This window comes from Actinomycetes bacterium, assembly GCA_036000965.1.
In the GTDB taxonomy this organism is placed as follows: domain Bacteria; phylum Actinomycetota; class CALGFH01; order CALGFH01; family CALGFH01; genus DASYUT01.
The window spans coordinates 1-46,341 of record DASYUT010000301.1; the positions used below are offsets into that span (position 1 = coordinate 1).

A 46,341-nucleotide genomic window follows, 5' to 3' on the forward strand; every position below is an offset into this window, starting at 1 on the left:
CGAGGTAGAGCCCGGTCAGGCCGCCGGGGAGGCACCGTGAGCACCGTGTTCAGCCACGGGCGGCTGCGCCTGTACCTGCTCAAGCTGCTGGAGGAGAGCCCCCGGCACGGGTACGAGGTGATCAGCCTGCTCGAGGACCGCTTCATGGGGATGTACGCGCCGTCGCCGGGCACGGTCTACCCGCGGCTGCAGCGGCTCGAGGCCGAGGGGCTGGTCACCCGCAGCCAGGAAGGCGGGCGCAAGGTGTACCGGATCACCGACGCCGGCCGCGAGGAGCTGGACCGGCGCCGGGACGAGCTGGCCGACCTGGAGGCCGACATCCACAGCTCCGTGCGCGACCTGGCCAAGGAGATCCGCGAGGAGGTCCGCGGCACCATCCGTGACTTCAAGCAGGAGCTGAAGCAGGCCGCCCGGGAGATGCGCCGCGAGCAGCGGCACGAGAGCCGGCAGCGCGGGGAGCGGCACGGGCGCCCCTGGTCTGAGGACTGGAGCGGGTCGGCGCCACACGGCCGGGACTGGACCGGGGACTGGTGCTCGCCGTCGGCCGAGGAGCTCGAGCAGCGCCTGCAGCGGTTCCTGCACCTGACCCACCAGCTCGCGCACCGGATGCAGCTCACCGAGGCCCAGGTCCGCGAGTGCGCCGCCATCCTCGACGAGGCGTTCGACCGCATCCGGCAGACGCTGCGCCACAAGCGCTGAGCGGCACGATGCCCCGCTCGGCCGGCGGCTGCGCAGCTTCGTGGTCGCCGCTGGCAGCCGCCGTGACGTGTTGACGGGTCCGGGGACAAGTGGTGCGATCATCGGTATGAACGATGTGGTCGAGCGTGTCCTGGCCGTGGTCGAGCGGATCCCCTCCGGGCGGGTGCTGTCCTACGGCGACGTGGCCGAGCTCGCCCCGGCGCCCACCCCCCGCGACGTCGGGCAGGTGCTGCTCAGGCACGGCGACGGAGTGCCCTGGTGGAGGGTGCTGCGTGCCGACGGCACGCCAGCACCCCACCTGCGCGACCGGCAGCTCGCGCTGCTCCGGGCCGAGGGGACGCCGATGACGCCGTTCGGGGAGGGGGTCGACCTGCGCCGCGCCAGGTGGGCCGCTGCCCAGTGGGGAGACGGCGAGCAGGCGTCGCTGTTCGACTGAGCCGAGCCGCGCGGCGGCCGCCGCCCGTGGAGCAACGCCCGGTGGCCAGGGCGACACCGCAACAGCCAGGATCACCGCGAGACGAGGAGGGACCGTGACGGGAGACCCCGCGCGCTTCACCCGGCCGGACCCGGAGCGGCAGCAGGTCGCCTTCGTGCTCGGGGGTGGCGGGATGCTCGGCGCCCACGAGGTCGGCATGCTGCAGGCGCTGGCCGAGGCCGGGATCCGGCCCGACCTGATCATCGGCGCCTCGGTCGGCGCGCTCAACGGCGTCGTGGTCGCGGCCGACCCGGCTGGCGCCGTGCCTCGGCTGGTCGAGATGTGGCGCGACGGCGTGGCCAGCGAGGCGTTCGCCGGCTCGCTGTTCGGGCGGGTGGCCACGCTGGCCCGGTCCGGAACCCACCTCCACCCCAACGAGCCGCTCAAGCGGCTGCTCGAGGACCTGCTGCCGGTCGAGCGCATCGAGGAGCTGGCCGTGGCCTTCCAGTGCGTGGCCGCGAGCATCGAGCGCGCCGCGGCACACTGGTTCACCAGCGGGCCGATCGTCCCGGCGGTGCTCGCCTCCACCGCCGTGCCCGGCCTGCTGCCCCCCGTCCGGGTGGGGGACGAGCACTTCCTCGACGGCGGGCTGGTCCACAGCATCCCGGTCAGCCGCGCGGTGACGCTCGGCGCCGGCACCGTCTACGTCCTCCACGTCGGCCGCATCGAGCGTCCCCTGGAGGCACCGCGGCGCCCTTGGGAGGTCGGCCTGGTCGCGTTCGAGATCGCCCGCCGCCACCGCTTCGCCGAGGAGATGGCGGCGCTCCCGCCCGGTGTGACCGTGCACGTCCTGCCCGCGGGCGTGAACGGCGCCCAGCGCGGCGCCGACCTGTCCCAGCTCCGCTACCGGGACGTCTCCCGCGTCGACGAGCGCATCGAGCGGGCGTACGCGGCGTCCGCCGCCTACCTGGCCGGTGGCGGGTGAGCGGCGTGCTCCCGCCCCGCATCGTCCGACGGCTGGTGCTCGCGCCGCTCGTGCTGGTGGTCACCGTGGCCGTGGGCATCAACGTGCCCTTCCTGGTGCTCCTGGCCGTTGCGGTGTCGCCCTGGCTCCCGGGCCGCTGGCGGGCGCTCCGGCTGCTCTACCTGGGCCTGGCCTGGCTCGCTCTCGAGTCGATCGCGCTCTTCGCGTGCCTGGGGCTGTGGGTCACGAGCGGCTTCGGCGGGCGGCTGCGCTCCGAGCCGTACCAGGAGCGGCACTACGCCATCATGCGCTGGTTCCTCACCACCCTGTACCGGGTGGCGACGCGCGCCTTCCGGCTGCGGGTGGAGGTCGAGGAGCCGGAGCTGACCCCGCAGGAGGCGGGCGCGCGCCTGGCCCGTCCGGTCATCGTGCTGAGCCGCCATGCCGGACCGGGCGACTCGTTCCTCCTGGTCCACCAGCTGCTGAGCAGGTACCGGCGCGAGCCCCGGATCGTGATGAAGGCCATCCTGCAGCTCGACCCCGGCCTCGACGTGATGATCAACCGCCTGCCCAACGCGTTCGTCGCGCCCGGGCGCGGCGCCGGCGCCATCCAGGAGATCGAGCGGCTGGCTGCGGGGCTCGGGCGCAAGGGGGCGCTGGTCATCTTCCCTGAGGGCGGCAACTTCACCCCGCGCCGCCGGCTCCGCGCGATCCGGCGCCTGGAAGAGCGCCACCGGGTCGAGGAGGCGATGCGCGCCCGGGCCATGGAGCACCTGCTGGCGCCGCAGCCGGGCGGGGCGCTGGCCGCGATCGCGGCGGCGCCAGCCGCCGACGTGGTCTTCGTCGCCCACACCGGCCTCGACCACATGGTCACCGTGGGCGACATCTGGCGCGGCCTGCCCATGGAGCAGGTCATCAAGGCGCGCTGGTGGCGCGTGCCCGCCGCCGAGGTGCCGCCCGGGCGCGCGGCGCAGGTCCGCTGGCTGTACGACTGGTGGGAGCGGATCGACGCCTGGATCGGCGAGAACCGCCCCACGGCGCTGCCGCACCCCGACCGCCCGGGCGCCCGGCCCCCCGCCTGACCGCGCCCGGCCGCCTGACCGCGTCCGGTCCCCGCCTGACCGCGCGTCTGGTGGTCGGCGCCACCCCGGTTCCGCTTCCCGGTCCAGACCGCCGTGGTCGACTGTTACGCCGACTGTTACGCCGACGCCAAGTGAGCGGGCGGGTCGGTCCGCTGCGAGCGCAGGCGTGCGAGCACCGCGGGCAGGTGCCCGGTATGCACCACGCCGAGCCGCTGGGTCGCGCGCGTGAGCGCGACGTAGAGGTCGTTCCCGCCGCGCGGGGACTCGGCCAGGATGGCTTCCGGCTCGACGACGACCACCGCGTCGAACTCCAGTCCCTTGGTCTGGGCAACGGTCAGCACCGCGATCGGTGCGTCGAGGACGGACGGGTCCTGCCCGGCCGCTGCCCCGGGCAGAGCGGCGGTGACGAGCCGGCCCAGCTCCTCCGCCTGCGCGGCGGGAACCAGCACGGCGAGCTTGCCGTCACCGACCGCGGCCGCCTCGGCGGCGACGGCAGCCGGCAGTTCGGCGGCGAGCGCGGTCGCGTCGACCCGCAGGCTCCATGGCGCGACGCCGCTCGCCCGCACCGACCTGGGCGGCTCGATCTCCCCGTCGACGCTTGCGAGCACGTCGGCCGCGACCGCCATGACCTCCTCCGGTGTGCGGTAGTTGACGGTCAGCCGCGTCTCCCGCCAGCCACCGGCCGCATGCGGGTCCAGGACGTGTGCCCAGGAGCTGGCGCCCCATGGCGCTCCCCTCTGCGCGAGGTCGCCGACGACCGTCATCGACCGGCTCGGGCAGCGCCGCATGAGCATCCGCCAGGCCATTGCGGAGACCTCCTGGGCCTCGTCGACGATGACGTGCCCGAAGGTCCACGTCCGGTCCTGGCCGGCCCGGTCCGCGATGCTCCGCTCCGCCATGCCACGGTGGTACCGGCCCACCAGGTCCGCCGGGTCGAGGCCGCTGGTGTCCGGGGCGTAGCGGGCGGCGTCCCCGATGGTGGCGACGGCCAGAACCTCACGCGCGTAGGCCAGCTCGCGCTGCTGCTGCTGCTCGGCCTGGCGGGCAGCAGCGTGCGCGGCCGCCCTGTCGTCCTCGCCCAGCAGGACGGCGGCCTCGTCGAGCAACGGGACGTCCGCCCATGTCCACCATGCGGGGGCGTCATCGTCCGGCCCCTCCGGGGGCTCGCGCAGCAGCGGCGCCCGCTCGGACGGGAGCAGGCCCGGCGCGGCGGACGCAAGTCGCTCGGGCGAGGCGAACAGGCCGGTGAGGAGCTGCTGGGGGGTGAGGCACGGCCACAGCCGGTCCAGCACCGCAACCACCTCGGGCGCGCCGGCGAGCTCGGCGTGGATGTCGGCCAGCTCGCCGTCCAGCAGCCGCTCGTTGGGCAGGTCGTCGTTGATCAGGTCGTCGTCTGGCAGGTCGACGTCTGGCAGGTCGACGTCTGGCAGGTCGACGGTCAGGCGGGTGGCCACCTGATGGGCGAGCGCCGTGAGCAGCTCGTGCTCGAAGACGCGCCTGGACCGGTTGTGCGGCGTGCCGGCCATGCGCGCCCGCTGCCGGGCCTGCTCGCAGGTCGCCCGGTCCAGGCGCAGCACCTGGCCGTCGACGGTGACCTCGAGCGTGTCGTCGGGCACGCGCTGGCGGTCGCGGACCGCCGCGGCCAGCACGTCGACCATGCGCAGGTCGCCCTTGACCGTGGCCGCCTCGACCGGCTCGCGACCGGTCGCGGTCACCCCCGGGTACAGGCCCTCGACCGTGGACAGGAGCACGTCGGTCTCGCCGAGGGAGGGCAGGACCTGCTCGATGTAGCGGAGGAAGGTCGGGTTCGGCCCGACCACCAGCACGCCGCGCCTGGCCAGCCGGTGGCGATGGGTGTAGAGGAGGTAGGCGGCCCGGTGCAGTGCGACGGCGGTCTTCCCGGTGCCGGGCCCGCCCTGGACGACCAGGATGCCGGGCAGGCCGGACCGGATGACGCGGTCCTGCTCGGCCTGGATGGTCGCGACGATCTCGCCCATGCGGCCGGTGCGGCTCGCGGTGAGGGAGGCGAGCAGCGCCGCCTCGCCGCTCAAGCGGCCGCGCTCGTCCTGGCTCAGCGCGTCGAGGTCGAGCGCGTCGTCATCGATGCCCGTGACCACGCGGTTCCTGGTCCGCAGGTGGCGGCGGCGCACGACGCCGTCGGGAGCGACCGGCGTGGCCCGGTAGAACGGCTGTGCAGCCGGGGCACGCCAGTCGACCAGCAGCGGCTCGCGCTCGTCGTCGAGCAGTCCCAGGCGCCCGACGTACAGGCGGGAGCCGTCCCGGCGGTCGAGCCGGCCGAAGCAGAGCCCGTTCTCCGCCGCGGCCAGCTGCGCGAGCCGGTTGGTGAGCCTGGCCACGAACGTGTCGCGGTCCAGTCGCGCCTGGAGGGTCCCGCCCCCCTCCTGCCGGAGGAACTGCGCCAGCCGCGCGCGGGTGCGGGCCCGCAACCCGTCCACCCGGCCGTACAGCATGGACACGTATGCCTGCTCCTGCTCGAGCTGCGTGAGCGCCTGCTCCTGCTCGAGCTGCGTGAGCGGGCTGTGCGGATGGTGCTGGGCACCATCGGGCAGACCGGCGGGTGCTTCGGTGTCATCACCCGGCCGGCCCGCCAGCTGGGTCTCGTCCCCGATCCGGAAGTCGTTCATGCTCCCCCTTGCCCGCGGTCGTGGTGTGCGGCGGTCGCGACTCGGTTGGCCAGGGTTGACAAATGGCCTCCTGTGTGGTAACGTCTCCCTGACGGATCCTTCCGTCTGTTTTGTGTGCACGCATGCCCGTGCCCGCATACCTTAACAGGGCACGGGCCACGGCGCCAGAGGCACGCCCCGTCCCTGAGCCGCCCGGCGCTCTCCGTGACGTGCGGCTGATCCTGAGCTGCCCGGCCTCTCCCTGACTGCGCGGCCTCTCCCTGACTGCGCGGCTCCTCCCTGACTGCGCGGCTCCTCCCTGACCTGCGGCTGATCCCTTCCGGCCGGGATCCGTTAGTGGTCCGTTAGGCCGGACGTGATCTCGTACTCCGGCACGCAACAAGTGGCGGACCCAGAATCACACCCCCAACGGCGAGATCGCCCCCCCAACGGCAAGATCGCCGGTTGCACGCGGGTTGGCCGGGACGGCCATCTCGCCAGATGCGACCAACAGGAGTAGCCCCCATGGCATGGCAGCTGCCTGGCCTCCCCGTTCGTCTGTCGTCGTCCATACGGTCGTGCTGCGCGCTGTTGGCGCTGCTCGCGCTCGTGCTGGTCGCGGCCCTCCCTCCCGGTACGCCGGCCGCCCCCGACGAGGCGGGCGGCTCGCTAGGACAGGGCGGCGTGACCGCGGCGCGCGCGACCGTCCCGCTCATCGTCCGGGAGCGCGACCCCGGCTCGGCCCGGGCCGAGCGGCTGGTGCGCCAGCTCGGCGGGACCGTGACCCACGAGCTCCCGATCATTGGCGGCTTCGCGGCCCGCATCCGCGCCGACCGGCTCCCGCGCCTGCTCGGCTCCCCGGCGGTCCAGCGCCTCTGGCCGGACGGCCGCATCCGCATGCACGGCCTCACCGGCGGCGACGGGGACGGCGACGACCCGAAGGACCACGACCCGCTTCCCGCCGACCGGACCTGGCGCAAGGCGATCGGTCTGGACCGGCACCGCCGGGGCGGCGAACCGTCCACCGTCGCCCTGCTCGACACCGGCATCACCCGCACGCCTGACCTCGACGGCCGGGTGCTGGCTCGGGTGGACCTGACCGAGGAGCGCGACGGCTACGACCGCTTCGGGCACGGCAGCCATCTCGCCGGCGTGATCGCCGGCAACGGCGAGATGATGGACGGCAGCGCGGGCGGCAGCAGCGGGGGTGGCTATCAAGGCGCCGCGCCCACGGCCCGGCTCGTGTCGGTGAAGGTGGCCAACTGGAGCGGGGCCACCGACGTCTCGGTGGTGCTCGCCGGCCTGCAGTGGGTGGTCTCCAACCGGGTCCGCCTCGGCATCAAGGTCCTGAACCTGTCCTTCGGCACCGACTCCACCCAGAGCTACCTGGTCGACCCCCTCGACTACGCGGTCGAGCGGGTGTGGCGGTCGGGGATCCTGGTGGTGGTGGCGGCCGGCAACGACGGCGAGCTCGTGTCGCCCACCATCCGCAAGCCCGGCGACGACCCCTTCGTGCTCACCGTCGGCGCGGCCGACCTCAACAACACGAGCAGGACCGGCGACGACGTGGTAGCGCCGTTCTCGAGCCGGGGCACGACCGCCGAAGGCGTGGCAAAGCCGGACCTGGTCGCGCCGGGCACCTCGATCCTCGGCATCCGCGCCGTGGACAGCACGATCGACCGTCTCCGTCCGGCCGCGCGCTACAACCGCCACTACTTCAAGGGGACCGGCACCTCCCAGGCCGCCGCGGTCGTCTCCGGCGTCGCCGCGCTGCTGTACCAGGAGGACCCGGCCCTCCGGCCCGACGTCGCCAAGGCGGCGCTGCTCGACACCGCGCAGCAGTACCTTGCCGGCCAGCCCGGCGCGGGCGCCGGCCTGGTGGACGCCGGCGCCGCGACCGCGGCGGTGAGGCGCGGGGCGTACCGGTCCCACCCTGCCAACCAGGGCCTGCGGTCCTCGACCGGTCGCGGCTCCCTGGAGGCCAGCCGCGGGTCGCTGCGCGCGTACACTGACCTTGACGGCGACGGTGCGCCGGAGCCGGTCGCCGGCGAGGTGGACGCGCTCGGGAGGGTATGGGATGCGGCCGCGTGGACGGCCACGTCTTGGACAACCGCGACGTGGCCATGGTCGCCCTGGTCCCGCCTGGTGGCCGAGGCTCCTGGGTGGGAGGTCGAGCCCCAGGGCGGGGACTCCTGGAGCGGCATGGGCTGGGACGCCAGGTCCTGGAGCATCAAGCACTGGGGCGGCCTCGGAGACGACCCGAGTGCCTGGGAGATCAAGCACTGGGGCGGCCTCGGAGACGACCCGAGCGGCTGGGAGATCAAGCACTGGGGCACCTTCGGAGTCGACCCGAGCGGCTGGGAGATCAAGCACTGGGGCGCCGAGAGCTGGAGTTGAGACAGGCGCGGGCCGCCGGCGGCCGCCGGCGGCCCGCGCGCTCATCGGGCTGGTCACGCTGGGCGGCCTGGGATGCCTGGCGTTCCGGCTCCCTGAGGTGGCCCGGTGGGACGCGACCGAGCTGTGGGCCTGGGTGGCGCTGACCACGCTCAGCGTGGTCCTGGAGCAGTTCCCCCTCCCGCTGCCCTATGGCGACGAGCGGCAGGTCTTCTCGCTCGTCGACGCGGTCTGGGCGGCCGCGCTGCTGGTGGCCGAGCCCAGCGTGCTGACCCTGACGGTTGCCGCCGGGCTCCTCCTGGGACAGGCCTTCCAACCCTGGCCGTTGCACAAGAAGGCCTTCAACCTGGGCCAGCACCTCATCGGGATCACCGTTGCCGAGCTGGTCTACCAGGCCCTCGCGCCCGCGAGCCCCACCTCGCCCGCCGCTTGGGGAGCGGCGGGCGCGGCCATGGGAGCGCTGTACGTCCTGAACGAGATGGCGGTGGCGCTGGTCGTCTCGCTGATGGAGGGTGCGCCGTTCTGGCGGGTGCTGGCGGCGCCGTTCCGCCTCACGCTGATGAACTGGGCGGGTAGCCTGGCCATCGGCCTGCTCGGCGGGGTGCTGTGGGCCACCGCCCCGCTGATCGTGCCGCTGCTGCTGGTCCCGCTGGCGCTCTCCTACCTGACCCAGCGGGGGTGGCGGGCCAGGCTGCGGGAGCGTGACCAGATGCGGGACATCGCGCACACGGCCAACGCCATCTCCGAGCAGGGTGATCTCACCAAGCGGGTGCCCGAGACCGACGAGCGCAACGAGGCCGAGCTGCTGGCGGCCACGATCAACCAGATGCTGGACCGGCTCGAAGCGGCGTTCCAGCGGGAGCGACGGTTCATCAGCGAGGCGTCACACGAGCTGCGCACGCCGCTGACGATCTGCCGCGGGCACCTCGAGGTGCTGGGCACCGACGCCCCGCCGCAAGAGGTGGCCGAGACCCACCGGCGGGTGATCGGGGAGCTCGCGCACATGGGCCGGATCGTCCAGGACATGGCCACCCTGGCCAAGGCCGAGCACCCCGAGTTCCTGCGACCGGAGCAGGTCCCACTCGACAGCTTCGTGGACGAGCTGGCGGCGAACGCGGCGCCGCTGCTCGACGGGCACCTGCGCGTCGAGCCTGTGCCACCTGGCATGGTCCTGCAGGCGGACCCGCAGCGGCTCACCCAGGCGCTGCTCAACCTGCTGCGCAACGCCGCGCTCCACGCCGCGGGCGGCAGCCCGGTGGAGCTGCGGCTGGTCGGGGAGCCGGACGGGGTCCGCTTCGAGGTCGAGGACCGCGGTGGCGGCCTGCCAGCCGGGGAGGAGGAGGGGGTCTTCCAGCCGTTCCGCCGGCTCAACACCGCGGTCCCCGGGACCGGGCTCGGCCTTGCCATCGTGCGCGGCATCGCCGAGGCGCACGGCGGCTCGGCGGGTGCCCGCAACCGTCCCGGCTACGGCGTGACGTTCTGGCTCTTCGTCCCCTGGTCGTGATCTGCCACCAGGCGGTAGCCCATGCCCCGCACCGTCTGGATCAAGCCTTCACCGAGCTTGCGGCGTAGATGCCCGACGTAGACGTCCACCACGTTGGACCCGGGATCGAAGTCCAGCCCCCAGACCCGCGACAGCAGCCGCTCCCGGCTCAGCACCTGCCGCGGGTGCCGCAGGAACATCTCGAGCAACGCGAACTCCCGGGCGGTCAGATCGAGCTCGCGCCCGTGCACGCGGATCCTCCGCGTGCGCAGGTCCAGGGCCAGCCCGGCGACCTCCAGCACCATCACCTGCTCGCCCTCGCGCCGGCGCAGCCGGGCGCGGATGCGCGCCAGTAGCTCGTCGAACGCGAACGGCTTGGTGAGGTAGTCGTCCGCGCCCTGGTCGAGGCCCTCGACCCGGTCGGCGGTGTCGCCACGGGCGGTGAGCACGATGACGGGCACGTGGTTGCCCGTGGCGCGCAGGCGGCGCAGCACGTCGGTGCCGTCCAGGTCCGGCAGTCGCAGGTCGAGCACGACGAGGTCGACGTCGGCCTGCCTGGCCAGGGCCAATCCTCCGGCGCCGGTGACGGAGTGCTCCACGGTATAGCCGTGGGCCCGCAATCCCTTCAGCAGGAACGATGCGATCTCTGGCTCGTCCTCGATGACAAGAAGCTTCATCAGCCACGCCCCTTGCCAAGAGCATCTCGCCGAGCCACCGGTCCATGAAGCTCTCTTTATTCTAAAGCCTTTTTCACCTGGCGATCTAGGTATGAGAGAGATCGCTATCTATCCTCACGTTATCGCCGAGCCCGAAGTAAAGGGGGCAACAATGCAACGCAACGCACGCCGACCGGGCATGGGGGCCAGGAGGATCGTGCCGCTGGTGGCAACCGTCGGTGTCGCCGCCATGCTCCTGTCCGTCATGGCCGTGCCCGCATCCGCCCACGAGGGAAGGAAGGTCGGCAAGTACGAGCTGGTCGTCGGCTTCGGTGACGAGCCCGCCTACGCGGGTTCCAAGAACAGCGTCCAGCTCATGGTCAGCGACGCCAGCGGCAAGCCCGTGACCGACCTGGACGTCAGCAAGGTGGCGGTCCACGGCTTCTACGGCACCAAGGCCGATCCCGCCCTTCCCAAGATCGTCCTGCCCCTGGAGCCGCACTTCGGCGACGAGTGGGGCACCCCGGGCGACTACCAGAGCTTCTTCGTGCCCAGCGCGCCGGGCCGGTACAGCTTCCACGTCCACGGGGCCATCAACGGCCAGAAGGTCAACCAGGTCTTCACCTCCGGCCCCAAGACCTTCGGCGACGTCCTGGATCCCACCAAGACCGCCTTCCCTGCCCTCAAGGACCCGAGCACCGGGCAGCTCGCCCAGCGGCTCGACCGCGAGGTGCCCCGCCTCACCGCCTCGGTGCAGAGCGTCCTGGCCCTGAGCCGGGCCGCCGAGCGGCGCGCGGACGGCAAGCTCGCGCAGGCCCGCCAGCTCGCGTTCGCCGGGATGCTGCTCGGGCTGATCGGGATCGTGCTCGCCGGCATCGCCATGGCAGCCGCGCGCAGCGCCCGGCGCAGGGCTCAGGCGCCTCCGGTCCCGGCCCCGCCCGCGCCGCTGCGGGCCGATCCCGAGCCGACCCAGGAGCTCAACAAGCTCCGGGTCTGAGCCGGTCCGATGCGACGCCTGGCAGCTGCCGCCCTGCTCGCCGGCCTGTGGCTGCTCGCCACAGGCCCGGCGGCCGGGGCCCACGGCAACCTTCGTGCCTCCCAGCCCGCCGACGGGTCCGCGCTCACCCAGCCGCCGCAGGCGGTGCGCCTGGAGTTCAGCGAGGCACCGGAGCGGGCGCTGTCCGCCGTGCACGTGCTCGACGCCAGCGGGCGCCCGGTCGAGCGGGGCAGGGTGCAGCCGGTCCCCGGGCAGCCGCGTGCGCTGAGCGTGCCGCTGGACGCGCTGGGTTCGGGGGTCTACACGGTGAGCTGGCGGGTGGTGTCGCGCGTGGACGGGCACACCACCAGGGGCGTGTTCGCCTTCGGCGTCGGCGACCAGGCCCCCGGCACGATCATCGGCGTCGAGCCAGCGGCCGTGCGGCAGTCGGGCGACCCGCCGACCGGCCTGGGCGTGGCCGGCCGCTGGGCCGTCTACTGGGGCTTCGCCCTGCTCATCGGGGCGGCCGCGACCGGTCTGGCGGTGTTCGACCGCCGCCTGCCCGGACGGCCCGCCCGCCTGCTGGTTACCGCCCTGCTGCTGGCCGCCGCAGGGCTGGTGCTCATGGCGGTGGCAGCGGCGACGGCGGCGGAGGTGTCCCTGGTCCGGCTGGCCGGGTCGGCCACGGGCCTGTGGCTGCTCGGCCGTGGTGCGGCGCTGCTCGTGGCCGCCTGGGCAGTGGCGCTGCTGCTGACCCGCCCCAGCCCGGCCCGGCACCTGGCCCGGCCAGGGCCCCTGGCCTCGGCACGGCCTCTGGCCGTCCTGGCCCTGGCCGCCGCCGGCGGCCTGCTGGTGCACACCCTGGCCGGCCACGCCGCCGCCCCGTCCCCGCTGCGCGGGCTCAACCTGCTGGCCCAGTGGGCCCACCTGGTCGCGGTCGGCGTGTGGATCGGCGGCCTCGCCTGGCTGTTGCAGGGCCTGCGCGGCCAGTCCCGCGCCGAGCAGGTGACCGCGTCGGTGCGCTTCTCCCGGCTGGCCGCGGCCGGCCTGGTCGTGGTGGTGGCCACCGGTGTGGCCCGCACCCTGGACGAGCTGGGCGGCTGGCAGCGCCTGGCCGACAGCGGCTACGGGCGTGCCCTGCTGGTCAAGGTGGTGGTGTTCGCCGCGCTGGCGGGGATGGGCGCGGGCAACCGCTACCTGGTCATCCCCGCGCTGCGAGCCGGGCAGATCCCGGTCGCCCGGCTGCGGGGGACCGTCCGCGGCGAGCTGGGGCTGGCCGCGGTCGTGCTGGCCGTGGCGGCGCTGCTGAGCGAGCTGCCCCCCGGCGCCACGCCCGCGCCGGCGTCCCAGGCGCCGGCGGCGCCCACGACCGTGCAGGCGAGCGGGAGCGACTACGCGACCTCTCTGCGGGTCACCCTGACCGTCACCCCCGGCGTGGCCGGGCCCAATCGCTTCGCCGCCAGGGTGGCCGACTACGACACCGGCGCGCCCCTGCCGGTCCAGCGGCTCCGGCTGAGCAGCGCGCTGCGGTCCCGTCCGGACCTGGAGGCCTCCTCGCTGGACCTCGCCCGCGACGGCGACGGCCGCTGGCACGGGCAGGGCAACCTGCTGTCGATCGCCGGACGCTGGGACGTCACCGCTCTGGTCGAGACCGGCTCCCGCGTGCTGACCGTGCCGCTCGACGTCGAGATGGGCCTCCCCGGCGCGCCCAGCCCGCCCAGGCGCTGACCCGTCCGCCCCGTCTGGCCAGACACTGGTGCTTGCCTCGGTCTCCTACACGGGCATCACGCTCACCGACACCACCAACAACGTCTCCACTCCCGTCCCGGACGCAAGCAGGACCTTCGTCAACCTTCGCTGATCGTCCAGCCGAGTGGAATCGCCCGCGTCTCTCCCACGCTCATTACCGGCACACTGGACGACAAGCAGCCACCAAACGGGGGCCAACCGGCCCCCGTTTGTGTCGCATCCCTCACTTGGGGCCCGCCGGACAACTTGGCCAGGCCGAGCACCATTCACCTGGGCGTGTCGACCCAGGAACGTCTAGGTTGTCGCGCGGGGACCCCTAACGGGGCCGGTTTGGCCTGCCCAGCCGAGCGGTCAAGCAGAGCAGGCTATGTAGAACTGTGGATATCACCCCTATCGCCGCCCGCTAGAGAATTCCGTGTACCTTCGTGGCCAAGCGACTCCTCTCCCCAAATCGCCCGCTCACGGACGTGACCCAAACCGCGTGAGCACCAGTGGCATCAACACCTTCAAGCCTCCAGCGGGTTCTTCGAGGTCTGACTGGTACCGGTCGCGGCAGGCTGGCAGTCCCGCCGCGGCCGTGAGTTCGGGTGAGCGCGCGCCGGGACGCAGCCGGCGCCCTAGTGGACCGCTGGTCTCCAAGCGGTGGGGGGGAACGTCGCGTTGAGAAGGCCACTGTGCTGCCCTGAACCTGGCCCAGCTGCGGTGAACAAGGGACGTCCAAAAGCCAAATGAAATCTGAGACATAAGAGCCATATCTTGGATTTATGCCCTATCTACGGGCAACTCCCGCAGCAGGGAAGGAGATGGTGCGCCATGAGGGCGAACCCAATGTCCGGTTGATACCGGTCACCGCTGGCAGAAGACAGGCGACGGGGATCTCCCCCAGCGCCTGAACCGGTCCTGTGCCACCGAACCGGGGGGGTTGCATGGCCATCGTGTGGTGGGCTGCCCTCCGTCGGTCGGTCGACGCTTCCAATGGGGGGTTTTTTTCGATGAAGGTTTCAAGCTTGCGGCGTCGACTTGTGCGCCGCGTTGTCCTGCCGACCACCACCGCGATTCTGCTGGCCCTCGCGCTGGTCTACCCGGGCCTGGCCAACCTTACCGGCAGCCCGTTTGACGCCGGCGACGGCAACCTGGTGCTCAACGACGAAACCCAGGACTGGGCCAACGCACCCAACCTGGCGACCGCAGTCGACATTGTCGGGCGGGATGACAACTCGTTCGGCCAGGGCACCAAGGAGGACACCGCGGTCCCCACGGTGGTGACCGGGTCGATCCCGCCCAACAAGAGCGACCTGACCCGCTTCTACGTCGCCAACCAGCGGGTGGGCACCAAGCAGTTCCTGTACCTGGCCTGGGAGCGGGTGCAGGAGCCGTCGGGCACCACCAACATGGACTTCGAGTTCAACCAGTCGACCACGCTCAGCGGTAACGGGGTGACGCCGGTCCGCACCGCCGGGGATCTGCTGATCAAATACGACCTGTCCCAGGGCGGCACCACCCCGACCCTCGGGTTCCACCGCTGGGTGACCAGCGGCAACCCGGCCACGGTGTGCGAGGCCAACAACACGGTGCCGTGTTGGGGACCGGTGCAGAGCCTGGCCGGCAACTTCGAGGGGTCGATCAACGACCCGACCAACAACCCCCCGGCCGGCTCGGTCACCGACCCGATCCCGCCCAACAACCCCAGGACCCTGTCGGCGCGCACGTTCGGTGAGGCGGCCATCAACCTGACCGACTCTGGGCTGCTCCCGCCGGGCCAGTGTGACGCCTTCAGCGGCGCCTACCTCAAGAGCCGCTCGTCGGACGCGTTCACCGCGGCGGTCAAGGACTTCATCGCGCCGGTCCCGGTGAGTATCTCCAACTGCGGCGAGATCATCATCCGCAAGGTCACCGACCCCAGCCCGGACCCGACCACCACCAGCTTCGACTTCACCCTCACCGGCGGGCCGTCCAGCCTGAACCAGTCGTTCAGCCTGCACGACGGCGAGCAGCACAGCAGCGGCCAGGTCTTTGCGGGCTCCGGCTACAGCGCCGCGGAGACCGTGCCGACGGGCTGGCAGCTGGTGAGCGCGACCTGCGACGACGGCAGCCCGGTGACCAACATCGACGTCGCCGTCGACGAGAAGGTCACCTGCACCTTCACCAACCGCACCCGCGGCACGATCAACATCCACAAGCAGGACGACCTCGGCAACCCGCTTGCGGGTGCGGTCTTCACCCTGTTCGTGGACAACCCGCCGCTCAACGGGGCGGCGCCGCACGGCGCCGAGGACACCGCCACCGCCAAGACCTGCACGACCGGCGCGGACGGCAACTGCACCATCAGCGATGTCGTGCCCGGGCGGTACTGGGTGGTGGAGACCACCGGGGTGCCAGACCACGACACTGCGGCCGACCAGAACGTGGTGGTCGGTGCTGGCACCACCCTGTCGCTGACGTTCGTCAACCCGCGCCAGCACGTCATCATCGTGCTGGTCTGCCACGAGGGCACCAACACCCTGGCCGCCAGCCAGGTGACCAACGGCACCAGCTCGGCGACGTCGCTGTCGTCGCCGCCATCGGGGCTGACCGAAGCCCAGCTGTGCGCCCTTGGCGGCGCCCGCTTCGGCAACAAGCCGCACGGCCCCAAGAACCTGACCGTCGACGTCGGGAGCGCTGCCCACTAGGGGAGCCAGCCGCCACCGCGACGAGGGGCCGGCAGCTGGCCGGCCCCTCGTCCACCCCGACCTGAAGGGTGTTCACGATCCCGCAACTGGCGGCCCGGGTCTCGAGTACCTCAGCAGCATGGCCGCTCGGCCATGCCGGCGACGTCCTCAAGGCTGGCACGCCGCCCTTCGAAGCCGCCCGGTCTGCCGGGCGACAGACGACCCCGGGCCTTGGGCCTGGTCCCCCCGCCCGGGCCCGGGGTCCATCAACCTGCAACCTGACCTCAGCCACTCCGACCCCGGGCGCTGCTGGCCTCGGACAAGCCAGACCTCAAGCAGTTCCTCCTGGCTGCTCCGGATCTCGGCGCCCTCGAGCTTGACCGCTTGGACGAGCGGGCGCGAATCGTTGGGTGAGGTATTCATTGAAGGGAAGTTGCAAGGCTGTCATGACTGGAACCTAAGCCAATTCAAGGACCTGACCCACCGAGGTCATTGAGATCGTCCGCAATGCGTGCCGTTGCCTGCTCGTCGCCGACTTCCCGAAACATCCTCAGGGCCTGACCCGAGCAGTTCATCGCCTCGTCATGATGCCCTAGAGCCCGGTGCAGCTCGCCCAAATCTTGCAGCGTGCGTGCCTGCCAGCGGAGATCATCAAGCGCATTGAAGAGCTTGAGGCTTTGCCGGTAGTGTTCGATTGCGCCGTCCAGGTCGCTGCGGTCACGCTGAGTATCGCCTAGACCGCGTATGGCACGTGCCTCACCATGCTGGTCACCGAATTTGTGTAGGATGCCACGAGCCTTCTCAAAGGACTGGACGGCCTTTCCCAAGTCGCCCTGCTCGCGGTAAACCCCACCCAGGCTGCGTATGACCCGCGCCTCCCAGCGGAGATCGTCGAGTTCTCGAAAGATTGTTCTACAGTTGTTGAGATACTCAACAGCGATATCTTGGCGCCCCTCGTCTCGGTAGAGATCACCCAGGTTGCGCAGTACCCGCGCCTCACCGTGCGGGTCGCCGAGATCTCGAAATATCTCGAGAGATCTCTGCAAGCTCTCGATCGCCTCCAACGACCGGCCCACATCTCGGTATGTCCGCCCAAGACTGCGTAGAGTAGCGGCCTCCCAGCGGCGGTCGCCGAGTTCCAAAAAGACTGCCAGTGCCCGCTGGAAGTAGGTAGCCGCCTCAACCGAACGGCTCTGGTCTCGATAGGCTCTGCCCAGGCCACGCCACACGCGAGCCTCGCAAAGTCGATCTCCCAGCTCTTGAGAGATTGCAAGGCTCTCATTGAACCTTGAGATCGCCTCGTCCCATTCGTCTCGTTCAAGGTGTAGCCTAGCCAGCTGGCGAAGGGTGAGTGCCTCGCCGCGCCGGTCGCCAGCTCGGCGGGCGGCGTCGAGAGCCAGCTCGTGGGTTTCGTGCCAGGCATACCAGCGAGCGCGGAGCTCGAAGAAGTCGGTCAAAGTGACGGCGAGCTGCCAGGTCAACTCCCAGAACCCGCGTTGGTGGGCCTGCCGCACATTGGCGATCAAGTGATCACGCTCGACCGTGAACCATACACGGGGATCACCTACTTCAGCCTCGGCCAGGCTGGACATGCTCCCTTGCCGCGATTGTGCACCTCGTTCTGCGACTTCCGGCAAGGCACCGGGTGTTAGCTTGGCGGCCGCCACCTGCGCGACAGCGAGGTAGGCATGGAGGACCCGCTCATGCGCCGCGCGCTGGGCGCTTTCAGGCTCATTTCTGGCGAGACGCTCGCGGGCGAAGGTTCGTAGCAGGTCGTGTAGGCGGTAACGTGGCTGCCCGGACGCACCGCCTCGAGCGGTCTCGACGAGCTGCGCGTCCAGCAGGGCGTCGAGAAGAATCTCGGCGTCCTCAACGGAGACGTCTCGGAGCGCTGCCGAAATAAACGCGGTGAAGTCGACAGCCTCTAGCAGGCCTAGAGCGTCAAACAAACGCTGCTCGTCCTTGTCGAGGCGATTATAGCTCAACATGAAGCTTGCCCGGACCTCTGAAAACAGGACTCCAGGGCCAAGTCGACTGCACTCCCTCCTGAGGCGCCCAAGATACGATTCCAGCGACCAGCGCGGTCTAACCCTGAGCAAGCCACCAGCAATGCGAACCGCGAGGGGCAGGTAACCAAACAGGTGCACGATTTCTCGTGTCGCCTGCGGCTCAGTTTCCACTCGATTGTAGCCTTCCAGTTTGGCGAGCAGCTCCACCTCCTCTGGGGAGAAGACGTCCAAGGCCTCAATCGTGACGCCCTCAAGCCCCACCAGGGAGCGGCGGCTCGTGATGATTGCTCCGCAAGTCGAGCTTCCGGGTAGGAGATGGCGCACTTGCTTGGTATCGGCCGCGTTGTCAAGGACAACCAGGATTCGCCGACCAGCCAAGCGGGCTCGATATAGTCGAGCCCGATCCTCAACCCTGCTCGGATCCAGAAGGGCGCCGCCCTTTTACCCCCAGTGCCCGCAGAAATTCAGCAAGAACATAGCTGGGCGAAGCAGGATGCCCATGAAAACCGCGCAAATCCGCATATAGCTGACCGTCAGGAAACTGTGAGCTTAGCTCGTGGGCCGCTCGAATGGCTAGAGCGGTCTTCCCAACGCCTGGTTTGCCGACGATCCCTACTACCGCAGTAGATCTCGTTTGATCGTGCCGATGCAACAGGTCTTGTACTCGCGCCAACTCCTCACGGCGACCGGTGAAGTCATGAATATCGCGCGGAAGGTGAAAGACGTCTCCGGAAGAAATCTTTACTGAGGAATCGCTGTTTCCAGCCTCCTCTTTGGAAGGCTCGAACCCTGTGTCCCGTGCAGCTTCCCACAGCTTGACAAGATCGCCTTTCTGCAGCTCAAGGCTCGTCTGTTGGCGTTGCGCTTCCTCGAGTAGAGTGTTCTCAATCGCCTCAACAAGCCGTCTTTCTCCGGGAAGTTTGCCATTTTGAACCCAGCGAGAGACGGCCGCGTCGGTTACCTCAATGTGACGAGCGAGCCAGTTCTGGGGCTTGTCCAGTACGTCAAGCGCCTTCCTCATACGGCTAATGAACTCCGGCGAGGCCAGCCGCTCTCTCTGCCTCCTGTCCGTCGCCATCGGAAGCAACCGCCTTCCCGGCTAGTCCGTACTGCGATCGACGATGCGATCGTTCTGACTGTCTACATCAGGAATTATGGCAGAAGTTACCGGATCTGAAAAGGCCCTCTCAGTTGAGCCGTCAATATTGTTCAACAGATATCAATTGATCTTTAAGTCTTGCGACCGCCTGCATGAAGTCCGTATTACAGCTGTTACGACTCACGCAGTTTACTGCCCACACAGGCGGTTGCGTGAGCGATCCTTCCTAAGGCGAAGGGGTGAGGAAGATGACGGATGCCCGTGCAGCAGTCCGCTTGGGAACTCGTTCCGGGCGACGCAGTTGTCGGCACCAGCCGGTTCTTTCGTGGGCACGCTGCTACTGCGTTTACTGTCATGGGCTCGGTTGCGGCGGCTGGTGTCGCTGGTGCCCATAATGGCATGCCAGTGCCTTCCCCGTGCTGAGCCCTGCCAACATCTCCTCGGGCGCCGGACAGGCGAGGAGGGGCGGCGGATCGTCGCCCCTCCCATGGTGCCTCGGGTCGCCGAGCGCCCGCACCGGTTGAGCCGGAGCACGCCGGGTCGGTGCGCGTGACGCCTGCTGGCCATCCCCACGCCATCGAGCCCGGCGAGCTTCGTCCTCCGGTGCGAAGCCATCCTGCCTGCCCGAGACTGCGCTGATCGGCGCACCACGCGAAGATGTAACACCCTTGGGCGGTCTGTCGCTCTTTGTCTTGGATGTGGCGAAGCCGCGAAGAGGGGGGTGCGCTGCTTGCCCTCCGTGTCGGTCCCGGGAGGGATGCCCATGCTCGTGGCACGACGAAGCCGGCTGCTGGTGATCGCCATGGCGATCACCCTGCTCGGGGGGGCGATGTGGCTGTCTGGCCGCGCCGCCGCCGCCCCCAACCCACCAGGCAACAACGGCACCGTCAAGATCGACGATGTCCCGTTCGACGACGCGCCCGACAACGAGCCGCACGTCGGCTGCACCTTCCAGGTCGACTTCTACGGCTTTGACGAGGGCGACCTCAACGCCGACGTCACCTTCGAGTCGCATCCGCCGACTGGCCCGGTCCGGGTGCTGCTGACCGACAGGGTCTTCATCGGTGAGGATGACAATTCCGGCGGTGGCAGCCAGGCCGGGCTGGACGCCTCGGAGACCTACACGCTGGACTTCACCGGGATCGAGCCGCACCCCAACCAGGGCTTCCACGTCAAGCTGACCATCAACGCCGAGGGTTCGCAGGGCGCCGACGTCAAGCACAAGGTGTTCTGGGTGACCGGCTGCGTCCCCGCGCCGACCACGACCACCACCATCGCCCCGACCACCACCGCGGCGCCGACCACCACCGTCGCGCCCACGACGAGCGTCGCGCCGACGACCACCGTCGCGCCGACGACCACCGTCGCGCCGACCACCACGGTCGCGCCGACCACCACGGTCGCGCCCACGACCACGGAGGCGCCGACCACCTCGACCCCTACCTCATCCACGCACTAGGACCCACGCACTAGGACCCCAGGTCCCCGAGCCCTGCCCGGCCGGCGTGAGCGGTTCACCGTCCCCGCCGGCCGGGCAGCGGTCACGACCAAGTGGTGTTCCCTGCTACGACGAGGAGACCGAGCGGCTTCCGGCCACCCGGACCGCCCCCCATCTGGGGGAGGTCAAGGGGGTCCCTGATCGTTGCGGCAGCCACCATGGTCCCGCCATCGGGGTGCCCGGGTGGAACGGTCACCAGCGCGGCGTCGCTCCTCTGACGATGGTGACGCAGCGCCGGCTGGGAAGCCCGGGCGCTGTCACCTGCCAGCCGTGGCCGGCGTCACCTTGGCCGAGGCGAGCTGGGCGTGGGCCCGCGGTGACCCAGATCTCTTCTCCACAACGACGCATTGTTCTTCGGGTATTACACCGGATGATCTCATGTATCAGATCTCCGCCATTCCGTCTCTGCTCCAAGGAGCGCCGAGGGCGGCCTCGGCCCTTTCCCGGATCGACGGAGGCCACGGTGGACGGCACCAGCAGGACCGCACCGAATACGTCCCCCGCGGACGCCACAAACGACGTCCGCGCGCGCCTGGACGGGATGCATGCGCAGCTCGACACGATAAAAGGCGAGGTCGACGCCCTGCAGACTGGCTTCGCGGAGAAGCGGCAGCCGTGGTACAGGCAGGCCTCCGTCCTGATTGCCGTCGCGGCCCTCGCGCTGTCCTTCACCACCACGTTCTATTCCGAGCAGCGCACCCGGGAGCAGGATGTGCGCACCGCCCGCGTAGAGCTAAGCCAACTGATCCAGCGCCTCACCGCGCTACCGAAGGAGAATTTCGAGCTCCGCCAGAAGTACTCAACCAATCCCTTCGCGGTGACCACCCTGTCGGGCTCCTTGAACTCCGAGAACATCGTCCTTGCGAAGCGGGCGGCGGAGATCATCGAGACGCTGCCGTCCGAAAAGGTCTCCGCGGTCGAATGCTATGCCGTCGCCCAGGCGCTCAACCTGGCCGGGCTCTACGACCGAACCATCCGGCTGCTCGAGCGCGGCCTCCGTGTCGCCGATGACGCAACCGACCTGAGCACCCTGCTGCGCACCTATGGTCAGCTCCTTTTCGCGACGAACGACCTCGCCGGCGCCCGGGCGAAGTACGAGGAAGCGTTGCACGTGTTCGAGCGGTTCCCGACCAGGGTCTCGCACTTCGTCGAGTCCAGCTATGCCTTCACGGAGCTTACCTGGGCCGGGAGCGAGCTTGGCGCCCGTCAGTGCCCCGAGGCCAACCTCCACCTGCTGAGAGCCGCGCGCCGTATCGCTCGGCTCAGCGCCGACACGTGGGGGCTGAACGGTCTCCTGACCCAAACCCGCAAGGCCGCCAGCACCTGCAAACCGATGAGCTGAAGGAGCCGGGTCCTGCCTGACCGGGGCGCGACCCGGAGGTCGCGGTGCTACGTCCAGGGTTGGAGTTCTAACGGGGCTTTGCCCGGCCCGACGAGCGGTGTGGTGTGGGTTGCCGGTCTTGTGTCCCACGGGTTGATGGGCTCCGGCCGAGCGCACTACGTTGCGAGGGTAAGCCTCGCCTTGAACCGCCCGAAGCGGTTGGTGCCCGTCAAGGGCAACGACGACCGGAGCCCACGATGATGCTACCCCGCAGCGCCGGCGAGGTCCTCGACCTGCGGCGGCTGCGCCTGCACGGGCTCCTCGAGCGCATCGCGGGCACCCACCGCTACCGGGTGACCAGCTACGGTCTTGCCACTGCGTTGCTGCTCACCCGCACCTACACCCGCGTTGTGTTGTCGGGTGCCAGGCGACCACCACCTACGCTCGTGCGATGGACCTTGCCTTGACGCGCCGCGGCGACTACGCGGTCCGTGCTGCGCTCTGCCTGGCCAAGCTGGGGGGTGACGGCCGATACCTGAAGATCCGGGACGTTGGCCTTGACGCTTAACGTGGAGCTTCATACTCTACGAAGCCGCTGCCCCTCGAGACTCGGCCACCCGAGAGGATGCGTCAACGGATGGAGCCGTCCCCAGACCCTGCGGACCAGGCCCGGTGAGCGACCCTACGGGTCGGGCCGGCAGCGCCCGGGGACTGGTGCGGCAGTCAACGACCGTGCGGGCCAGCCTGGCCGGCGCGATCGCGGCGGCGGTCACCGCGGCGGCGATCCTGGTCGGCAGCCGCGGTCTGCGCTATTTCGACGCCGCGCTGGTCGGGTACGCCACCGCGACGGTGTTCCTGGCGTTCGGGGTCGCCTACCGCTATGCCGTCTGGGTGTCCAGCCCGCCGGCCCGCCGCTACCTGCGCCGCGGCTGGGGGGCGTTCTTCTCCTGGCGCAACTTCCGCCGGCTGCCGACGGCGGTGCCGCGCTCCCTGGTCACCTATTTCGGCTTCCAGGCCTTCCTGCGCGCCCGCGGCCGGGGTCGCTGGCTCGCCCACCAGCTGCTGTTCTGGGGGGTGGTGCTGGCCACCGTGATCACCTTCCCGCTGACGTTCGGCTGGTTGGCCTTTCTCTCCGACAGCGCCACCGGTCCGAGCTACTCGATCTACTTCCTCGGGTTCCGAACGGTCAGCTTCGACGCGCTGTCGCTGGCCGGCTGGGTGGTCTTCCACGGCCTGGACGTCGCCGCGGTGCTGGTGCTGGCCGGCTGCGGCTACTTCCTGTGGCGTCGCTTCCGCGACCGCGAGGCCAGCACCGGGCAGCGCTTCGGCTACGACTTCTTCCCACTGGTCGGCCTGGTCGCCATCTCGGTCACCGGGCTGCTGCTGACCTTCTCGAGCTGGCTGCTGGACGGGCGCAGCTACGACTTCCTCGCGATCGCCCACATGGCGACGGTGGTGCTGACGCTGGTGTTCATCCCGTTCGGCAAGTTCTTCCACGTCATCCAGCGCCCCGCCAGCGTCGGCGTCGAGGTGTACAAGCGATCGGCACTCGACCGCGACGGAGTGTTCCCCTGCCGGCGCTGCGGGCAGCCGCTGGAAGCCAAGGCGTTCGTCGCCGATCTGCAACAGACCATGGAGGAGCTCGGCTTGGGGTTCCCGGAGTGGGCCGAGACCTGCCCGCGCTGCAAGCGGGTCCTGCGTGGCCAGGCCTACCTCGACAGCGTCAAGCGGGGGTTCCGGTGACCACCAAGGCCCGCTATCCGATCGTGCCGCCCGGGGTCGGGGACTTCCGCGGCGAGGCCGGCGGGGAGCCGGCCGCCCATTGGAAGGCGACGGTGGCCGGTGAGCGGCTGGTCCCCACCCACTGCTCGTTCTGCGGGGTGCAGTGCGGCATGTACCTGCGGGTCGCCAAGGGCAGGGTGGTCGGCGTGGAGCCCCGCAACCACGACATCAACAAGCTGCGGCTGTGCCCCAAGGGGGTGGTCGCCTACCAGCAGGTCCACCATCCCGACCGGCTGCTCACCCCGCTCGCGCGCGACCGCCGCGACGCGCCGCTGCGGCCGGTCTCCTGGGACGCCGCCCTGGACCGGGTGGTGGGCGAGATCCAGCGGGTCCAGGCGGCGTACGGGCGCGACGCGTTCGGGGTGCTGGGCGGGGCCAGCATGACCACCGAGAAGACCTACCTGGCCGGCAAGTTCGCCCGGGTGGCGCTGCGCACCCGCCATATCGACTACAACGGGCGGCTGTGCATGGTCTCGGCGGCGGCTGCCAACAAGAAGGCGTTCGGCATCGACCGGGCCGGCAACCCGTGGGCCGACCTGCTCGAGACCGAGGTCATCATCGTCGCCGGGACCAACATCGCCGAGTGCTTCCCGGTCGCCATGCAGTACTTCTGGGGCGCCAGGGACCGCGGCGCCAAGCTGGTGGTGGTCGACCCGCGCGAGACGCCGATGGCCCGCACCGCCGACGAGCACGTGGCGCTGCGGCCGGGCACCGACGCCGCCTTCTACAACGGGCTGCTCCACGTGCTGGTCCGCGACGGGCTGACCGACGAGCGGTTCATCGCCGAGCACACCGTCGGGTGGGAGGCGGTGCGCGACACCGTCGCCGCCTACACCCCCGAGCGGGTGGGCGAGATCTGCGGGCTGGACCCCCGCCAGGTCGAGCGGGTCGCGCACCTGTGGGGCCGTGCCCGGCGCGCCTGGGCGGCGCACGGGCGCGGGCTGGAGCAGCACCTCCAGGGCGTGGACAACGTCCTGGCTTGCATCAACGTGTCGCTGGCCACCGGGCAGATCGGCCGGCTGGGCGCCGGCTACGGCACGCTCACCGGCCAGGGCAACGGCCAGGGCGGCCGCGAGCACGGCCAGAAGTCCGACATGCTGCCCGGTATGCGCGACATTGAAAACCCCGAGCACCGCGCCTATATCGCCAAGGTGTGGGGCATCGACGAGGCCGACCTGCCCGCCAAGGGCACCTCGATGCAGGAGATGGTCTGGCAGATGGCCCGCGGCGAGATCCGCGGGCTGCTGGGGATCTGCAACAACCCGCTGGTGTCGCTGCCCAACCAGGCGGTGGTGCGAGCCGGCTACGACGCGCTGGAGTTCCACGCCCAGTCCGACTTCTTCCTGTCCGAGACCGCCGCCCGCGCCGACGTGGTGCTGCCCACCACCGTCTGGGCCGAGGACGAGGGGCTGGTCACCAACGGCGAGGGCCGGGTGATCAAGTACAACAAGGCCGTCGAGCCGCCCGGGGAGGCGCGCACGGACTGGGAGATCCTGTGCGAGCTGGCCCGCCGGCTCGGGGTGGGCGACAAGTTCTCCTTCACCAGGCCGGCGGAGATCCTGGACGAGCTGCGGGTCGCCTCCCGGGGTGGGGTGGCCGACTACTACGGCATCACCTACGAGAAGGTCGAGGCGACCGGCGGGGTCTTCTGGCCCTGCCCGACCCTGGACCACCCGGGCACGCCGCGCCCGTTCGAGGGCGGCCGCTTCTACCACCCCGACGGCAAGGCCCGCTTCCACGCCGTCGAGTGGCGCCCGCCCGCGGAGCCGCCAGACGCGGAGTACCCGCTGCGGCTGACCACCGGACGGACGGTCGCCCACTTCCTGTCCGGCAACCAGACCCGCCGCCTGCCCGGCCTGGTCGAGCAGACCCCGCGCCCCTGGGTGGAGGTGCACCCGTCGCTGGGGTTCGCCGACGGCGACCCGGTGCGGGTGGTGAGCCGCCGCGGACAGGCGACCTACCCGGCGCTGGTCACCGAGGCCATCCGCCCCGACACGGTGTTCGTCCCCTACCACTGGGCCGGCCGGGTCGCGGCGAACCTGCTCACCATCGACGCGCTGGACCCGATCTCCAAGATGCCCGAGTTCAAGGTCTGCGCCTGCCGGGTCGAGCGCGGCCAGGCCGTGGACGCGGTGCCCGAGCCGCCGATGCCGCCCGGGCGAGCGCCGTACGCCGCCGAGACCGCGCCGCTCGCCGAGCGGCGCTCGCCGACCATGCCCCAAGGCCGGGGCACCGCCGAAGGATGAGCGCGAGCACCCGGGCGAACGCCCGGGAGGGAGCCGGCCCATGATGGGGACCACGCTGTTCATCGACCCCGGCCGCTGCATCGGCTGCCAGGCCTGCGTGGCCGCCTGCCGGGAGTGCGACTCCCACCGCGGCAAGTCGATGATCCACCTCGACTACCTCGAGCCCGGGCGCTCCGCCGCCGCCATGCCCACGGTGTGCATGCACTGCGAGGACCCGGTGGCGCCATGCGCCGAGGTCTGCCCAGCCGACGCGATCCTGGTCACCGCCGACGGGGTGGTCCAGGAGGCGGCCAAGGAGCGCTGCATCGGCTGCGGCAACTGCGTCGACGCCTGCCCCTTCGGGGTCCCCAAACTCGACGTCGAGCAGCTGCTGCAGTACAAGTGCAACCTCTGCTACGACCGCACCTCGGTCGGGCTGGCGCCCATGTGCGCCACCGTCTGCCCGACCAGCGCGATCTTCTACGGCACGGTCGAGGAGCTGGAGGCCGACCGGCCGGGCGCGCAGGCCGTCGACGTGTTCGGCTTCGGCGCCGCCGAGGTCCGCACCGGCGCCGCGGTGGTGGTACCCGCCGGCCACGCCGGCCCGGTCCCCGGCGGGCTCTAGTGGCCCGGGACGAGACGGCAACACGGGCGCTGCTCGACCGCATCCGGGCCGACGCGCCGGTGACCCGGCGCGACTACCTGCGCATCCTGGTCACGGTCTCGGGGGGGCTGGTGGCCGGCGCCGCCGCGGTGGCGACCGGGGTGTTCCGCCGCCACGGCACCGGAGCGGCCCCGCCGAGGAAGGTGGCCGACCGGCTCGCCCCGGGCGAGGCGGTCGCCTTCCGCTACCCCGGCGCCGACGACCGGGCGCTCGCGATCCGCCTGCCGGGCGGCCAGCTCGTCGGCTACTCGGCGGTCTGCACCCACCTGGCCTGCGCGGTCCTCTGGCGCAGGGAGGAGGGCGAGCTGCAGTGCCCGTGCCACGACGGGGTGTTCGACCCGGCCAGCGGCGAGGTGCTGGCCGGGCCGCCGCCCCGGCCGCTGCCCAAGGTGCTGCTGCGCGAGGACGGCCAAGGGATCTGGGCCGTGGGGACCGGCTGATGGCCGCCGGCGAGGGCCACGGCCGGCCGGCGCCCCGCGACCGCGGCGACGACCCTGACCGGGACCAGCCCTACCGCGCCCGCGGGCTCGCGCCCTACCGGCGCGACGCCGGCCTGTACGACAGCGGGCTCACCGGCCGCTACCCGGGCCTGCGCGGCAGCGGCACCCGCGACCCGCGCGTCCGCTCGACCGGCCCCGGCCAGGGCGGCGACCAGCCCCCGGAGCGCGCCGCCATGCTGGCCGGCCGCATCGCGATCACTGCCACGGTTGTGGTCGGGCAGCTCTGGGGGCTCACCGTCGCCCTCAACGCCTGGCAGGAGGACCGACCGGGCCAGGTGTGGCTGCTGCTCGCGTTCCAGGCGCTGTCGTTCGCGCTCGCCGTGGCCGTCTGGCTGGCCGCCCCACGGGACCGCTGACCAAGGAGCCGCATGACCCGAGACACCCTGCCGCCGGAGCCCGCCAACCAGGCCGAGGGCCGGGCGCCGGCCTTGCTTGGCCGCAACCGCGCCCTCGCCCTGGCCACCCTCGGCTTCGCCGTCAACTTCTGGGCCTGGTCGCTGCTCAGCCCGCTCGCCCCCAGATACCAGGACCTGCTCCATCTCAGCCCGCTGGCGGTCGCCGTGATGGTGGCCGTGCCGGTGATCGTCGGGTCGCTCGGACGCATTCCCCTGGGCGCCCTCACCGACCGCTACGGCGGCCGGGTCGTGTTCGCGCTGCTGTCGTTCGTGGCCATCGCGCCGGTGCTGTTCTTAGCCTTCGCCACCGCCTACCCGGCGCTGCTGGCCGGCGGGTTGGTGCTCGGCCTTGCCGGCGCGTCGTTCGCGGTCGGGGTGCCGTTCGTCAGCGCCTGGTACCCGCCCGAGCGGCGCGGCTTCGCGCTCGGCGTGTACGGCATGGGCAACATCGGCGCCGCCATCTCCGGCTTCCTCACCCCCCGGATCGCCAATTCCCTCGGCCGGCCGTGGCCATTTCTGATCGTGGCGGTCGGCCTGGCCGCTGTCGGGCTGGCGTTCCTGCTCGTCGGGCGGGACGCCCCCGGCCGGCCGCGGGCGACCGAGCCGTTCATGGCCCGGTTCGCGGCCGCCCTGCGCCTGCCGGTCGCCCGCGACCTCGCCGTCCTGTATGCGATCACCTTCGGTGGCTTCGTGGCGTTCGGCGTGTACCTGCCGACCTTCCTGAAGACGGTCTACCGCCTGGGAGCCACCGACGCGGCCAGCCGAGCGGCCGGGTTCGTGGTGCTCGCCACCCTCGCCCGGCCGGTCGGCGGCTGGCTGGCCGACCGGGTCAGCGGGGTCCGCGTGCTGCTCTGGGCGCTGGGGGTGGTCGCCGCCAGCGCGGTCGTCACCGCTTTCCAGCCTCACATCGCGGTCGCTACCGTCGCGTTCCTGGCCATGGCGGTCGCCCTCGGGGTCGGCAACGGCGTCATTTTCGCGCTGGTCGGCAAGCACGTCCCGCCGACCCAGGTGGGCAGCGTGACCGGGGTGGTCGGTGCGGCCGGCGGCCTGGGCGGCTTCCTGCCCCCGATCGTCATGGGGCTGGTCTACCAGGCAACCGGCGACTACGCGATCGGGCTGATGCTACTCAGCGACGTCGCCCTGGCCGGGCTGGTGTTCACCGCCTGGCGCCTTGGCGGCAAGGCCGCTGGCCGAGACGAGGCCCGGACGGTCCGGACCGCTCGCTGATCGCCGGCGCCGCGGCTCATCCTGCTCCCTCCTCCGGCCCTGCCTCCCCCGCCACCCGCCAGGCCAGGGCGACCGCCGCCAACACCACGAACGACCCCAGCCCGAACCCGATGAGTAGCTGGCCTGCCTGCGCCACCCGGCTCCCGGCCGGCCCGACGACGGGGGTCGCGACCGCGACCAGGTACCAGCGCGGAGCGACCCGCCAGCGGCCGATGCGGGCCGCCAGGTCGCGGATCCCGGTGCGACCCTGCACGGCGGCTGTCATGACGAAGGCTGCGATCGCCGGGCCGACCAGGCCGGGGAAATGGGTCGGGCTCGCGCTGCCAGCCCGGACGGTCCGGTGGGCCAGGACCAGCGGAATCCAGCACGCCCATGAGATCGTATGGGCCAGGGCGAAGTAGCAGGCGAGAGGGTGTCGGCGTGCGAACGCCATCACGATCCGGCTGACCCTCCGGTTCGGGCTCACGGTCGTCGCCTCCATCACGCCCGCACGCTCCCCGTTGGTCATCGACGTTCCCCGCCAGGGATGGGGGAGTACGGCATGGGGCGCTCCCCGGGGGGTGGTTCCGTCGGGTCGGTCCGCGCCTGGACGGCCTCGGTGACCCGGTCGAGGAAGTCCTTCACGGTCGCCTCGGCCACCCGGTGGAGCAGCACCCGGTCGGCTGCCCGGCCCAGGCGGCCGAGCGGCGGCTGGTAGCGCCCGTTGATCGAGAGCTGGGTTCGCTCGGGGCCGAGTGGGCCCACTTCGATGTCGGCGTCCAGGGTGGGGAAGAGACTGCCCCCCTTGACCGCCTTCCAGGTCATCGGCAGCAGCGTCTTGCTGGGGAACCGGACCGGGTCGCCGAGCCGGACGGTGACCGGCAGGCCGACCCGGCGGCCGGGCGGGCCGATGCCGACCTCGGCCAGGAGTCCTTCGCCACGGCCCGCGACAGCAACGGCCAGCGCGGGCAGCCAGTGCTCGGGGGTGGTCAGCAGCGCCCCCTCGACCCGGTCGGGCGGGAGCGGCAGCTCCACGAAGTAGCGAATGAACATGGGGCCAGGGTGCCGCCGGTGTGGGCCGTGACCTAGGGCCGAACGTCCCGGGGCAAGGGGGGCCGTTGGCACCTCAGCGCGGGATCACCACGCGGACCAGGGTGCCTTGGGCGAGGACGCTGGAGACCTCGGCCCGGCCGCCGAGGGCCGCGGCCCGCGCACGCAGGTTCCCCAGCCCGTGGCCGGTGTGTGCCCGCTCGTCGGGGTCGAAGCCGCGGCCGTCGTCCTCGATCTCCAGCACCGCGTCTCCGCCGCTGGCGTACAGCGACACCCGGCAGGTCGGCGCGCCCGCGTGCCTGCCGACGTTGGACAGCGCCTCCCGGGTGAGCTGGACCAGGTCGCCGGCCCGGTGGGCCAGCGCGGCGGCGACCGCCGGGTCGATCTCGGTGACCGCGACGATGTCGGTGCGTTGCTGGAACTCCTCCACGAGCTGGCGCAGGGCCTGGTCGAGCTGCCGGTCGGCCAGGATGCCCGGGCGCAGCCCGAAGATGTAGTTGCGCAGGTCACCGATGACGCGGTCCATCTCCTCCACGGCCCCCTCGATGCGGCCCGCGACGCCGGCGTCGCGGGCCAGCGTGGCGGTGGCCTGCAGGCCCATCCCGACCGCGAACAGCGACTGGATGACACCGTCGTGGAGCTCCTTGGCGATCCGCTCGCGGTCTTCGAGCACGGCCAGCCGCTGCAGCTCACGCTGCAGGCGGGCGTGCTCGAGCACCACCGAGGCCTGCTCGGCGAACGTCTCGGTGAGGCCGACGTCAGCGTCACCGAAGCGGGCGCCGCCGGCGGCGTTGGCGACCAGCAGGGTGCCGAACGGCCGTCCTTGCGCGGTCAGGGGGACGAACAGCGCCGGACCGATCCCGCCCGCGCGGACGATCGGCTGCCAGGCCCGGTCGTCGGCGGCGGCGTCGGCCAGCACCACCGCCTTGCCGGTACGGATGACCTCCCCGGAGACCGAGCTCTCGGTCGGGAAAGAGGCTCCCCGTAGCTCGGCCGCGTGCAGGCCGGCGGCGGCCTGCAGGACGAGCGTCCCCTCGTCAGCCGGCGTGGCGATCGTCGTCAGGTCCGCGCCGACGAGCTCCCGGGCGTGGCGGGCGACCAGGTCGAGGGCGGCGTCGAGCTCGGTCCCGGCCAGGATCGCCGTGGTGACCGCGCGGATGGCCTCCAGACGCTGCGCGCGGTGGTGGGCCTCCTCGTACAGGCGCGCGTTCTCGACCGCCACCCCGGCCTGCGCGGCCAGGACCTCCAGGGCCCGCTCGTCGTCGGCGTCGAACTCCTCCGCGCCCTGCTTCTCGGTCAGGTAGAGGTTGCCGAAGACCGTGCCGCGGGCGGTCACCGGAGCGCCCAGGAACGAGCCCATCGGCGGGTGGTTGGGCGGGAACCCGACCGACCGGGGGTCGTCGGCGATGCGGCGCAGGCGCAGCGTGCGGGCGTCGTGGATGAGCACGCCCAGGATGCCGTGGCCGACCGGCAGCGGCCCGATCGCGGCCCGCTCCTCGGCGGTGACGCCGGTGGTGACGAACTCGGTGATCGTGCCGTCGGCGCCGAGCACGCCAAGCGCCCCGTAGCGGGCGCTGGTGAGCTCGGCGGCGAGGTCGACGATGCGCTGCAGGATCGCGGGCAGCGACAGCTCGGAGGACAGGGCCAGCCCGGCCTCCAGCAGCCGCTCGCCGCGGTCCTGCCAGCCGTTCATCACCGGCAGCCTAGCATCCGCGAACCAGCCGTTCCCGCGTTGCCTGGCGCGGTGGTGGGTCGGCTGGCTGCGCCGCTACGGCGCCCGGCGGGTGAACCGCTGCGTCACCAACGTCCCGGGCGCGCCAGCGCCGCTGTGGCTGGCGGGCGCCCCGGCTGCTCGCCGCGGTCCCGGTGGCGCCGCTGGTGGCCGGCGTGCCGATGTGCGCCGCGGCGCTGTCCTACGACATCAACGGCCAGGTCGCGGTGTCGCTCCACGCCGGCGGCGCCGTCACCGGTCTCGGGGTGCTCGCCGCCGGCGTGGAGCGCGGCGTCGGCGAGCTGCCCGCCGGCAGGGCCGCCGAGGCCGGCCCGGGGTGCGGAGCGCGGCCGGTGTCTGACCGCTGCGGCGGTGCCGGCCGTGCCGGCCGTGCCGGCGGTGCCGGACTGGTCAGCCGAGGTCTTGGAAGACCGCCTCCACGTCGAGCATGACCCGCGCCGCCCGGGCCGCGAAGCGGCCGGGCCGGAACCCCATGAGCAGCGGCTCCTCGGCGCGGTCGAGCAGCTCCCGCGCGACCAGGCGCCCGAGCGCCGGCGCCAGGGTGACCCCGCTGTGGGCCACGGCCAGGTACAGCGACGGCAGGCCCGGCACCGGCCCCACGATCGGCAGGCGGTCGGCGGGCATCGAGCGCCAGCCGACCAGCACCCGATCCACGCGGGCGGCAGCCAGGGCGGGGAAGAACCGGGCCGCCTGGGCGACCAGCGCCCGGGCGTGGCGCTGGGACACCTCGTCGGCGACCGCCTCCTGCGACCGCTCGCCGACCAGCACCGCGCCGTCGGCGCGGTGGCGCAGGTGCACCGGTGGCCCGGGGTCGCCGGGGGTGTAGACCACGCCGGGGGCCAGCGGCGCGGTCGGCGCGGTCACCACCAGCATCCCCGGGCTGGACACCAGCGGGACCTCCAGGCCGAACGCGGCGGTCACCGCGACCGACTCGGCGCCCGCCGCCAGCACGGCGACCGGCGGCCACAGCGTCTCGTCGCCGACCCGCACGCGCACCCCGCCGTCGACGACCCCGACCGCGGCCCGGACGCCCAGCAGCAGCCGCGCCCCGGCCGCCTCCAGGGCCTGCCGGCAGGCGGCCAGCACGGCAGGGGGGTCGACGTGGGCGTCGCGCTGGGCGTAGGCGGCCGCGCTGACCGGGCCGGGCTCGGCCGCCGGGAGCAGCTCCCGGAGCTGGCCCTCGGACACCAGCCGGATCGGGTAGCCCCAGGCCTGGGCCCGCGCGACCCGCTCGGCGAGCTGCCGGCCCGCGCCGGGGCCGGCCGTCCAGCGGATCTGGCCGCCGCGCCGGAAGCCGACGTCGCGGTCCAGCCGTGCGGCGAACCGTGCCCAGCTGGCCATGCCGGCGCTGGCCAGCTCGTAGTAGGCGACCGGGTCGGTGCCGAACGCGCTGATCGAGGCGAACGACGCCGCCGACGCGCTCTCCTGGGGACGGCCGGCGTCGACCAGGACCGGACGCGCGCCCCGGTCGGCCAGGTGCAGGGCGATCGCGCAGCCGACGATCCCCCCGCCGAGGACGACGACCGGGTCCCGCTCACTGGGTCGCATGCGTGGCTCCTTGCGGTGGTGGCGGCGGGGTCATCCCCACCAGTTGGGGGGCAGGTCCTCGGGCAGGCCGATCAGCCGGCCGCTCACCGTCGCCGGCACGATCCGCACGTAGTGCGCCCGCTCCCCGGGCGCCCACGGGTACAGCGGCAGGGTCCGCAGGCGCCGCAGCTGGTCGGGGTCGGTCACCGCGACGGCGTCGCCCCGGACCAGGACGCTCCAGCCGGTGCGGTTGGCCTGGTCGACCGCGTCGACCTCGAACGCGACGCGGGCCCCGCGCGCGGCGGCGTCCAGCTTGGTGCCCGGGTCGGTGCGGAACACCACCGCCAGCCGGTCCAAGACGTAGTTGACCGGGAAGACCACCGGCCCGTCCTGGTCGACCAGGGCCAGGCGGCCGAGGTGGCGCTCGGCCAGCAGCTTGCGGCACTCGTCGGCGGTCAGCTCCCGCCAGCGGTCATCGCACACGACCTACCTCCCCCTCCTCCTGCGTCGGGCCGTCCCAGCCGACCCGCCACACCAGCGGGCCACCCGACCGTAGAGCATCCGGGGAGGCTCTGCACGGGCCGGAGGTCCCAGGGCAACGGGGTCGGGTGGCCGGTCCAGGACGGCCGCGAAGGACGCATAGACTCGGCCAGGAGGCCGGTCCGGAACTCGAGCCGGACGCTCTCCTGGTAGGCGCGGACGAGCTGGAAGGCGTCCTTGAGCCAGCGCCGTTCGAGCGGGGAGAGGCCTGCCGCCGGAAGGAGATCGTCCGGCTCCCGCCCATCCCTGAGCTGCCCGGCCTGGTGGCGGAGGCGGAGCTCCTGCAGGTACTCGAAGGTCGTCACGGGCGCCGGTCGGTCCATCTCCGGTTCCCTCGTGGGGTGATCAGGCGTTCAGCTTGGTGGTTTGGCCGGCACTCGCCATGAGGCGAAGGACCCGACTCCGTGGGACCTTCCGCCGGGCGAGGCTCGCCGCGATGGCTCCGCCTTTGGGCTGATCGGCACCTGGCCGACGGGTCACAAGTCCCTACCCGCGGCCGCCCGACGGTCGTAGCGTCGCCCACGACATCGGAACGAGCGGGTGAGGTGAGCGTGGTGCAGGTGCGGGCGATCTACCGGCCGTCCGGCTCACCTGAGGAGGGATGGTCGTGGCCGACCTGCGCACGAGCTACCTGGGGCTCGACCTGCGTACCCCGCTGGTCGCCTCGGCGTCGCCGCTGACCGGGACGACGGATGGTCTGCGCCGGCTTGAGGACGCCGGCGCGGCCGCGGTCGTGCTGCCGTCGCTGTTTGAGGAGGAGGTCGGCGAGCAGGGACACGAGCTCGAACAGCGCCCCGTGGCCTACCTCAAGCTCGTCGAGCAGGCCAAGGCCGCCCTGTCGGTCCCGGTGATCGCCAGCCTCAACGGCGTCTCGCTGGGCGGCTGGACCCGCTACGCGGCCCTGCTCGAGCAGGCCGGCGCGGACGCGCTGGAGCTCAACGTCTATTACGTCTCCTCGCGCCCCGGGCTGAGCGGCGCCGAGGTCGAGCTGGGCTACCTCGACCTGGTCCGCAGCGTGCGCAGGGCGCTGCGGATCCCGCTGGCGGTCAAGGTGAGCCCCTACTTCAGCTCGATCATCAACCTGGCCGCGCGGCTCGCGGAGGTGGGCGCCGGCGGGCTGGTGCTGTTCAACCGCTTCTACCAGCCCGACCTGGACGTCGAGGCCCTCGAGGTGGTGCCGCGCCTGGAGCTCAGCACCTCGGCGGAGCTGCGCCTGCCGCTGCGCTGGATCGCGATCCTGCACGGCCGGGTGTCGGCCTCGCTGGCCGCCTCGACCGGGGTGCACACCCCCGAGGACGCGGTCAAGGCGCTGCTGGCCGGGGCCGACGTGGTGATGATGACCTCCGCGCTGCTGCGCCACGGCCCCGGCCACGTCCGCACCGTCGAGGCCGGCCTGCGCGCGTGGCTGGAACGGCACGGCCACCAAAACGTCGGGGAGGTCCGCGGGCGGCTGAGCCAGCGCGCGGTCCGCGACCCGGCCGCCTACGAGCGGGCCAACTACCTGCGGATGCTCGCCTCGCACCCAGCCCCGGCGGACGGCTAGACGCTGATCGCTTGCTGTCAGGCGGACGCCGCCTCGACACCCAGCTCTGTGCGAATGTTGGTCTGCACCGCCGCGGGCGGCCTGGTCGCATCGACCGCCAGGACGACCTCCTTGGCGCGGAACAGGTCCAGGACGGGCCTGGTCTTGGCATGGTAGTCGCGCAGGCGGGCGCGGACCGCCTCTGGCGTGTCGTCGGGCCGCGGGACGAGCTCGCCGCCGCACATGCCACAGACGCCGGGCACCCTCGGCCGGTGGGAGATGAGGTTGTAGTCCAGCCCGCAGCGGGAGCAGAGGCGACGGCTGAGGATGCGCTCCTCGACCACGCGGTCGGGCACCTCGAGAACGATCACCGCGTCGATGTCGTAGCTCTCCAGGAAGAACCGGGCCTGCGGCTGGTTGGGCGGGAAGCCGTCGATGATGAAGCCGAAGTTCCAGTCGTGCTCGCCCAGGCGCCGGTGCACCACGGCCGCGACCAGGTCGTCGGGCACCAGCTCGCCCGAGGCCACGACGCGTCGGACCTGCGCGCCGAGTTTGGTGTGGTGCTGGACGTTCCAGCGGAAGATGTCGCCGACGCTGATGTGCTCGAGATCCAACGTCTCGGCGAGCAGCTTGGCCTGGGTGCCCTTGCCGCTGCCCTGGACGCCCATGATGATGTACTTGCGCATCCGCCACCTCCCGGTCGCACATCGGATGGTCCGGTCACGGACCGTGCGGATCTTGCGCAGGTCCTCCTCGCTGGAAACCGCCCCCTCGACCAGGCAGACGTCCACGTCCTGCGGGTAGTCCTTGTGGTCCACGAGCGGGCTGTAGACGAGGTCGGCACGCTCGCCGATCTCCAGTTATCCCCGCGGCAAGCACCTCCTGGGCAGCCTAATGCGCGAACCGGCCGGGCTCAACGACCCGCGGGAGCATCGCCTCGCCGGCGGCGCCGACGCAGGGCCGAACGGCCCTGTGGTGAGGTGACCGTCAGCCCTTGGGGCGGGCAGCCAGCCGGGGTCCGATAAAGTGACCGCTGAAAGGGAGGTGCCACGATGCGGAGCTGCGTGGGGGACGTCATGACCACCGAGGTGGTCACGGTCGAAGCGTCGACGCCGTTCAAGACGATCGTCGCCCTGCTGGCCGCTCACGGGGTGAGCGCAGTGCCAGTCGTCGACATCGCGAGGCATGTGGTCGGGGTGGTGTCCGAGGCGGACCTGCTGCTCAAGGAGGAGGACCCGCAGGCAGGGCGGGAGGCGCCGATGTGGGAGCGCAAGCGGCACCGGCTGGAGCGGGGCAAGGCAGCCGGCGCGGTGGCCCGCGACCTGATGACTACGCCCGCCCAGACGGTCGGGTCGCTGGCCACGGTGGCTGAGGCGGCCAGGCTGATGCACGCGGAAGGGGTCAAGCGGCTGCCCGTGGTGGACACGCTCACGGGCCGGCTGGTCGGGATCGTCAGCCGCGGTGACCTGCTGCGCGTGTTCGCGCGATCCGATGCCGAGATCCGCAGCGAGATCGTGGACGACGTGATCTTGGGCGAGCTCTTCATGGACCCGCGGCGGTTCACCGTGGAGGTCCGCGACGGCGTGGTGGCGCTGCAGGGCCAGGTCGAGCGGCGCAGCGTGATCCCGATCCTGGTGCGGGCCGTACATGCCGTCGAAGGCGTCGTCCAGGTCGAGGACCACCGGCTCGGCTTCGAGGTCGACGACAGCAGGGTGGAGACGACCGGTCCTCGGCGGTGGCCGCCGATCTGAGCACATCGGCCGCCGATCTGAGCACATCGGCGACTGGTCAGCGGCGAGGACGATCATCTTGGCGCTCACGAACACGATCATCTTGGCGCTCACGAACACGACCACCACGGCGAGGCAGAGCGCCATGTGGGCTCGTCAGCAGGCGCCGCCACCCACCAGCGCCGCGCACTGGACCTCAGATGGCGTGAGCCCTGGGCCCTGGTGGCGCCAAGTGGGTGTCGTCGAAGTCGCAGCCGAGCCGGTCGTGGACCCGGACGACCCCGTCCACCGCGTCGACGGCACGTACCAGGAGCGGGATCAGGCTGCGCCGCTCGACCTGGCCCTGCAGCGCCACCACGCCGTCGCGGACCTCCACGGTGAACCGGTCCGGGCTCATCAGCAGGTCGTGGCGGATGACGTCCACGATCTCGCGTCGGATCTGGGCATCTGGGCGCAGGACCACCGCCAGCAAGTCACCACGGCTGACGATCCCGACCAGCCGCCCAAGCGCGTCGTCCACCGGCAGCCGCTTGACGCCTTCCGCGTGCATCAGCCTGGCCGCCTCAGCCACGGTGGCGTCACGGCCGATGGTGACCGCCGGGATGGTCATCAGATCAGCAGCAGTCGCACCGCGGGCCTTGGCCTGCTCGACGCGGCGGCGCTTGGACTCATACCACAGGGCGTGGCGCAGTCCGGACGGATATTCCTGCTTGAGCAGCAGGTCGGCCTCGGACACGATGCCGAGGACGTGGTGGCGCTCGTCGACCACGGGCAGGGCGCTCACCCGGTGCTCGCGCAGCAGCCGGGCCAGCTCCTTGTAGGGCGTGTCAGGTCGGGCCGCGACCACCTGGGCCGTCATGACTTCGTGCACCTTTCGAGGCATCGGGCGACCTCCTTGCGTTGGTGCCCCAGGTTCCGCGGAGCGCTGGCAACGCTTCGCGATCTAAGCGTAGGAGGCGCCGCCACCACGCAGTAGAGCGGAAGGTCCCGGCACGGCAGGGACCTTCGACCGATTTAGCCCCGGCGGGCCGTACGACCCTCGCCAGGGATGCCGGTGCCCGACAGACTTGAGCCGGAGGAGGCGGGTGTACGTCAACCTCGCCATCGCCGAATGGCCGAGCAGATCGCCGCCCTCCCGGTCGAGGGTGTCGCTGAGCGCGGACGCAGTCGAGCCGTCCAGGCGCGCCATCGCCGCCGCCGCTCGGCGGCTGCTGCTCACGGCCGCCCTGGGACCTCGTCGTCGGCAGGCGCCAGCACGCAGCCGCTGGGCGCGACGCTGACCGGGCGTCCTGTCCGTGTCACCACCGGCCGGTCGGGTCCCGCGGCGGGCGGGTCGTCCGGCCCCTTGCCGCGGGTGTCCGCCCAAGACAGACTCGGACGAGGTGGCGCCGTGGGAGCCGGCACGCCGCCGTCACCACGGCAAGCAGGGACGAGGAGGAGCAGATGGCCGCAATGCTGGCCTACCCGGCCCACCGCGAATGCGACATCGTCCTGCGGGACGGATCGACCGTGCACGTCCGGCCCGTCCGCCAGGAGGACGCCGCCCAGGTCCGGACGATGTTCGAGGGCATGTCCGACACCTCGCGCTGGCTGCGGTTCTTCACCGCGTTCCCCAGCCTGGACCCGGTCGTTCGCTGGGCGACCGAGGTCGACTACGACCGTCGCTTTGGCCTGGTCGCCACCGCGGGTGGGCTCGTCGTCGCCCACGCCGGCTACGAGCGGGATCCTGAGCGCCCGCACCGCGCCGAGGCCGCGTTCGCGATCGCCGACGCCTGGCAGGGCAAGGGACTCGGCACGATCCTGCTGGGCGAGCTCGCCGAGGCTGCCGACCAGGCTGGGCTCGCCACCTTCACGGCCGAGGTCCTGCCCGAGAACCACCGTATGGTCCAGGTCTTCCGGGACTCCGGATTCCCGGTGATGCTGCACGCGGTCCCGGGGATCCTCCTGGTGGAATTCCCGACTGCGCTGACCCCGGAGGGGCTGGACCGGTTCGAGCGCCGCGACCAGCTCGCGGCGGTTGCCGCCGTGCGGGCGCTGCTCGCGCCCCGGTCGGTCGCGGTCGTGGGCGCGTCGCGCACCCGGGGCACGGTCGGCGGGGAGCTGTTCCACAACCTGCTCGCGGCGGGCTTCGACGGACCGGTGTACCCGGTCAACCCGGCCGTGCCGGTGGTGCAGTCGGTGCTCGCCTACCCCAGCGTGCTCGACGTGCCCGGCCCGGTCGACCTGGCCGTGGTCGCGGTCCCGGCCGCCCGGGTGGTCGACACCGTCAGGCAGTGCGCGGCCAAGGGCGTCCGCGGGCTGGTCGTCATCTCGGCCGGGTTCGCCGAGACCGGCCCGGAAGGCGCCGAGCGCCAGGCCGAGCTGCTGCGCGCCTGCCGCGAGGCGGGCATGCGCATGATCGGCCCGAACTGCCTCGGAATCGTCAACACCGCCCCCGGCGTGTGCCTGGACGCCACCTTCGGGCCGATCTTGCCCCAGCTCGGCCGGGTGGGGTTCCTGTCGCAGTCCGGTGCGCTCGGGCTGGCCATCATCGACTATGCCAACGCGCTCGGCCTGGGGCTGTCGTCGTTCGTGTCGGTCGGCAACAAGGCCGACATCTCCGGGAACGACCTGCTCGCCTACTGGGAGCAGGACGACGCGACCGACGTGGTCTTGCTGTACCTGGAGTCGTTCGGGAACCCGCGCAAGTTCGCCCGCCTGGCCCGCCGGGTCAGCCGGACCAAGCCGATCGTGGCGGTCAAGAGTGGCCGCTCCGCGGCTGGCACGCGGGCTACCTCCTCGCATACCGGTGCGCTGCTCGCCTCGTCGGACGCGACCGTGGACGCGCTGTTCCGCCAGGCCGGGGTGATCCGCACCGACACCCTGGCCGAGCTGTTCGACGTGGCCGCGCTGCTGGCCAACCAGCCGCTGCCGGCGGGGCGGCGGGTCGGCATCGTCACCAACGCGGGCGGGCCGGGCATCCTGTGCGCCGACACCTGCGAGGCGGGCGGCCTGGAGGTCGTCCCGCTCTCCGAGGAGCTGCGCGGGAGGCTGGCGGCATTCCTGCCGCCCGCGGCCGCCACCGGCAACCCGGTCGACATGCTCGCCTCGGCCCCGCCCGAGCACTACCGGCGCACGCTCGGGCTCGTGGCCGCCAGCGGCGAGGTTGACGCGGTCATCGCCATCTTCATCCCGCCGCTGGCCACCGACCGGCATGAGGTGGCCCGGGCGGTCCGCGACGCGGCGGCCGAGGTGGGCCCGGTGCCGCTGCTGACGGTGTTCATGTCGGCCCATGGTGTGCTGGACGAGCTGCGCGGTCCAGACGTCCGGATCCCGTCCTACCGCTTCCCCGAGGACGCCGCGCGGGCACTGATCCGCGCCGTCGAGCACGCCGCCTGGCGGCGCCGGCCCGAGGGGCGGGTGCCCGAGCTTGACGGGATCCGCCAGGACGAGGCCGCCGCGCTGCTCGCCGCGGCGCTGCGGGACGGTCCGCGCTGGCTGGACCCGGACCAGGTCGCGCGCCTGCTCGGCTGCTACGGCCTGCCGCTGGTTCCCGGCCGCGTCGAGGCGACGCCCGAGCAGGCGGGGGCGGCCGCCGAGGAGCTGGGTGGCGCGGTCGCGCTGAAGGCGGTCGCGCGCGGGCTGGTGCACAAGACCGAGGCGCAGGCCGTGCGGCTCGGCCTGGCCGGCGCTGGGCAGGTGCGCGAGGCGGCCGAGGAGATGGCCGAGGCGGTGGCCGCCGCCGGACACGAGGTCGAGGGCTTCCTGGTCCAGCAGCAGGTCGGCGGCGGGGTGGAGATGCTGGTCGGCGTCGTCCACGACGCCTCGTTCGGGCCGGTCGTGGCCTGCGGGGCCGGGGGGACCACGGTCGAGCTGCTCCGCGACGTGGTCGCGCGGATCACCCCGCTCACCGATCTCGACGCGGCCGAGATGGTCCGCTCGCTGGCGACCTTCCCGCTGCTCGACGGCTACCGCGGGGCGCCCAGGGCGGACGTGGCGGCGCTCGAGGAGGTCCTGCTCCGGGTGAGCGCGCTCGTCGAAGCGCACCCACAGGTCAAGGAGATGGACTGCAACCCGGTGATGGTCCTGCCCGAGGGGCGGGGGGTGGTCGTGGTGGACGCCCGCGTGCGGGTCGAAGAGGCTCCGCCACCCGTCCCGCTGCTCGCGCGCCGAAAGTGAGGGTGCGGCTCACCATGCCAACCAGCCGGCCGCCTTCTGCCACGCCCGCCGCCGACCCGGTCTTTCGAAGAACGGGACCGGGTCGCCTGGCCGGTGCTCGGCCGCGAGGACGAGCTGAAGGGCTATCACGAGGTCGAACGCCATCCCAACGCCCGCCGCGTCCCCGGCCTGCTGCTGTACCGGTTCGACGCGCCGCTGTTCTTCGCCAACGCCGGCCACTTCCGGCGCCGGGTCCGCGAAAGGCCGAGTCGACCGGGTTGGACGGCTGTAGCCCTTCAGAGGAGCAGCCTGTGCACTGTCCATGTCGCTGGCGGCTCCCGCGGCACGCTCATGCCGCGGTCATCGTCGTTCTCCTGACGGTGGGTCTAACCGCGTGCACCGCTTCCCAAGTCGCCGGCCCGGCCGGCCGGCCGGCGCGAGTCGTCGCCACCCAAACGCTCGGCCCGCGAGTGCGCGACCTCACCATCGACTCCCCGGCGCTCGGCCGCCGCGCCATGGTGCGCCTGCTGCTGCCGCGCGGCTTCGAGGCCGAGCCGGCCCGCCGCTGGCCGGTGCTGTGGCTGCTGCACGGGTGCTGCGACACCTACCAGAGCTGGACCCGCTCCACCGACCTCGAGCAGTTGCCTAGCCTGGCCGAGGTGCTGGTGGTCATGCCCGAGGCCGGACAGGTGGGCTACTACTCCGACTGGTACAACCGCGGCCGCGGCGGCCCGCCCCGCTGGGAGACTTTCCACCTGGCCGAACTGCGCCAACTGCTAGAGCGCGACTGGCGCGCCGGGGACCGGCGGGTCGTGGCCGGGTTGTCGATGGGCGGGCTCGGGGCGATGGCGTACGCGGCCCGCCATCCTGGCATGTTCCGGGCGGCGGCCTCCTACAGCGGGCTGCTCCACACCCGCTACGAGGGCGCCCCGATCGCGGGCCCGCACCTGGTCCAGAACGTGCTGGCCGACTTCGGCGAGGATCCACACGCCCTGTGGGGCGACCCGCGGTGGCACGCCGACATCTGGGCGGCGCACAACCCCTACGACCTTGCGCCCAAGCTCAGCGGGGTCGACCTGTTCGTGTCGGTCGGCAACGGCCGGCCCGGTCCGCTCGACGGGCTGGCAACCACCGAGCAGGGACGGCAGATCGAGCGGGCCTTGCAGCCACAGAGCGTCGCCTTCGTCGGGCGGCTGCGCCACCTCGGCATCCCGGTCCAGTTCGACGCGGGGCGCGCGGGCGCCCACGACTGGCCCTACTGGCAGCAGTAGCTGCACCGGTCGCTGCCGCTGCTCCTGCATGCCCTGCAGCGCCCGGCTCGAATCGGCTAGCGTCGTTTCCGTGGCGCAGCCTGATTGGAAAACAGACCGACTTCGCCTGATATGAGCCCGGTTTTCACGTCCGCACGGCGTCCCCGCAGGGACATGGAGACTGTCTTGGCAGTCGCCGTGATCGCCTGGCTCGGCTCCAGGGCCCGTGTGCCACTGGCCTGGGGTCGCGGCAGCGTCGCTGGTCCTCAGCCTCGCCGCGCTCTGCGTAGCGATTGTGGGTGCGTTATCACCGTCGCGTTGCGGCTCCTCATGACCCGAAGCACGCAAGATGGGCCGGCGACGAGAGGGCGCCACCGCGCGCGCGACCGCTGGGCCGGGCTCCGCGGACGGCAGGCGAACGGGCATCGGGGCCCGGCACAGCCCTCCCGTCCGGGCTCGACCAGGCGTGTCTGGGGCGAGGTGGCAGCGGGCGAGTGGTAGTGGATGGAGGTTCCCGCATGCGAGACCCAGCCCGACTCCCCTCGGGCCTGAACGGGAGCCGTGCGGGCGCCACGTGTCCGCAGGGACCCAAGGGTCAGCGGGGCCTACAGCGCGAACTCGCGCGCGTCCCCGGGCGGGATCTCGACGACCTCGTCGCCGAAGCTGACCTTGATGGGGGCGCCGGCCGACGGACGCACCCGTACCCGGGCGCGGTCGAGCAGGACATGCAGGTTGACCCCCCAATGTCCCCGGTAGCGGAGGTCCGCGTCGAGCCCGCTGAGCTCCTCAGGCAGGCTGGGGTTCAGCCACAGCACGTCCCCGCGGATCTCGATGCCCGTGTAGCAGCGCTGGGCCAGGTCGACCGTGCCGGCCATGGCGCCCAGGTGGATGCCTTCCGCGGTGGTGCCGTCCTGGACGTCGTGGAGGTCTGAGGCCAGCGCTTCGGTGAAGAACCGCCACGAGCGAGAACGGTCCGACCGGGCCAGCACCCAGGCGTGGACGACGCTGCTCAGGGTCGAGCCGTGCGAGGTCCGGGCCAGGTAGTAGTCGACGTTGCGGCGGATCGCGGCGGCCTCGAGCGGGTAGCCGAGCCCGCCCAGCAGCTCGCGCAGCTCGTCGGCGGACAGCAGATAGAACAGCATGAGCACGTCCGCCTGCTTGGACGCCTTGTAGCGGTTGGGGGAGTCGCCTTCGGCCTCGAGGATCCGGTCGAGCCGGCGGATGTCTCCGTGGCGGCGCCGCAGGCTGTCCCAGTCCAGCTCCTCGAGCCGGTCGTAGCCATCGAACTGGCTGATGATGTCGCCGTCGTGGAACGCGACCCGCATCCGTCGGGTCACATCCCGCCAGCGTCGGATCTCCTCGGGCTGGAGGGCCAGCCGCTCCTCCAGCTCGACACGACGGTGCCCGGGCAGCACCTCGAGCACGTCCAAGGCTCGGTGCAGGACCCACACGGCCATGACGTTGGTGTAGGCGTTGTCGTCCAGCCCAGGCCGGTCCGCGTCCGGGTAGGCGTCGTGGTACTCGTCGGGGCCCATGACCCCGAGGACCCGGTAGCGGCCCAGCGCGTCGTCGAAGGTCGCGCTGCTCGCCCAGAACCGGGCGATCTCGAGCAGCATCTCCGCGCCGTGCTCGGACAGGAACCCGAGGTCGCCGGTGGCCTGGTAGTAGTGCCAGACGTTGTAGGCGACGGCGACGTTGACGTGCCGCTGCAGATGCGAGTGGTCGGGCAGCCAGCGTCCCGAACGAGGGTTGAGGTGCAGCCGCTGGGTCTCCTCGCGGCCGTTGCTGCCACTCTGCCACGGGTACATGGCGCCCGCGTAGCCCGCCTCCCGTGCCGCCCAGCGCGCCTCGGGAAGGCGCCGCCAGCGGTAGCGGAGCAGCGCGCGGGCCAGTTCCGGGAACCGGAGGTTAAGGAAGGGGAGGATGAACAGCTCGTCCCAGAACACGTGCCCCCGATACGCCTCGCCGTGCCACCCGCGCGCGGGCACGCCGACGTCGAGCTCGACGCTGTGCTCCGAGATGGTCTGCAGCAGGTGGAAGACGTGCAGGTTGAGGATGCGGGCGGTCTCGTCGCCGGCGTCGATGGCCAGCCGGCAGCGCCGCCAGAGCTGGTCCCACGCCAGCGCGTGGCGCTCCAGCAACTCGGCGAAGCCGCCGGCCCGCGCGACCCGCTGGCGCGCATCCAGGGCGCCATCGGTGATGGCGCGGTCCCGGGAGGTGAACAGGGCGACGATCTTCTCCACCATGACCGGCACGCCCTGCTCGACTTCCAGCGTCAGGTCCTGGGCGGCGAAACCGGGTTCCACGAGCGTCCGCCGCTCCGTCGCGAGCAGCCGGCCGCCGCCCAGGACCCGGGTCCTGGCCGCCTGCGCGATCCGCACGCCCGAGGCGGTCGTCTCGACCTGCAGCCAGATCGTCTCGTCGCCGTCCTGGCCGGCGTCGACCGGGACCAGGTGCCGGCCGTTCAGCTCGCGGTAGCGCGCCACGCCGGCGTTGGTGACGCGGCCGTCCAGGGCCGAGCGGACCCCTAGCCGTCCCGACCAGTTCTCGGCCACGAAGGTCGTCTCCAGCCCGGCCAGGTGCGGGTCGCCCATGTGCACCAGGCGGCGCTGGGTGACCCGGGTCACCCGTCCCTCCCGGTCGCGCACGCGCAGGTGCCGGGCGAGCACGCCCCGGCGCAGGTCGAGCTCCTGGCGGTAGTCGGGCAGGTCGGCCGCGCCCGGTTCGAACCAGTCGCCGCCGACGGCCTGGAAGGTGAGCGGCAGCCAGTTCGGCACGTTGACCAGATCTTCGTTTTCGACCGCGCGGCCCGCCATCTCGGTGACGAGCCGGTTGTAGCAGCCGGCGACGTACGTGCCCGGGTAGTGGACGCCGTCGGCGCGGGCCTCGGGCGCGGCCCCGCGGGTGGCGAAGTAGCCGTTGCCGAGCGTGCACAGCGCCTCCCGCAGTCCCTCGGTGGCCGGGTCGAACCCCTCGTAGGCCAGCGTCCAGGCGTCCGAGGCCAGGGCCTGCGGGTCAGGCAGGTCGTCCAGGTGCAGTTCGGCGAGGTCGCCGACAACCACGTCGGCGCCGTGCTCGGCCAGGGCAGCCGCCTGCCCGACCCGGTCCACGCCGACGACCAGGCCGAAGCCACCCCGGTGGCCGGCCTCCACGCCCGCCAGGGCGTCCTCCACGACCGCGGCCCGCTCCGGCGCCACGCCCAGCCGCCGGGCCGCCTCGATGAACAGCGCGGGGTCGGGCTTGCCGGCCAGCCCGAGCCGCGCGGCCTCCACGCCGTCGACCTGCGCGTCGAACAGGCTGCGCACACCAGCAGCATCGAGCACGGCAGCGGCGTTGCGGCTCGACGAGACCGCCGCCGCGGGTACCTCGCGGGCCCGCAGCGCCCGCAGGAATGCCACCGTGGAGGGGAATGGCGGCGCGCCGTCCTTGGCCAGCTCCTGGAGGAAGTAGCCGTTCTTGCGGTTGCCGAGTCCACACACCGTCTCGCGGTCGGGCGGGTCGTCCGGCTCGCCGCGGGGCAGGTCCACGCCCCGGGAGGCCAGGAAGCCGGCCACGCCGTCGTAGCGGGGGATGCCGTCCACGTCGCGAAGGTAGTCGGCCTCCTCGAAGGGCCGGAAGGGCTCGCCGAGGCGGGCGCTCCGCGCCCGCAGGTACTCGTCGAACAGCCGCTTCCAGGCGGCCTGGTGTACCCGTGCGGTGTCGGTGACCACGCCGTCGACATCGAACACGAACGCCTCGATGCGATCGAGCGGGAGCGGCGCAGCACGGCGCCCGCCGGTGTCCTCCGCGGTCACGCCATCCATCCGACCCATCGGCCCCCTTCCTCTCCTCCAACGGCTGCCGTCGGGACGTACGATACTGGGCACGAGGGCTGCCCGGTCCGCGTGGGGCGCGCGCGCCCCGCAGGACAGGGCTTGCGGGCCCGTCTCGGCTGCTAGGATGGCCCCATGGACGCGCCCCCGCTGCGGGTGATGCTGGTCGACGACCACGAGGTGGTCCGCGACGGCATCAAGGCGCTGCTGGCCGCCACCGACGACATCGTGGTCTGCGCCGAGGCCGCCAGCGTGCGCCAGGCGGTCGCCGAGGCCGACCGGGCCCTGCCCGACGTGATCGTGATGGACGTGCGCCTGACCGACGGCTCGGGCATCGAGGCCACCCGCGACATCCGCGCGGCGCGGCCAAAGACCCAGGTCCTGATGCTGACCTCGTTCGCCGATGACGAGGCGCTGTACGCCTCGGTCATGGCGGGCGCGGCCGGGTATGTGCTCAAGCAGATCCGGGGCGGCGAGCTGGTCGGTGCCATCCGGACGGTCGGGGCGGGCCAGAGCCTGCTTGACCCGGCCGTGACCCGGGGGGTGCTGGACCGGCTGCGCAGGGGCAAGCATCTGCTGGGCGACGAGAAGCTGGCCCGGCTGTCGCCGCAGGAGGAGCGCATCCTTGGCCTGGTCGCCGGCGGCAGGACCA

The 46,341-nt window shown here is 72.0% G+C and carries 36 protein-coding genes and 1 pseudogene; 25 read left to right on the forward strand and 12 right to left on the reverse strand.

The window, feature by feature from the left end; all coding sequences use genetic code 11:
• Positions 1-36 precede the first annotated feature (36 nt).
• The 4 genes from VG276_26510 (at position 37) to VG276_26525 (ending at position 3,160) form a co-directional block, all read left to right on the forward strand.
• Positions 37-699: a helix-turn-helix transcriptional regulator gene (locus VG276_26510; protein ID HEV8652843.1), complete on the forward strand. Its 663-nt coding sequence runs from the start codon at positions 37-39 to the stop codon at positions 697-699.
• 106 nt (positions 700-805) lie between these two features.
• Positions 806-1,135: an MGMT family protein gene (locus tag VG276_26515; protein HEV8652844.1), complete on the forward strand. Its 330-nt coding sequence runs from the start codon at positions 806-808 to the stop codon at positions 1,133-1,135.
• A 94-nt stretch (positions 1,136-1,229) separates the two neighbouring features.
• Positions 1,230-2,099 (forward strand): patatin-like phospholipase family protein, encoded by an 870-nt coding sequence (locus VG276_26520; GenBank protein ID HEV8652845.1) that lies wholly within the window; start codon positions 1,230-1,232, stop codon positions 2,097-2,099.
• 5 nt (positions 2,100-2,104) lie between these two features.
• The gene (locus tag VG276_26525) at positions 2,105-3,160 is read left to right on the forward strand and encodes a 1-acyl-sn-glycerol-3-phosphate acyltransferase (protein ID HEV8652846.1); all 1,056 of its coding nucleotides are present in this window, start codon (positions 2,105-2,107) and stop codon (positions 3,158-3,160) included.
• 116 nt (positions 3,161-3,276) lie between these two features.
• Here the strand turns inward: VG276_26525 and VG276_26530 are convergent, their stop codons facing one another.
• Complete coding sequence (locus VG276_26530; GenBank protein ID HEV8652847.1) at positions 3,277-5,631, reverse strand: ATP-binding domain-containing protein; 2,355 nt, start codon at positions 5,629-5,631, stop codon at positions 3,277-3,279.
• A 678-nt stretch (positions 5,632-6,309) separates the two neighbouring features.
• Here VG276_26530 and VG276_26535 point away from each other — a divergent pair.
• Both VG276_26535 and VG276_26540 read left to right on the forward strand, forming a co-directional pair.
• Positions 6,310-8,181, forward strand: a complete 1,872-nt coding sequence (locus VG276_26535) for a S8 family serine peptidase (protein ID HEV8652848.1) — start codon at positions 6,310-6,312, stop codon at positions 8,179-8,181.
• A gap of 97 nt (positions 8,182-8,278) precedes the next feature.
• Positions 8,279-9,682 carry a HAMP domain-containing sensor histidine kinase gene (locus tag VG276_26540; GenBank protein ID HEV8652849.1) on the forward strand — a complete coding sequence of 468 codons (1,404 nt, stop codon included), beginning with the start codon at positions 8,279-8,281 and terminating at the stop codon, positions 9,680-9,682.
• Here VG276_26540 and VG276_26545 read toward each other — a convergent pair.
• Positions 9,643-10,341, reverse strand: a complete 699-nt coding sequence (locus VG276_26545; protein ID HEV8652850.1) for a response regulator transcription factor — start codon at positions 10,339-10,341, stop codon at positions 9,643-9,645. The two genes, VG276_26540 and VG276_26545, sit on opposite strands and share 40 nt — an antisense overlap.
• A 202-nt stretch (positions 10,342-10,543) precedes the next feature.
• Between VG276_26545 and VG276_26550 the strand changes: the two genes are divergently transcribed.
• The 3 genes from VG276_26550 (at position 10,544) to VG276_26560 (ending at position 15,711) form a co-directional block, all read left to right on the forward strand.
• Positions 10,544-11,314 carry a hypothetical protein gene (locus VG276_26550; GenBank protein ID HEV8652851.1) on the forward strand — a complete coding sequence of 257 codons (771 nt, stop codon included), beginning with the start codon at positions 10,544-10,546 and terminating at the stop codon, positions 11,312-11,314.
• 9 nt (positions 11,315-11,323) lie between these two features.
• Entirely contained in the window at positions 11,324-13,021 is a 1,698-nt protein-coding gene (locus tag VG276_26555; GenBank protein ID HEV8652852.1) for a copper resistance protein CopC, read from the forward strand.
• A gap of 1,028 nt (positions 13,022-14,049) precedes the next feature.
• The gene (locus VG276_26560) at positions 14,050-15,711 is read left to right on the forward strand and encodes a prealbumin-like fold domain-containing protein (GenBank protein ID HEV8652853.1); all 1,662 of its coding nucleotides are present in this window, start codon (positions 14,050-14,052) and stop codon (positions 15,709-15,711) included.
• A gap of 446 nt (positions 15,712-16,157) precedes the next feature.
• Here VG276_26560 and VG276_26565 read toward each other — a convergent pair whose 3' ends face one another.
• Both VG276_26565 and VG276_26570 read right to left on the reverse strand, forming a co-directional pair.
• The gene (locus VG276_26565; GenBank protein ID HEV8652854.1) at positions 16,158-17,930 is read right to left on the reverse strand and encodes a tetratricopeptide repeat protein; all 1,773 of its coding nucleotides are present in this window, start codon (positions 17,928-17,930) and stop codon (positions 16,158-16,160) included.
• 175 nt (positions 17,931-18,105) lie between these two features.
• Positions 18,106-18,720 carry an AAA family ATPase gene (locus VG276_26570; GenBank protein HEV8652855.1) on the reverse strand — a complete coding sequence of 205 codons (615 nt, stop codon included), beginning with the start codon at positions 18,718-18,720 and terminating at the stop codon, positions 18,106-18,108.
• Between the two features lie 847 nt (positions 18,721-19,567).
• Here VG276_26570 and VG276_26575 point away from each other — a divergent pair.
• The 9 genes and pseudogenes from VG276_26575 to VG276_26615 all read left to right on the forward strand — a co-directional run bounded on the left by VG276_26575 (position 19,568) and on the right by VG276_26615 (position 28,410).
• Positions 19,568-20,257: a hypothetical protein gene (locus VG276_26575; GenBank protein HEV8652856.1), complete on the forward strand. Its 690-nt coding sequence runs from the start codon at positions 19,568-19,570 to the stop codon at positions 20,255-20,257.
• 502 nt (positions 20,258-20,759) lie between these two features.
• On the forward strand, positions 20,760-21,638 hold the full coding sequence (locus VG276_26580) for a hypothetical protein (GenBank protein ID HEV8652857.1): 879 nt from the start codon (positions 20,760-20,762) through the stop codon (positions 21,636-21,638).
• Between the two features lie 236 nt (positions 21,639-21,874).
• Entirely contained in the window at positions 21,875-22,084 is a 210-nt protein-coding gene (locus tag VG276_26585; GenBank protein ID HEV8652858.1) for a hypothetical protein, read from the forward strand.
• Between the two features lie 205 nt (positions 22,085-22,289).
• Positions 22,290-23,360 carry an MFS transporter gene (locus VG276_26590; protein HEV8652859.1) on the forward strand — a complete coding sequence of 357 codons (1,071 nt, stop codon included), beginning with the start codon at positions 22,290-22,292 and terminating at the stop codon, positions 23,358-23,360.
• A complete protein-coding gene (locus VG276_26595) occupies positions 23,357-25,645 on the forward strand; it encodes a molybdopterin oxidoreductase family protein (protein HEV8652860.1) in 2,289 nt (762 codons plus the stop codon). The genes VG276_26590 and VG276_26595 overlap by 4 nt, the downstream gene beginning before the upstream one ends.
• 40 nt (positions 25,646-25,685) lie before the next feature.
• The gene (locus VG276_26600; GenBank protein HEV8652861.1) at positions 25,686-26,249 is read left to right on the forward strand and encodes a 4Fe-4S dicluster domain-containing protein; all 564 of its coding nucleotides are present in this window, start codon (positions 25,686-25,688) and stop codon (positions 26,247-26,249) included.
• A pseudogene (locus tag VG276_26605) lies at positions 26,249-26,722 on the forward strand (Rieske 2Fe-2S domain-containing protein). Before VG276_26600 ends, VG276_26605 begins: the two are co-directional and overlap by 1 nt.
• Before the next feature lie 5 nt (positions 26,723-26,727).
• Positions 26,728-27,144 (forward strand): hypothetical protein, encoded by a 417-nt coding sequence (locus VG276_26610; GenBank protein HEV8652862.1) that lies wholly within the window; start codon positions 26,728-26,730, stop codon positions 27,142-27,144.
• Positions 27,145-27,156: 12 nt separating this feature from the next.
• Entirely contained in the window at positions 27,157-28,410 is a 1,254-nt protein-coding gene (locus VG276_26615) for an MFS transporter (GenBank protein HEV8652863.1), read from the forward strand.
• A gap of 16 nt (positions 28,411-28,426) precedes the next feature.
• On the opposite strand, the gene VG276_26620 is transcribed toward VG276_26615, so the two are convergent.
• From VG276_26620 to VG276_26630, 3 genes are all read right to left on the reverse strand, one after another.
• Positions 28,427-28,918 (reverse strand): hypothetical protein, encoded by a 492-nt coding sequence (locus VG276_26620; protein ID HEV8652864.1) that lies wholly within the window; start codon positions 28,916-28,918, stop codon positions 28,427-28,429.
• Entirely contained in the window at positions 28,915-29,442 is a 528-nt protein-coding gene (locus VG276_26625) for a hypothetical protein (GenBank protein ID HEV8652865.1), read from the reverse strand. The genes VG276_26620 and VG276_26625 overlap by 4 nt, the downstream gene beginning before the upstream one ends.
• Before the next feature lie 73 nt (positions 29,443-29,515).
• Entirely contained in the window at positions 29,516-31,132 is a 1,617-nt protein-coding gene (locus tag VG276_26630) for a GAF domain-containing protein (GenBank protein ID HEV8652866.1), read from the reverse strand.
• 185 nt (positions 31,133-31,317) lie between these two features.
• On the opposite strand from VG276_26630, the gene VG276_26635 reads away from it, so the two are divergent.
• Complete coding sequence (locus VG276_26635; GenBank protein HEV8652867.1) at positions 31,318-31,602, forward strand: hypothetical protein; 285 nt, start codon at positions 31,318-31,320, stop codon at positions 31,600-31,602.
• On the opposite strand, the gene VG276_26640 is transcribed toward VG276_26635, so the two are convergent.
• Together VG276_26640 and VG276_26645 are read right to left on the reverse strand one after the other, a co-directional pair.
• Positions 31,562-32,719: an FAD-binding oxidoreductase gene (locus tag VG276_26640; GenBank protein HEV8652868.1), complete on the reverse strand. Its 1,158-nt coding sequence runs from the start codon at positions 32,717-32,719 to the stop codon at positions 31,562-31,564. The genes VG276_26635 and VG276_26640 overlap by 41 nt on opposite strands.
• A 30-nt stretch (positions 32,720-32,749) precedes the next feature.
• Positions 32,750-33,181: a pyridoxamine 5'-phosphate oxidase family protein gene (locus VG276_26645; protein ID HEV8652869.1), complete on the reverse strand. Its 432-nt coding sequence runs from the start codon at positions 33,179-33,181 to the stop codon at positions 32,750-32,752.
• A 658-nt stretch (positions 33,182-33,839) separates the two neighbouring features.
• On the opposite strand from VG276_26645, the gene VG276_26650 reads away from it, so the two are divergent.
• Positions 33,840-34,781 (forward strand): dihydroorotate dehydrogenase-like protein, encoded by a 942-nt coding sequence (locus VG276_26650; protein ID HEV8652870.1) that lies wholly within the window; start codon positions 33,840-33,842, stop codon positions 34,779-34,781.
• A 17-nt stretch (positions 34,782-34,798) separates the two neighbouring features.
• Here the strand turns inward: VG276_26650 and VG276_26655 are convergent, their stop codons facing one another.
• On the reverse strand, positions 34,799-35,446 hold the full coding sequence (locus VG276_26655) for a nucleoside monophosphate kinase (protein ID HEV8652871.1): 648 nt from the start codon (positions 35,444-35,446) through the stop codon (positions 34,799-34,801).
• Positions 35,447-35,812: 366 nt separating this feature from the next.
• Here VG276_26655 and VG276_26660 point away from each other — a divergent pair, with 366 nt between their 5' ends.
• Positions 35,813-36,511 (forward strand): CBS domain-containing protein, encoded by a 699-nt coding sequence (locus tag VG276_26660; protein HEV8652872.1) that lies wholly within the window; start codon positions 35,813-35,815, stop codon positions 36,509-36,511.
• 175 nt (positions 36,512-36,686) lie between these two features.
• Here VG276_26660 and VG276_26665 read toward each other — a convergent pair whose 3' ends face one another.
• Positions 36,687-37,349, reverse strand: coding sequence for a CBS domain-containing protein (locus VG276_26665; protein HEV8652873.1), 663 nt, complete (start codon positions 37,347-37,349; stop codon positions 36,687-36,689).
• Positions 37,350-37,933: 584 nt separating this feature from the next.
• Between VG276_26665 and VG276_26670 the strand changes: the two genes are divergently transcribed.
• The 3 genes from VG276_26670 to VG276_26680 all read left to right on the forward strand — a co-directional run bounded on the left by VG276_26670 (position 37,934) and on the right by VG276_26680 (position 41,898).
• Positions 37,934-40,648 (forward strand): GNAT family N-acetyltransferase, encoded by a 2,715-nt coding sequence (locus tag VG276_26670; protein HEV8652874.1) that lies wholly within the window; start codon positions 37,934-37,936, stop codon positions 40,646-40,648.
• A 93-nt stretch (positions 40,649-40,741) separates the two neighbouring features.
• Positions 40,742-41,005 (forward strand): hypothetical protein, encoded by a 264-nt coding sequence (locus tag VG276_26675; GenBank protein ID HEV8652875.1) that lies wholly within the window; start codon positions 40,742-40,744, stop codon positions 41,003-41,005.
• 92 nt (positions 41,006-41,097) lie between these two features.
• The gene (locus tag VG276_26680) at positions 41,098-41,898 is read left to right on the forward strand and encodes an alpha/beta hydrolase family protein (GenBank protein ID HEV8652876.1); all 801 of its coding nucleotides are present in this window, start codon (positions 41,098-41,100) and stop codon (positions 41,896-41,898) included.
• Positions 41,899-42,482: 584 nt separating this feature from the next.
• On the opposite strand, the gene VG276_26685 is transcribed toward VG276_26680, so the two are convergent.
• The gene (locus VG276_26685) at positions 42,483-45,689 is read right to left on the reverse strand and encodes a beta-phosphoglucomutase family hydrolase (GenBank protein ID HEV8652877.1); all 3,207 of its coding nucleotides are present in this window, start codon (positions 45,687-45,689) and stop codon (positions 42,483-42,485) included.
• Between the two features lie 135 nt (positions 45,690-45,824).
• Between VG276_26685 and VG276_26690 the strand changes: the two genes are divergently transcribed.
• Positions 45,825-46,341, forward strand: a 517-nt coding sequence (locus tag VG276_26690) for a response regulator transcription factor (GenBank protein HEV8652878.1), incomplete at its 3' end; no start/stop codon positions are given.

Bases quoted from the DNA above. Each gene is read 5' to 3' on its own strand.
- VG276_26655 (HEV8652871.1), bottom strand. From the start codon at position 35,446: ATGCGCAAGTACATCATCATGGGCGTCCAGGGCAGCGGCAAGGGCACC.
- VG276_26685 (HEV8652877.1), bottom strand. From the start codon at position 45,689: ATGGGTCGGATGGATGGCGTGACCGCGGAGGACACCGGCGGGCGCCGT.
- VG276_26630 (HEV8652866.1), bottom strand. From the start codon at position 31,132: ATGAACGGCTGGCAGGACCGCGGCGAGCGGCTGCTGGAGGCCGGGCTG.
- VG276_26530 (HEV8652847.1), bottom strand. From the start codon at position 5,631: ATGCTGTACGGCCGGGTGGACGGGTTGCGGGCCCGCACCCGCGCGCGG.
- VG276_26515 (HEV8652844.1), top strand. From the start codon at position 806: ATGAACGATGTGGTCGAGCGTGTCCTGGCCGTGGTCGAGCGGATCCCC.
- VG276_26555 (HEV8652852.1), top strand. From the start codon at position 11,324: ATGCGACGCCTGGCAGCTGCCGCCCTGCTCGCCGGCCTGTGGCTGCTC.
- VG276_26660 (HEV8652872.1), top strand. From the start codon at position 35,813: ATGCGGAGCTGCGTGGGGGACGTCATGACCACCGAGGTGGTCACGGTC.
- VG276_26640 (HEV8652868.1), bottom strand. From the start codon at position 32,719: ATGCGACCCAGTGAGCGGGACCCGGTCGTCGTCCTCGGCGGGGGGATC.
- VG276_26535 (HEV8652848.1), top strand. From the start codon at position 6,310: ATGGCATGGCAGCTGCCTGGCCTCCCCGTTCGTCTGTCGTCGTCCATA.
- VG276_26665 (HEV8652873.1), bottom strand. From the start codon at position 37,349: ATGACGGCCCAGGTGGTCGCGGCCCGACCTGACACGCCCTACAAGGAG.
- VG276_26670 (HEV8652874.1), top strand. From the start codon at position 37,934: ATGGCCGCAATGCTGGCCTACCCGGCCCACCGCGAATGCGACATCGTC.
- VG276_26625 (HEV8652865.1), bottom strand. From the start codon at position 29,442: ATGTTCATTCGCTACTTCGTGGAGCTGCCGCTCCCGCCCGACCGGGTC.
- VG276_26615 (HEV8652863.1), top strand. From the start codon at position 27,157: ATGACCCGAGACACCCTGCCGCCGGAGCCCGCCAACCAGGCCGAGGGC.
- VG276_26650 (HEV8652870.1), top strand. From the start codon at position 33,840: ATGGTCGTGGCCGACCTGCGCACGAGCTACCTGGGGCTCGACCTGCGT.
- VG276_26620 (HEV8652864.1), bottom strand. From the start codon at position 28,918: ATGACCAACGGGGAGCGTGCGGGCGTGATGGAGGCGACGACCGTGAGC.
- VG276_26600 (HEV8652861.1), top strand. From the start codon at position 25,686: ATGATGGGGACCACGCTGTTCATCGACCCCGGCCGCTGCATCGGCTGC.
- VG276_26570 (HEV8652855.1), bottom strand. From the start codon at position 18,720: ATGAGGAAGGCGCTTGACGTACTGGACAAGCCCCAGAACTGGCTCGCT.
- VG276_26610 (HEV8652862.1), top strand. From the start codon at position 26,728: ATGGCCGCCGGCGAGGGCCACGGCCGGCCGGCGCCCCGCGACCGCGGC.
- VG276_26585 (HEV8652858.1), top strand. From the start codon at position 21,875: ATGATGCTACCCCGCAGCGCCGGCGAGGTCCTCGACCTGCGGCGGCTG.